The organism is Pseudomonas sp. C32 (assembly GCF_030417915.1).
Classification (GTDB): domain Bacteria; phylum Pseudomonadota; class Gammaproteobacteria; order Pseudomonadales; family Pseudomonadaceae; genus Aquipseudomonas.
Map to the genome: position 1 here is coordinate 1 of NZ_JAUHUK010000028.1, position 54,871 is coordinate 54,871.

The window sequence follows — 54,871 nt, forward strand, 5'->3', positions numbered from 1 at the left end:
CGATAACGCGGGTGTACCGAATTAACGCAGCGCTCTTGAGTCCATCGCCAGCAAGCCGGCTCCTACGGGTTTTTGGGATTGGGTGGTGAACCCAAAAAAAGGGACTGGAGCGGCACAGGCTCCAGCCCCCATTCATCAGGGATCAACCTGGGCCATCAGCTCGGGAATCGATTCCGGCCGTTTGGCATAGCGCTGCGCCAACACTGCACACACCATCAATTGAATCTGGTGAAACAGCATCAGCGGCAAAATCAACAAGCCAATCGTGCTGCCAGCGAACAACACCTGTGCCATCGGCACGCCGGTCGCCAGGCTTTTCTTCGAACCACAGAAGAGAATGGTGATGCGATCTTCCTGGTTGAAACCGAACGCTTTGCCGAGCACCGTCGACGCCAGCAACACCAGCGCCAGAACGATGCAGCAGACCACCACCAGCCCGACCAGGTCCAGCAACGGAATCTGGTGCCAGATGCCTTCGATCACCGCCTCGCTGAATGCGCCGTAGACCACCAGCAGGATCGAACCCTGATCGACGAATTTCAGCCAGCTCTTGTTACGCGCCACCCAGTTGCCGATCCAGCGCCGCGCGATCTGCCCGGCAATGAACGGCAGCAACAACTGCACGCTGATCTTGAGGATCGCATCAAGGGTCGAACTTCCGTTGCCCTGAACATCCAGCAACAACGTCACGAGTAACGGCGTAAGGAAAATCCCGAACAGGCTGGACGCCGCCGCGCTGCAAATCGCCGCCGGAATATTCCCCCGTGCCAGCGAGGTAAAGGCAATCGCCGATTGCACGGTGGCTGGTAGCGCACAGAGGTACAGCATGCCCATGTACAAATCGTCGCCGATCAGCGGCGACAGCAGCGGCTTGAGCGCCAGGCCCAAAATCGGGAACAACACAAAGGTCAGGCTGAACACCAGCAGGTGCAGGCGCCAATGCCCGGCACCGGCAATGATCGATTCACGGGACAATTTGGCGCCGTGCAGGAAAAACAGCAGGGCAATGGCGATGTTGGTCAGCCAGCCAAACCCGACCGCCACCTGACCGCTGGCAGGCAGCAGGCTGGCAAGAATCACCACGCCGATCAGGGTCAGGGTGAAGTTGTCGGGCAAAAAACGGGGGCGGGTCATGGGTTCGGTCATCCAGGGGTTGCCAGTGCGTGAAAGCGACTCTAACGTGCCTGATCATTACCGACTAACGCCGATGAGCCAGCTGATGCCGCCTAAAGGACATGACAAGAGTGTTCGACGCAGTATTCCCGGGCTGTCCAGCCTGCCGCGACCGCTCTACGGTCGCACCGAATCACTGCCCAATCGCGCCCTGACCCGCCGCCACAGTCATCCGTGGGTGCAGCTGTCCTACGCGATTCAGGGTGTGCTGGAAATACAGACCGGCGTCGGGCGTTTCGTCGCCCCACCGGAGCGTGCGGTATGGATTCCGGCGGGCATGCCGCACCGGGTATTCAGCTCGCCACGTACCGAGATGCGTAGCTTGTACATCGATTGCAGCGTGTCGGCGTGGGCGCCACCGGGGTGTCATGTGCTGGGCGTCAGCGACCTGCTGCGCGAGTTGATCCGCGCTTTCAGCCAGATTCCGGTGGAGTACGATCAGAGCGGGCCGCACGGCCGGTTGGCTCAGGTGATTCTTGACCAGTTGGCTGAAGCGCCGCAGATCGATTTGATGCTGCCCCTGCCCCAGGACAGTCGCTTGCGGCAAATCGCCCAAAGCCTGGAATCACACCCGGAGCAACAAACCACGCTCAGTCACTGGAGCGAGAAATTCGGCGTGACCGAGAAAACCCTCAGCCGCCTGTTCCAGCGCGACACCGGCCTGACGTTCCGCGCCTGGCGTCAGCGCTTGCGTTTACTCGGCGCGCTGACGCCGCTGGAGCAAGGTGAGCGAGTCACCGACGTGGCGCTCGCGTGCGGCTACGATTCGACGTCGGCGTTTATCGCCGCTTTTCGTCAGCAGTTTGGTGAAACGCCCGGAGAGTTCTTCCGTTGAACACGCCAATTCATGATCAGCCCTTCACCACCACCCACGTGAAACACATCGGCATCTGCGCCTCTTGCCGCTCATAGCGGTCATAGCGTTCTTCGCGGTTGGAGTGCGGGTATTCCTTGAAGTGATTGATCTGCAACCCGGCCGCAATGGCCGCGCTGAACAAGTCACCCAAGGTGTGGACGAACCAATAGGAAGTCGCAGCGGGTTGTTCGACCTTGCCTTCGTAGACGATGGGCTGGTGCTGCACGAAAGGCTCTTGGCGAAAGTATGAAGTGACCAGGCGAAAAGGATCGCTCGCCTCAGGGTCGAGCATTTCCAGGAACGGGTGGGTTTCATACACCACCAGCGCACCACCCGGTTTCAGGGTGCGCGCCATATGGTGGAAGAACTCGCCAATGTCCGGCATCCAGTTCAGAACGCCGATGGTGATCAGCGCCACGTCGAAGCGTGCATGCAGTTCAACGGGCAAATGGTGGACGTCGGCCTCGATGAATTGCGGCGCATGAGGTGAGCGCGTTGCCAGTTCCCGCGCCTGCTCGAGAAAAGCGCCGGACTGGTCGACGCCCACCACATGGCGTGCGCCCAACGCAAACAACGACAGGCTTTCGCGGCCGTTGTTGCAGCCCAGTTGCACCACGTCCTTGCCCTCGACACCGACCTGTATCAGCAGCTCCGTCAGGGTCTCATCCAGGCAGGAAAAATCCGTCTGCTCCACTGCGCACAACAAGGGCTGCCAGTCAGGGCTGTCTTTGTGATGGCGAGCGGAGTCATTCCAGGCCTCGCGATTGCTCGCGATGGCGTTTTCTTTTGTCGACATTTCCATTGTCCCTCTATAGGAGCGAGCCTCCCGGTTAGCGAGTTTCGCCGAGAACAAGCCGCTCGGCCAGTACCTTGGCTTGACTCGCCACATCCGTCACCGCAGTGCTTTCCCACCACATGCCGCGTAACGGCGGGCCCATGGCAAACAAACGGCTGGCAGCCTCACCATCGGCGTTCAACACCGCGCCGTCCACCTCGGCAGCAATCCCCAACGCCAACGGCCCCGGCTGAACCAGCCCGCGGGCCAGCAGTTGCCGGGGCAGCGGGCGTGCGACCCGGCGCCAATCGTATTCAATGCCGCTGGAGTTGATCAGCGCTGCACCCGTAACGACACAGGATTGCGCGTCACCGCGACGACGCAGGCGAATGCTCACCTCATGGCCGGTTGAAGGCTCGAGCCCCTTGAACGAAGCGGCATGAATACTCAATCGACCTTCTTTATATAAGCGCGCGACCAATTCGGCGCTCAGCGGTGGAGAGCGATGGTGATGACTTTCCCACCATGGCCGCACATGCCGTACAAACTGTCGCCGCTGCACGTCGCTCGCCTGATGCCACAGACGGCCGATATGCGCGCGCACCGTGTCCAGCGGCGCCTGCCAGTCGATGCCTTGGGCAATGGCGTCCCGGCAGTGCCGACGCAGTTCGCGCATTAGCTGACGCGGGCTTCGGATGCTGTAGTCCTCGGCGAGAAAATCCACCCACGCCGGAGGCTGGCGGCGCACGTGGGGCAGCAGGCCATGGCGGGAAAACACCTCGATCGGCCCACGATGACCGGCCTGCTCCAGTGAAACCACGGCATCGACCATGGTCAGGCCCGAACCGATGATCAACACCGTCGACCGCGGGTCGAGTTGTCGCATCGTAGCGACGTCCCACGGATCGAGTGCGGCGGCGTTGAGGCCACTGGATTCGGTTTGCGGCGTCCGCGCGGCGGGGAACATTCCCGTGGCCAGCACCGCAAAGGCGCCTTGCAAGCGTCGACCATCATTCAAGGTCAGGTGCACGGTCTCGGCATCGGTGCGCAAATCGACTGCTTCGGCCCGAACGTGTTCGACCGTCGAGCCGTTCAACGCACCCACCGCCCGTGCCTCTTGCAGACGCTGCTGCGCGTACAGACCGAAAATCCCCCGGGGCGGGAACAGCTCACTGATGGGCACCGGCTGCTGATCCGACTCCGGCCAGCCGCCCTCGGCAATGTATTGCGTCAACCATTGGGTGAGGTCATCGGCATTGTCCGGATCGACGCTCATCCGCGCCGCGTTGCCATTAAGCGTATGCCCCAGTTCCACGGCACTGTAAGCCTCGCCCCGCCCGAGCTCGGCGCGGGGTTCGATCACCAACACCCGGCGTTTTCCCGGCAGACGCAGCAACTGCACCGCCAGCATCGTGCCGCTGAGGCCACCGCCAACAATCAGGATGTCTGCGTCATTGTTCAAGCTCTGGCTCATCGTGCACTTCCTGTTCAGATCACCACATTTCGCACAAACCGCGCCGCCGCTGCCCCATCGTTGCGATAGCAGTGCGGCTGGTTGCTGGCAAACATGAAAAACTCACCTGCTGCAATATGATTGGCCACTTCGCCGAGCATGACAGTCAGGCAGCCTTCAAACACATAGATCTGCTCGCTCCAGCCGTCAGCGTCCGGTTCCGAAGGGTAAATTTCACCCGGTTGCAGGCACCATTCCCACTGTTCCACTTCCCGGCTGGCGGTGGCCTTGGACAGCAGCACCGCTTTACTGCCGGGGATGGTTCCGGTCCAGGCCAGTTCATTGATGCGGCTGTGGTCGCGGACTTCGGGTGCCTGGATCAAATCGCTGAACGCCACGTCGAGGGCTTCGGCCACGCGGTCGAGTGTGGTCAGGCTGACATTTTTTTCACCCGCCTCGATCGCCACCAGCATGCGACGGCTGACACCGGACTTTTCCGCCAATGCGGTTTGGCTCAAATCGGCCGCATGACGCAGGCGCCGGACATTCTGGCTGACGTGCTGGAGGACCGAAGCCCGCGGGGGAGAATCTTTGTGCACTATATTGCTCACTCGGTGGGGCTGGGCAGTATACTGCGCAACATTCGACGCATTGTGCGTCCCTCTCAAGTAGCGTGCAAGAACATGACGTCGGTGAATTCCCCCCAGGCTTCCTCCCGTTTCATCAGGCTGAGCAAGGCCGAATGCGTGCTGGTGCTGATCACTATGGTCTGGGGCGGCACTTTCCTTCTGGTGCAACATGCGATGACCGTCAGCGGTCCGATGTTTTTCGTCGGCCTGCGCTTTGCCGCCGCAGCGATCATCGTCGCCCTGTTTTCCTGGCTTCACCTGCGCCACCTGACACGGTTCGAACTCAAGGCAGGGTCATTCATTGGCGCGGCGATCATGCTCGGCTACGGTTTGCAGACCGTCGGATTGCAGAGTATTCCCAGCAGCCAGTCGGCGTTCATTACCGCCCTGTACGTGCCCTTCGTGCCGCTGCTGCAATGGCTGGTGCTGGGGCGACGTCCGGGGCTGATGCCCAGCATCGGCATCATGCTGGCCTTTACCGGTTTGATGCTGCTGTCCGGGCCATCCGGGGCTTCTTTCAACTTCAGCCCCGGTGAAATCGCCACGTTGATCAGCGCGGTGGCGATTGCCGCAGAGATCATTCTGATCAGCACCTATGCCGGACAGGTCGATGTGCGTCGAGTGACCGTAGTGCAACTGGCCGTCACTTCGGTGCTGTCGTTCCTGTTGGTAGTGCCGACCAACGAGGCGATTCCTGACTTCTCATGGCTGCTGTTATGCAGCGCACTGGGCCTCGGCGCGGCGAGTGCAGCTATCCAGGTAGCAATGAACTGGGCACAGAAGAGCGTTTCGCCGACCCGCGCAACGCTGATCTACGCCGGTGAGCCGGTGTGGGCCGGCATCGTCGGGCGCATTGCGGGCGAACGGCTGCCGTCAATCGCCTTGCTCGGGGCCGGGTTGATTGTCGCGGCGGTGATTGTCAGTGAGTTGAAGACCAAGGGTAAGGCCGCTGCAGACGTTGGCGAATCGCTGGAGCGCGAACGCAGTCATTAACAAAATCAAAAGATCGCAGCCTTCGGCAGCGCCTACAGAGGGTTCCATACATCTGTAGGCGCTGCCGAAGGCTGCGATCTTTTTTGGCGGACAGGAAACAATGTGAATCAGGGCTTTTCCGTCTACCGTGTAGGATTCTGCGACAGCTTGGCGTTTGGTGATCGGGGAGCTGGCACGTATGATGCTTCACAAACTTCCGCAGATTAGAAGCCTATGTCCCTGATAGTTCTACTGCTTCTGCCTTTCATCGGCAGCTGTTTGGCGGCCGTGCTGCCGCACAATGCGCGTAACGCCGAATCCCTGCTGGCAGGTCTGATCGCCTTGATCGGTACCGTCCAGGTCGCGTTCCTGTACCCGCAGATTGCCGACGGCGGCGTGATTCGCGAAGAATTCTTCTGGCTGCCCAGCCTGGGCTTGAACTTCGTCCTGCGCATGGACGGCTTCGCCTGGCTGTTTTCGATGCTGGTGCTGGGCATCGGCACACTGGTGTCGTTGTACGCCCGCTACTACATGTCGCCGGACGATCCGGTGCCGCGCTTCTTTGCGTTTTTCCTCGCCTTCATGGGCGCCATGCTCGGGCTGGTGATCTCCGGCAACCTGATCCAGATCGTGTTTTTCTGGGAGCTGACCAGCCTCTTCTCGTTCCTGTTGATCGGCTATTGGCACCATCGCGCTGATGCACGGCGCGGTGCCTACATGGCGCTGATGGTCACCGGTGCAGGCGGTTTGTGCTTGCTGGCGGGGGTCATGATCCTCGGCCATGTGGTCGGCAGCTATGACCTGGACAAGGTCCTGGCCGCCGGCGACTTGATTCGTGCCCATGCCCTCTACCCCATTCTGCTACCCCTGATCCTGATCGGCGCCTTGAGCAAAAGTGCGCAATTCCCCTTCCACTTCTGGCTGCCCCACGCGATGGCCGCGCCGACGCCCGTCTCGGCGTATCTGCACTCGGCGACCATGGTCAAGGCCGGGGTGTTTCTACTCGCGCGGCTATGGCCGTCGCTCTCGGGCAGTGAAGAATGGTTCTACATCGTCAGCGGCGCCGGTGCCTGTACGCTGTTGCTCGGCGCGTATTGCGCGATGTTCCAGAACGACCTCAAGGGTCTGCTCGCGTACTCGACCATCAGCCACCTAGGCCTGATTACCCTGCTGCTTGGCCTGAACAGCCCACTGGCCGCCGTCGCGGCGGTGTTCCACATCCTCAACCACGCCACCTTCAAAGCCTCGCTGTTCATGGCGGCCGGCATCATCGACCATGAAAGCGGTACACGTGACATTCGCAGGCTCAGTGGCCTGTACAAGCTGATGCCGTTTACCGCGACCCTGGCCATGGTCGCCAGCGCCTCGATGGCCGGGGTGCCCTTGCTCAACGGCTTCCTGTCGAAAGAAATGTTCTTCGCCGAAACCGTGTTCATCAACGCCACCCGCTGGGTCGAATTGAGCTTGCCGATTGTGGCGACCATCGCCGGCACCTTCAGCGTGGCCTACTCCCTGCGCTTCACCGTGGACGTTTTCTACGGCCCGACCGCGACCGACCTGCCACACACACCCCACGAACCACCGCGCTGGATGCGTGCACCGGTTGAGCTGCTGGTGTTGACGTGCCTGATCGTCGGGATTTTTCCGGCACAAGTGGTCGGTCCGTTGCTCGCTGCCGCCGCGCAACCGGTGGTCGGCGGCACGCTGCCGGAGTACAGCCTGGCCATCTGGCACGGCTTGAACGCTCCGATGATCATGAGTCTGATCGCGCTGGGCTGCGGCACCCTGCTTTATCTGCTGCTGAGCAATCAGCTCAAGCGCGGCCGCTTCAACGGTCCGCCACTGATTGGTCGCATGGACGGCAAGCGCCTGTTCGAACGCAGCCTTGTGGTGATGATGCGCCTGGCCCGTCGCCTGAAGCGGCACTTGGGCACCCATCGCCTGCAGGCCCAGTTGTTTTTGGTCGTGCTTGCGGCGGTGCTGGCCGGGCTCATCCCGATGCTGCACAGCAGCCTGGTTTGGGGCGACCGACCGAAAATCCCGGGTTCGATCGTCTTCGTCACGCTGTGGTTGCTGGCAATCGTCTGTGCGCTGGGCGCAGCGTACCAGGCCAAGTATCACCGGCTTGCGGCCCTGACCATGGTCAGCGTCTGCGGCCTGATGACCTGCGTCACCTTCGTGTGGTTCTCGGCGCCGGACCTGGCGCTGACGCAACTGGCGGTCGAAGTGGTGACCACCGTGTTGATCTTGCTGGGCTTGCGCTGGTTGCCGCGACGAATTGAAGAAGTTTCGCCGCTACCCGGCAGCCTGCGTCGCGCCCGTGTGCGGCGCATCCGCGACTTGCTTCTGTCGACGGCCGTCGGCGTGGGCATGGCACTGCTGTCCTATGCAATGCTGACGCGCCAGACGCCCAACGATATTTCTTCGTTCTACTTGAGTCGCGCCCTCCCCGAGGGTGGCGGCAGCAACGTGGTCAACGTGATGCTGGTGGATTTCCGTGGTTTCGACACCCTCGGCGAAATCACCGTACTGGTCGCCGTGGCCCTGACCGTGTTCGCCCTGCTGCGCCGCTTCCGCCCACCGAAAGAAAGCCTCCAGTTACCGGCCCAACAACGCTTGCTCGCCCCGGACGTGGTCACCGACCTGGTCAACCCGCGCCACGCCAGCGACACCGCGCTCGGCTTCATGATGGTGCCTGCGGTGCTGGTGCGCCTGCTGTTGCCGGTTGCACTGGTGGTGTCGTTCTACCTGTTCATGCGCGGACACAATCAGCCAGGTGGCGGTTTTGTCGCCGGGCTGGTGATGTCGGTCGCGTTCATCCTGCAATACATGGTCGCCGGTACGCAGTGGGTCGAAGCGCAAATGAGCCTGCGCCCGCTGCGCTGGATGGGCACGGGACTGTTGATTGCCACGGCCACAGGCCTGGGGGCGATGGTCGTCGGCTATCCGTTCCTGACCACTCATACCTGGCATTTCGATCTGCCGCTGCTGGGTGACATTCACCTCGCCAGCGCGCTGTTCTTCGACATCGGCGTGTACGGCGTGGTGGTCGGCTCGACCCTGTTGATCCTCACCGCCCTCGCCCACCAATCGGTCCGTGGACACAAAACCGCTGCCCAGCCTAAATCCGTTGCCGCCAAGGGAGCCGCCTGATGGAAGAAGTCATCGCAATCGCCATCGGCGTACTGGCCGCCTCCGGCGTCTGGCTGATCCTGCGGCCACGGACATTCCAGGTGGTCATGGGCCTGTGCCTGCTGTCGTATGGCGTCAATCTGTTCATCTTCAGCATGGGCAGCCTGTTCATCGGCAAAGAGCCGATCATCAAGGACGGCGTGCCCCAGGACCTGTTGCACTACACCGACCCGTTGCCGCAAGCGCTGGTGCTGACCGCCATCGTCATCAGCTTCGCCATGACCGCGCTGTTCCTGGTGGTGCTGCTGGCATCCCGTGGCCTGACCGGCACCGACCATGTGGATGGCCGGGAGCCTAAGGAATGATGGCGATGAACCACCTGATCGTCGCACCGATCCTGCTGCCCCTGCTGACGGCCGCGATCATGCTGATGCTCGGCGAAAAGCACCGACCGCTGAAGGCCAAAATCAACCTGCTCTCCAGCCTGATCGGGCTGGGCATTGCCGTGGCGCTGCTGCAGTGGACGCAAACCACAGACGTGCCGGGGTCCATTGGCGTTTACCTGCCGAGTAACTGGCAGGTGCCCTTTGGCCTGGTGTTGGTGGTTGATCGCCTGTCGGCATTGATGTTGGTGCTGACCGGCATCATTGGTGTCAGCGCGCTGCTGTTCGCCATGGCACGCTGGGACAGTGCCGGTTCGAGTTTCCACGCGCTGTTCCAGATCCAGCTGATGGGTTTGTACGGGGCCTTCCTCACAGCGGACCTGTTCAACCTGTTCGTGTTTTTTGAAGTCCTGCTGGCCGCGTCCTACGGCCTGATGCTGCACGGCTCGGGCCGGGCACGGGTGTCGTCGGGGTTGCATTACATCACGATCAACCTGTTGGCCTCGTCGCTGTTCCTGATTGGCGCGGCGCTGATCTACGGCGTCACCGGCACGCTGAACATGGCCGATCTGGCGCAGAAAATCCCGTTGGTGGCGCAAGCCGATCGCGGGCTTTTGCATGCCGGCGCGGGGATTCTGGCGGTGGCATTCCTGGCCAAGGCCGGGATGTGGCCGCTGAATTTCTGGCTGGTACCGGCCTACTCCTCAGCGAGCGCGCCAGTCGCGGCGATGTTCGCGATCATGACCAAGGTGGGCGTCTACACCTTGCTGCGTTTGTGGACGCTGTTGTTCTCCGCCCAGGCCGGCGCGTCGGCGTTTTATGGCGGCGACTGGTTGATTTACGGCGGCATGGCGACCATCGTCTGTGCGGCCATCGCGACACTCGCCACCCAACGCCTGGAGCGCATGGCCAGCTTGAGCATTCTGGTATCGGCGGGGATTCTGTTGTCGGCCATCGGTTTCGCCCAACCGAACCTCGTAGGATCGGCGCTGTTCTACCTGGTCAGCTCGACGCTGGCGTTGAGCGCCTTGTTCATGCTGGCCGAACTGATCGAGCGCTCGCGGTCGGCCAATGAACTGCTGCTGGAAGACGAAACGGAACTGCTGCCGCGTCCTCTGGAATCCCTGCATCCGCCCAAAGGCATCAACCTTGATGACGAGCAGAAAGCCGTGGTCGGCCAGGTGATTCCCTGGACCATGGCCTTTCTCGGTCTGAGCTTCATCGCCTGCGCCTTGCTGATCATCGGCATGCCACCGCTCTCGGGGTTTATCGGCAAACTCGGCCTGCTCAACGCCCTGCTTAATCCACAAGGCCTGGGCCATAGCGGGGTGATCTCGAACGCTGCCTGGGGGCTGCTGGTGCTGTTGATCCTGTCGGGGCTGGCCTCGCTCGTCACCTTCTCGCGCCTGGGCATCCAGCGCTTCTGGACGCCAGCAGAGCGACCATCGCCCGTGTTGCGACGCCTCGAGTGCATTCCCATCTTCGCCCTGTTGGGCTTGAGCATCCTGCTGACCTTCAAGGCCGAACCGCTGCTGCGCTACACCCAGGCAGCCGCCGACGCCTTGAACAACCCGCAGCAATACGTCACGGCGGTGCTCGAAACCCGTGTCGTGCCGAACCCGCAAGACAAGGCTGGCGCGCAGGAGGTGCAACCGTGAAGCGTCTGTTTCCTGCGCCGTGGTTATCGCTGGCATTGTGGTTGTTGTGGTTGCTGCTGAATCTGTCGATGACACCCGGCAATCTGCTGCTGGGTGGAGTGCTGGCTTTCTGCGCACCGCTGATGATGCGCAGATTGCGCCCCTTGCCGGTACGCATTCGCCGCCCCGGCGTCATCCTGCGTTTAATCCTGATCGTCGGTCGTGACGTACTGGTATCCAATTTCGCGGTGGCCTGGGGCGTGCTTAACGCGGGCCGCCGTCCGCCCCGCTCCCGCTTCATCAAAGTGCCGCTGGACCTGCGCGACGCCAACGGCCTCGCGGCATTGTCGATGATCACCACCGTGGTCCCGGGCACGGTCTGGTCTGAGCTGGCGCTGGACCGCAGCGTCCTGCTCTTGCACGTGTTCGATCTGGACGACGAGGCGCGGTTCATCCAGCACTTCAAGACGACCTACGAACGTCCGTTGATGGAGATCTTCGAATGAGCCCATTACTGTCGAACGCGATCCTGCTGAGCCTGTTCCTGCTTTCTCTGGCGATGATCCTGACCCTGGTCCGGTTGTTCAAGGGGCCTTCGGCCCAGGACCGGGTACTCGCACTGGATTATCTGTACATCGTCGCGATGCTGATGATGCTGGCGCTGGGCATTCGTTATGCCAGCGACACGTACTTCGAGGCGGCGCTGCTGATTGCGCTGTTCGGCTTCGTTGGCTCGTTTGCTCTGGCGAAATTCCTGCTGCGTGGCGAGGTCATCGAATGAACATGGAACTGTCGTTGTGGGTAGAAATCCCAGTGGCGATCCTGCTGGTCTTAAGCGGTCTCTTCGCGCTGATCGGCGCCATCGGCCTGGTGCGCATGAAGGACTACTTCCAGCGCATGCACCCACCGGCGCTGGCTTCGACATTGGGCGCCTGGTCCGTGGCATTGGCGTCGATCATTTATTTTTCGGCGCTCAAGTCCGGGCCGGTGTTGCACGCCTGGCTGATCCCGATCCTGTTGTCGGTCACCGTGCCGGTAACCACGTTGTTGCTGGCGCGGGCTGCGTTGTTCCGCAAACGCATGGCCGGGGATGACGTGCCGGCCGAAGTGAGCAGTCGGCGGACGGAAAACGGCGGCTAGTTGAGGATTTGTGTTGCCGCGATGCGGCCAGCCCGGCCACTAAACAGTCAGCACCAGGCCACCGCCAGCAACCCCGCGCCCAGCACCACACACAGCGGCGAGTAAACCCAGCTATCGAGCTGGGCAAACTTCGAGCCCTTGATCTCTTTGAAAAAACCCACCAGTTCCGAATCACCGATGGCCCTGGCGAACAGCATCACCGCAATCGCACTGATCAACCATTGCAGTGCCGGGTGCTGTACCTGCGGCAACCACCAGCCAACGCGCAAACACACGACAATCGCAATCAACAGCAGACACGCCGCGACACCCAGCGTGATCCAGCCTCGCGGCTTAAAGGCCGGCCGTAAGCGCATCCCGCCCTCCACCGGTACTTGCGGCACCGCAGCCACTGCCGCCCACTCGCCTCCCATCGCCCAATACACATGCATCAGGCTGATCGTGGCAAACATCGTCACCAGCCATTGTGCCAATACCAAGGTCATTTTCAGGCTTCCTTGAAAAGGGTCTGAACAAACATCCTAGTCGGCATTTGGTGAAGCGCACGACCGATTGGCGGTGACGTCGTTTGGGCTGACCATTGGTTGTGCGATGTCACCGCCCCCACATCCGGACGCTGAATCACTTCATCCCGGCCGCGACCTTGTCCGCCACATCCTTGGGCAGCCACGCTTGCCAGACCTCCGGATATTTGTTCATGAATGCTTCCGCAGCCTGACGCGGTGGTGTGTGTTTTTCACTCATCTCGGCCAGCGCCTTGTTCAACGGATCAATTGGAAAATCGACTTTGCTGAAGAACTCGGCAATCTGCGGATACTGCTTCTGGAATGGTGTGGACACGCCGATGGACAACTTCGAGGCCAGCGAACGGGTTGGCAGGGGATTGGGATTGTCGGCGTCGGTCAGGGTCTTCCAGGCTTCGGCGTCGAACGGTGGTTCTTCCAGCTGGATCAACTTGAAACGACCGAGCAACGGTGTGGGTGACCAATAGTAGAACAACACCGGTTTCCCACGGCGGATTGACGAAGTGATCTCAGCGTCCAGCGCCGCGCCGGAACCACTGCGGAAGTTCACGTAGCTGTCGTCCAGCTTGTAGGCCTTGAGCTTCTGCTTGTTGACCACTTCCGAAGTCCAGCCGATGGGGCTGTTGAGGAAGCGTCCTTTGTTAGGCGCCTCCGGGTCTTTGAACACGTCCTTGTAGCGCGGCAGGTCGCTGACACTGCGCAGGTCCGGCGCCATTGGCTTGATGCCCTTGGCCGGGTCACCCTTGATCACATACTCCGGCACCCACCAGCCTTCGGTAGCGCCCTTGACCGTGTCGCCAAGACTCACGACTTTACCTTCGGCCTCCGCCTTGACCCAGACCGGACTGCGACCGGCCCACTCTTCGCCGATGACCTGAATGTCATTGTTCGCCAGCGCGGTTTCCAGGGTAATGGTGGTGCCCGGCAAGGTGTCTGTGGGCAGGCCGTAGCCCTTCTCGACGATGATGCGCAAGACATCGGTAATCAGGCTGCCGCTTTCCCAGTTCAGGTCGGCGAAGTGAATCGGCGCCTGGGCGGCGAACACCTGGACGGGAGCCGCCAACAACCCGAAAGTGGCGGCGACCGCGGTCAGCAACCGTCGAAATCCGTTCATGCTTTTGCACCTCGTGCTGTTCACAGCAATAGCAGGATGGCCTGGCAGAAGACCGCGAAGCCTCTGAATATTCAGTCATCTGACTGTAGTAGAGGTTCCTGCTTTCGAGGGGCATGGATCAATTTTCGGAAGTTTCCTGCAACCGGGCCAGCTCTCTTCTGACCATGCTGGCGTATTCCGCCGGCTGCAACTGGTAAAGCTGTGACGCTACCCAATTCAGCCACGCGCCCTGCAGAACAGCCTTCTGTTCAAACAATTGCTGCGCCTGGGCTTGGGCACTGGTCGAGTTCTGCTCGTGGAAGTCGGCGCGGTTCAGGGTCATTACTCGCTGGCCTTGAACGTCACCAGCTCGCCCTTGCGCCATTTGGCTGCCTTGGCCGTCACCGCTTTCAGGGTTTTGGTCAGGCCTTCCTGCAATTGCTCGTGGGCGGCAAATATCGTCACCACGCTGTGCCCTTCCTTGAACAGAATGGCCTGTCCGTCGGCCGTCGTGACGAAGGCGTAATCGCCCAGGCCGTAGACCGTCAGTTTGATGTCGCGGAACTTGATGTCCAGCTTGCCGCCTTCACGGCTGGGCAATACGGACGCGCTGAAATGGTCGCCGACCTTGAGTTTGAGTCCAGGTTTGTCGTCCACCACCAGGGCTGATTCGGTGTCGAGTTCGGCAATGTAAATGCCTTCAGCGTTCTGTTCGGTGATGTAAACGAAACGTGACTGAAACAGCTTGACCAGCTTTGCGCGCAAATCACCCAACACGAACAAAGCATGCATATCGAGATTACTTACTGCCAAGGAAACATCCCCACATTTGAAAAGAATGCCGCACGCAGGAAAAGCGCACGGCCAAAAATAGCGGCAATGCCGAAGGTGAAACCAGATAACCCGGGTTGAAGTCCTGAATGAGCAGTGCACTCATTCATCACGAAGCGTCAGAAGAATACTGGAACGACACTCGAATCGTCCTGCGTAGCGTTCGTCACAGGTTGAAGGAAAACGCCCTTCCTACAGCCAGAAAATTATGGACTATCAACTTCAGGGAAAAAACCGATCAAGAAAAGCAATTTTCCTACATATCGCACGCGAAAAATTGCTTTAGATAAACATCATCCACCCACCAGTGAGGGGGATTCTAGAGCAGCGATGCTCTTCCAGACTACCCATAACGACGTACATACGTCGGTAAACCCATGAAAAGGACTTCATATGTGCACGCTGACACACTTCACCCACACCGTGGCACCCTCCACTGGCACCCCCTCGACGCTGCATTCCGTACTGTTTTCCCTCCATCAGCCAGCGTTTGAACAACCGATCCAGCCCCGCTTTCGGGTGGTTTTGGCGGGTAAAGCCTTCTTCCACATCAAGGAAATTTCCACGGGCTGCGTCAGAGGTTTCCGAGCGAGCCATAACGAAGCCTGCGCCCTCGCCCGCTTTCTTGAATCACGTTAATGCCCCATTCCCGTCAAAAGTGCCGACGCCTGTTTTCGTCTGGCCGACGACTTAACAACCGTCGACAGGCAACTACTGCCATACTGCCCGCCCAATGAAACGCGGCCCAACAGGCCGGGCCGCGTTGAAGACAACAATATATTTTCAAGGGAAGGCTGTTACGTGACGGAATTTGATATCGGCGAGTTTTTTATCCGGGGCGAAGCCAGAGAAATCGACGGCGAGTTCCAGGCGGTCATAGTCATGCGCGCCAAACCACCACTGAAAACCGTGACCTTTCATCAGGTCGAGAAAGATCGCTGGTTCAAGTCCTCGGACGTGGCCGCCATCGCCGCCCAGGAATCGGCCAAGCAATTGAAAGCGGCCGTAGATGCCGGAGCATTGAAAGCCTGAGGCCGCGTTTGCGGTCTATGCTCACTGCTGCGTTTGAACATCGCAATCGAACTCCTGAAGCGCGGTTTCCTCAGATGCAATGAAGCCGCCCTTCATATCCCGACGCGACTGATGACCTGCAAGGAGATGAAAATGGAATCACCGACCCACGAATTGAAAGGCTTGTTCGACCAGCTCGGCCTGGATTCCGGAGCGAAAGCTATCGACGATTTCATTGCCAGCCACCCCCCTCTGCCCGACGACAAAAAACTCATCGATGCCGAGTTCTGGACCCCGCAACAGTCTGCCTTCCTGAAAGAGCAACTGCGTGCAGACGCTGATTGGGCAGGGGTGGTTGATGAATTGAACCTGCGCATGCACCAGTCCCACAAATAGCGAACTCAATGCAGGCTGTCAGGTGCTTCAGTTTTCAATTGCGCCAGCCAGGCAGCCTTGCATTCCTCAGCTTCAGTGCGGCTGGAGAATGCTGTGCCGCAGCGTTCGCCGTTGAGCAACACGACCCAGCAAACACTGCGCCCCAATGCACGCAGCGTGGCGGGCACACCGCTGCCGATCATGACCGCGACATCAACTTTGCTTTGCATGCTGACCTCTCAACTTAATTAGCAGCCTAACTAGTAGGTATGTTAATTAGTTTCCAGGCGAGGAAACAGCGATCACGCTGCACAGCTTTGTTGCTTACCCCGTAACAATCCCCTACCGATTCTAAGGCCGTGGATTCTCCGGCTTGTAACCGCCTCGGAACACGCCGCAATCTGGCCGATGGTGTGGCTTTCTCGGTCCGGCAGTTGGCGGACAAACTGCAATCGCAGCTCGCGGCGGTGGCACAGATCGTCAGCAATGCCGAGGTGTTGATCACCAGCTCGGGGAATCAAAGACAGCAGAACGCAAAGATCGCAGCCTTCGCCAGCGTCTACCACAATCTGGTAGCGCTGCCGAAGGCTGCGATCTTTTCCAGGCAGTCAACTTTGCATTGACTGCCCGTAGAATCAAGCCTGACGCTGGTGCTTGTCGATCTGCTCGTGACGTTCTTGAGCTTCGATGCAGTACTTGGTGGTCGGGCTGATCAGCAAGCGTTTCAGGCCAATCGCCTCACCGCTGTCATCGCACCAGCCAAAACTGTCTTCCTTGATGCGTTCCAGCGCTTGTTCCAACTGAGGCAGCATGCGCTGATCACGATCGATCGCGTTCACCAGCCAGGTGCGCTCTTCTTCAACGGAAGCCGCGTCAGCCGGATCGGCCGGAGTATCCAGGCTCTCGATGGCGATGCGGTTCTGTTCGATGCGCTCATGGGTTTCGACTTTCATGTTCTGCAACAGCTCAGAGAAAAAAGCATGTTGCTCGGCATTCATGTAGTCATCCGCCGGCATGGCCAGCAACTTGTCCTTTGTCATTGATATCTCTATAAAAAAACGTGCATTAAGGCGAATAAGGGAGCGTTCCGGCAGACCGGGTCAGGCCAGCGCAAAGGCGCCGTTTGTTCAAAGCGCCACCCGGCACTCAATTTACGAGGGGCGGCAGTCTACGGCCGACTTGAGGCATCAGCAACCGAAAAGACAGTGAATTTGTCCGACAAAGACCTGAAATTGCTCTGCGGCAGGCTTTTTGGCGTTAATCGGAGTGCGTTTATAGCAAGAAATTCAACCGAGCGGCTGTATATAGAGGACAAACGGCTGGATTTGCACCTCCCGCATCCTCAGCTAAGGTTGTCCCTCCCGAAATGGCCATATAAAGGATAGGACCATGAAACTGATCGGCATGCTGGATTCACCCTACGTGCGGCGCGTCGCTATCTCTGCCAAACGTCTCGGTATTGCGCTGGAGCATGATTCGGTTTCGGTGTTCCGCCACTTTGAGCAATTCCAGCAGATCAACCCGGTAGTCAAAGCGCCGACGCTGGTGCTGGACGATGGCGAAGTGTTGATGGATTCCACGTTGATCATCGATTACCTGGAAACGTTGGCCGGTCCCGCCAACAGTTTGATGCCCGGCGAACCGACCCGCCGTCTGCGCTCGCTGCGCCTGATCGGCCTGGCCTTGGCTGCCAGCGAAAAATCCGTACAGCTTTATTACGAACGTAACCTGCGACCTGCGGACATTCAATATGAGCCGTGGGTGGAGCGGGTCGAAGGGCAATTGACAGCGGCCTATTCGGCACTGGAACGAGAGTTGGAAAAGCACCCGCTGAACACTGACGGTTCGATTGAACAGGACGGCATCACACTGGCGGTGGCCTGGAGCTTCACCAATCTGGTGGTGCCGGATCAGGTGGATGCGGCACAGTCCCCCCACATCGCAGCGTTCACGAAGTATGCCGAGGGGCTGGAAGTGTTTATTGATACACCGATTGAGTAGCGTCGGATCTACCGTCTTCGCGAGCAGACTCGCTCCCACAGGGGATTGCGGTGTCCTGTAGGAGCGAGCCTGCTCGCGAAAAATAGCCGCCTCACCCGAAGGTTGAAGCGCCAGCCAATCAATGCACAAACAACGCGATCAGAATGATGATCGGGATCGGTACACCGAGAAAGAACAGCAGTAATGAACGCATGATAATTCTCCTGGATTTAGCGAACAGGTAGGGGGGTCACGTAAGTGTCGGTTTCCAGATACACCACGGCATCCCGGCGACGGCCGCCGAAAATCGCGGCAAGGCTGGCGAAGAACGCGCCGGCCAGCAGGGCAACGAACATCCACAGCGTGCTCAAGGCTGCAACTTTGGCGGCCGTGTCTGCCGCCTGTTGCGCCGCAAGTTTGGCGTCGGCCAAGGCTTTCTGCGTGCGGGCATAGACTTCATCCACGCGACGTTCCGCATCCGCTTGGGTCAGGTTGGTCCGTTGCGCCACCAGTTGTCCGAGGTAGGTACGGTCCTCAACGGCCAGTTGCCCGCCATTGTCCAGCGAGCGCACGAAAATGCGGGTGACGGTGCCATGTACGGCATCATCGCTGACGGCAACAGGACGATCATCGCGAAACAGGCTGTCGATGAAGTAACCGTACTGATCGCTGTCGGTGTTGCCGGCCGCCGAACTCGTGGCTTGAGTCACGGCATTGGCAGCGCCTCCGGCCACCTGCGCCCCGGCCTGCACACCGCCGCTGACGATACTGCTCACCGAACCGGCCACCAGCGTCGCGGTCACCAGGGTTGCCACGCACCAGGCGAGAAAACCATGGGCCGTGTCGCGGAAATACACTTCATCGCCGTGCAGGTATGCCCACTTCACCCGTAGACGTCCGGCGATGTAACCGCCCAACCCGGATGCAATGATTTGGGTGAACGCCAGCCAGACAATCGTCGAAATGCCCAGGCTTTTGGCGCTCATGCCTTCATGCGCCCAAGGCGAAACTGCCGAAAACCCCAAACCGAAACCGAGCAGTATCAAAATCAGCGATAACGCTGCCGCCGACGCAGCCCCGGCAAATACCGCCCCCCAGGACACGCCCGAGAGCGTGCTCGACTCTTCCAGGGCAGGATAGAAACCATCAGAGGATCTATTCATTGTTGTATCGCTCCAGGCAGAAAATGGGTAGTACACCTCTCGAGTGATTGCAGTCACCGTGCCAGTCTCGGACTTTGAATAAATCGCTATATTTCAGTCATTTATAAAAAATGAACTTCGTGCGCTCATGCAATATGCAACGAGTCGCACAAGCAGCGGGTTTTCTGCATTGATCGCCCTCCTCGCGGCTCATGAACTTTTATTTAGAAAACCTGCGGGCATTTCTTGGCAAAATGCTGCACAACGTTGTGAACATTTAAATCAGGCCAGCCCATGACCCGCATCTTGACCATCGAAGACGACGCCGTGACCGCCCGGGAAATCGTCGCCGAACTGAGCAACCACGGCCTGGATGTCGACTGGGTCGACAATGGCCGCGAAGGCCTGGAGCGTGCGGTCAGCGGCAACTATGACCTGATCACCCTCGATCGCATGTTGCCCGAGCTCGATGGCCTGGCGATCGTCACTACGCTGCGGACCATGGGCGTGGAGACGCCGATCCTGATGATCAGCGCCCTTTCCGACGTCGATGAGCGCGTGCGCGGCTTGCGTGCCGGTGGCGACGATTACCTGACCAAACCCTTTGCCACCGATGAAATGGCCGCTCGGGTTGAAGTCCTGCTGCGTCGGCAAAACACCGTGACCGCCCAGGCCACCACTTTGCGTGTGGCCGACCTGGAACTGAACCTGATCAGCCACGAAGCCAGCCGCGACGGCCAACTGCTGACGCTGTTGCCCACCGAATACAAATTGCTGGAATTCCTGATGCGCAACTCCGGGCAGATCCTCTCGCGCATGATGATTTTCGAAGAGGTCTGGGGCTATCACTTCGACCCCGGCACCAACCTGATCGATGTCCACATCGGCCGTCTGCGCAAGAAGATCGACCCACCTGGCAATGTCCCACTGATTCGGACTGTGCGAGGCTCGGGTTATGTCATTGCCGAACCCGTCTAAAGGCTGGCGTTCATCCAGCAGCCGTTTGCTGGCGCTCTACAGCTCGCTGTTCGTGATCTGGAGCGGCATTCTCATGGGGGTCATGTACTACGAGGTGTCCGCTTACCTGGACAAACTGGCCAAGCACTCATTGATGCAACGCCAGCACCTGTTTTCGCATTTTTCCGGTGAACAACTGGAAGACGTCCTTTCCGTCAGCATGACCTTCGACATTCGCGGTATCGACGCCTATGGCCTGTTCGATGCCCGGCAACGCTACCTCCACGGCGCGCTGCGTCACATCCCGAAAGGCCTGCCGCTGGACGGCAAGATCCACATGCTCGGCGACTGCGCCGATTCCGACGACCCGACCCTGCCCGCCGCCAGCTGCGACGCCGTGGCGACCCAGACCCGGGATGGCCGTTGGCTGATATTGATGCGCGACAACGGCTCGCTGTTTGCCGTAACCCGGATCATCCTGCACGCGTTGCTTTGGGGCATGACCCTGACCATTGTGCCGGGCATCATCGGCTGGCATGTGCTGCGGCGGCGTCCGTTGCGGCGCATCCGCGGGATTCAGGCCAGCGCCGAAGCCATCGTCGCCGGCGATCTGACCCGACGCCTGCCGCTGTCGGATCGTCGCGATGAACTGGACATGCTCGCCGCCATCGTCAACGCCATGCTCGAACGCATCGAGCATCTGATGCATGAGGTCAAGGGCGTGTGCGACAACATCGCCCATGACTTGCGCACACCGCTGACCCGCCTGCGCGCTCAGCTCTATCGTATGCAGCAACAGGCGGGCGAAGGTTCATCGCAAGCGGCGCAACTGGACCTGGTGCTCGCCGAAGCCGATACGCTGATGGCGCGTTTTCGCGGATTGCTGCGGATTTCCGAACTGGAGGATCGCCAGCGTCGGTCCGGGTTCGTTGATCTGGAACCGGTGCCGTTACTGCAAGAGTTGCATGAGTTCTATCTGCCCCTGGCGGAAGACGACGATCTGGTTTTTCAACTGCACGTGCCGGCGTCTTTGCCATCGCTGCATGGCGACCGGGCATTGCTGTTCGAGGCGCTGGCGAATCTGTTGAGCAACTCGATCAAATTCACTCCGCCGGGTGGCACGGTGATTTTGCGTGGGGTCAATGAGGGTGGGCATACGCGAATCGAAGTCCTCGATTCCGGCCCGGGTATTCCCGAGGCGGAACGCGAAGCTGTGTTCCAGCGGTTTTATCGTGCCGAGGCCGGTAATCAGAAAAGCGGCTTCGGTCTTGGCCTGTCGATCGTCGCGGCGATTGCCAGCCTGCACGGGTTTACGCTGGAAGTGAGCCGCAGCGAACTTGGCGGCGCAAAGCTGGTGCTCGATTGTAAGCAGAGCTTGATGCCACCAGCCTGACTCACTCACTTCAACCTGACACACAACCTGTAGGAGCGAGCTTGCTCGCGATAGCGATTTAATAGAAAGACGATGTTGTCCGGCACACCGCTATCGCGAGCAAGCTCGCTCCTACAGGCGAGCAGGTGAGCAGGTGAGCAGGTGAGCAGGTGAGCAGCGTCAACGATAACGATCCGGCAGAACGCTGGTAGCGCTCGAAAACTGCACCGCACAGGGCGGTGCCACTGTCGGGGCATTTATCGTGCTCAGGTGTTCAGGCTCGGATTCGCGCAAGTACACCGGCATGTCGGTCACCGGAGGCATGGCCGGAATCTCGAAGTACATCTGCACCACCCAACCGCGGTGGTAACTGGCGTGGTTGACCACGTGCATCAGCATCGCACCGGCGCTCATGGTGCCGCTTTCACCCGAGACAAACGTGAACTCGACCGGCTTGTTCAGCGACGCATCGGTTTGCCGGGCGCTCCAGTCGCAATACCAGTGATCGATCGCTTTTTGCGCCAGGTGCAGTTCCATCAAGTCTGAGTGCAACAGGTCGTGTGAAGTCTTGAAACCATGGCCGCGACCTTCGAGGTGAGCCTGCCAGATGCAGTCCACCACATACACGTGATTGAGGGTGCCGATCATGTTGTTGAACACCGATACCCGCGCTTTGTTGACCTCACCTGGCGGTAATTGCGCGAGGCTGTCAAAGAGCCGCTGGTTTGCCCAGCGTTTGTAATCGGCCAGCAGGCAGGCAGTGCGTGCAGTTATCATCAGAATGCTCCGATGGCGGTGTGCGCACACTCCAGCATAGACCTGATAGCGAAAAGAAAGCGCCAACACTGATTATCGGTAGAAAACGCTTCCCGTCCCGCACCGACTTGATGGGGCCAGGGAACTCCTGACTGCTCCCGCGCATCCTAGAATATGTGGTACTTCCCTTATGCTTCATGCTGTCGGAGGACACCGTCATGCGCCGTCTATTTATCCTCTCTTCCCTGGTACTTTGTTTGCCGTTCGGTTCGGCTATGGCCGATGTGGACGCCGAAGACGTAGCCACCTCGGCCGGGGTTTCCGCATCGCTGTACTCGACGTTCAAGGATGACAAAATGGTCATTCCTGCACGGGATGACGCCTCCAGCTTCGTGGCCAGCGGCGGTGCAATTCGCGGCGTTTATCTGGAGCAGGTCTTGCAGCGGATCCGGCAAAACCATCCCGATCTCAGCAACGCAAGCGACGAAGACCTGGCCCGGGCCATCCTCGTTCAGGATGGCATTGCGGCCGATCACTGAAGGTCGTCCACGCCAGCGGTGGGGCTTGTGACAGCGCGATAGCGTTTGCAGCCCTGCCTTGCTTGCGCGCACCCTGCGATGAAAATATCCGCCAAATTGGCGTTTTTAGCGGTGGCCAGCACCCTCGCCTACCTCGCTCTGGCGATGTGGGCATTGGGCGGTTTTGCGGCGTTTTTCGCCCACGGCGCGCTGGTCGCTGTGGCGATTGCCACGCTGGTGATGGCGATTGCCTCGCTGTTCACCGAGGGCAACTTGAGCTCAGGGGAACGTGAAGACCGGGCCAACCGCTGGGTCATTCCGGCCTTTGGCGTGATCGGAATCGTCAGCGGCTTTTTGCCCGCCTACACCGACCGAATCGATGTCTGGACCTTCGGAGGCGAAGGCGTTCGCTGGCTGGGCGCCCTGCTGTACATCATCGGCGGTGCCTTGCGTTTGTGGCCGGTGTTCGTGCTGGGCAATCGGTTTAGCGGGCTGGTGGCGATTCAACCGGGGCACAGACTGGTGACGGACGGGATCTACCGAAACCTGCGCAACCCCAGCTATCTGGGGATGCTGATCCTTGGCGTGGGCTGGGCGCTGGCCTTCCGCTCGGGGGGTGGGTTGCTGTTGGTGGCGCTGACGGTGATCCCGCTGATTGCGCGGATCAATGCTGAAGAAGCCTTGTTGAAAGCGCAGTTCGGCAGCGAATACGAAGCCTACTGCGCCCGCAGTTGGCGGCTGGTGCCGGGACTTTACTGAAGCGGTACAATGCCCAATATAGGCTCGCGCCTACATTAGATCTGTTGCAGCTGGATGAAGCCCGGTTCGCTCAAACGAGCCAGAACCACGTCATAACGACTCAATGTCGCATGCTGCGTCTGAATCGGCTGATCGTGAGTCGCCGTGACAATCATCAAATCCGCCCCCGCCGCTTCACCCGCCAGAATCCCCACCGTTGCGTCTTCGAAAATCAGGCACTCGGCAGGCTCGACACCCAAGCGCCTGGCCGCGAGGCGGTAACCGCTCGGGTCAGGTTTGCCCGCTGTGACATCTTCGGCGGTAATCATCACATCGGGCTCGGGAATGCCTGCCGCCGCCATCCGCCGCAACGCCAACGCCCGGGGTGCGGAGGTGACAATGGCCCACTGATGGGCTGGCAGTAGCTTGAGAAAAGCCGCCGCTCCAGCCACTTCAAAAACCCCTTCGACGTCCTCGATTTCCGCCTCGGTGATCCACTTCGCCTCGGCTTCGGCATCCACGCCCGGCAGCCCGAGACGCGTGATCGTGTCGATGGCACGGGCACCGTGAATGGTCGGCAAAAAAGCTTCCACATCAACCCCATGGCGCACGGCCCAAGTTGTCCAGACCCGCTCCGCAGCGGCGATGGAGGTGAGGACGGTGCCGTCCATGTCGAACAGAAAGGCGCGGTAAGGCGTGTTGAAAACACGGTGATCAGACACAGGAAAGAACCTCGCGGGTGCCGGGCGAATGTGTCCGGCAATGTAGCATCTGCGAACGAGGTCAGTTGAGTCGCCTGGATTTGAACGCACCGTCGACACAATCGAGCAGAGAGCCGATTGCCCAGGGTTTCTTGATGAAAGCCACCTTATGCCGCACACCAGAGCTGGCCGGGGTTTCGTAGCCGGACATGATCATGATCGGCTTGTCGGGCCAGCGATCACCGAACTGGTTGGCCAGATCCGCGCCATTGAGCGTGCCCGGCATGGTGATGTCAGTCAGCAACAACCCCACCTCGGGTGCGCGCTGCTCAAGGAACACCGCTGCGGCATCCGCACTGATCTTCGGCTCAACCACAAACCCTTCGTCCTGAAGAATTTCACAGAGAAATTCCAGGATCAGCGGATCATCCTCAACCACCAGAATCAATCCGCGAGGAAGGTGTGCGCCTGTCTTCGGTTCTCGACTCATGACCATGCTGCTCCCTGAGTGCTTCAATATTTTCGCGGGCTCTGGTCCGCACTTAAAAGGTATGAGCAGCTGACAGGACGGAAATTCATTTTTGATACAGCAAATCGAAAAACATCAGTGGCAGGTGCCGGATAATCGAGAATTTCGCCGCCACAAAAAAATCTGTAGGAGCAAGCTTGCTCGCGATTGCGGTAGTTCAGCCGACATGGATAGCGGCTGGCACTACGCCTTCGCGAACAAGCTTGCTCCTACAGGTATCGGGTCGCGGCAGTTACTGCGACAATTCGCTTTTTTTCATCGCATCCTTGGACATGGCATCTTTTTTCATCTCGTCTTTCTTCATGCTGTCTTTGGACATGGCGTCCTTGGACATTGAATCGCTCTTTTTCATCGCGTCTTTGGACATCGCCTCCTTGGACATCGAATCTTTGCTCATGCTGTCGTTGCTCATGGTGTCAGCCGCGAAAACGGACGCGGCGCCAACAGCCAGGCACATGGACAGAACAACAGTGGTCAACTTTTTCATGATGAAACTCCTTGAAGCACAGGTTTGCGCAGGGTGAAATATTCAGGCGCCTCTCAGCTGCCACCGAACCAGTTGTAGCCCTGGTCTTCCCAGTAGCCGCCGGTGTAGGTGTTGCTGACGAAAATCGCCTGAATGTGTTTGGGGTTCTTGTAGCCAAGCTTGGTGGGCATGCGCAGCTTCATCGGGAAGCCGTACTCGCGCGGCAACACCGCGCCGTCCCAGGTCAGCGCCAACAGGGTTTGCGCGTGCAGCGCGGTGGCCATGTCGATGCTGGTGTAGTAGTCGTCGGCGCATTTGAAGCCGACGTATTTGGCATCGGTGTCAGCGCCAATGCGCTTGAGGAAATCGCTGAAGCGCACGCCGCCCCAACGCCCGATGGCGCTCCAGCCTTCGACGCAGATGTGCCGGGTGATCTGCTCGGTCTGGGCCATGGCGCGCAGTTCTTCGAGGCGCCAGCTGCGCTTGTCGGCGACCAGGCCAGTGACTTCCAGGCGATAGCTCTGCTCATCCACCGTCGGCGCTTCGTCGATGCCGTAGAAGGCATTGAACGGAAACGGCCGGGTGATCATCGACGCCGGATAAGTCGGCGCCATGGCGTTGGGGTTGAACAGCCAGCCCTGGACCCGATCGTTGAAGCGCGACATCGATGACAGCGCGGTCTCGACGCTGTCGTTGTCGGTGATGTTGCAACCGGACAACATCGCTACGCCGCCGAGGGTCAGGCCGCGCAGCAGAAACGAACGCCGCGAGCGGTCTTCGATCTGTGGCGCGAGGATCTTGCGAGCGTCGGTGAGGATCGATTGCTCGTCCAGCCCCGTGCCTTCGATGCGCTTTTTCATACGTGCTCCTTGCGACCGACGATCATGGCCAACAGCGTTTTCGGAACCAGCGCGACCATCACCAGATGCACCGCGACAAAGCCCACCAACAGCGCCATGGCGAAGAAGTGCACACGCCGTGCGCCTTCGTATCCCCACAGCAACTCACGCAACAGCGGGAACTGCACCGACTTCCACAGCACCAGCCCGGAGAGCACCAGCAGGAGGATGTCGAGCATCACGAACAGGTAGGCAAAGCGCTGCACCTGGTTGTAATGAGTGAGGTCGGCATGCCTCAGTTTTCCGCGTAATGCGGCCCCGAGGTCATGCAGCACGCCTTTGGGCGAGACCGGGAAGAAGCGGCGTTTCAGGCGTCCGCTGAACAGGTTGAAGGCCAGGTAGATCAGGCCGTTGATCGCCAGAAACCACATCGCCGCAAAATGCCATTGCAGCGCACCACCCAGCCAGCCGCCGAAGGTGATCGACTTGGGAAAACTGAAATCGTAGATCGGCGAGGCGTTGTAGATGCGCCAACCGCTGGCGACCATCACCAGCACCGCCAGGGCGTTGAGCCAATGGGTCAGCCGCAGCCAGCGAGGATGGCTGGCCTTGGGTGAAGCAGTTGTCTGCGACATGTCCGGCTCCCGGTTGTTGTTCGTTGGAGCCGAGTATGGAAGCCGGAAGATCGCCAAATCCTCACGTAAAGTTAAATTAAACGTGATAACTGGCATTGAATCTGTAGGAGCGAGCCTGCTCGCGATGGTGTGTCAGACAACGCATGGGTGCCTGATACACCATCGCGAGCAGGCTCGCTCCTACAGGGATTTGTGTACCCCGCAACAGACTCGGTTATGTTTAAATGCCGCCCCCACAAACGACCGACCCGACCCGATGAACCCTGAAGCCCTCGCCATCCTCAACGACCATCTGCTGACCGCCCTCGCGGCCGCCCCCGCCGAAACCCGCCGCCTGTTCCACGGGCGCGGGCGCTGCTGGCCGGGGCTGGAGCAAGTGACCGTGGACTGGCTGCAAGGCGTGGTGCTGGTGGCGCTGTTCAAGGAACCCGAAGCGGCGCAGCTCGAAGACCTGAAGCAGGTGCTGATGGCGATCACCCGGTCAGCGCAGTGGACGCAATCCGGCGCCCATACGCTGTTGCTGCAACATCGCTACCTGTTGCAAAGCACGACCGAATGGTTGCTCGGGGAAGAGATCGACGAACTGACGATCACCGAAGGTGGCCTGAAGTACCGCGTCGACCTGGGTCGCAAGCAAAACACCGGGCTGTTCCTCGACATGCGCTACGGTCGCGACTGGGTACGGGCCAACGCCGAAGGCAAACGGGTGTTGAATCTGTTCGCCTACACCTGCGGTTTCTCGGTGGCGGCCATCGAAGGCGGCGCGACGCATGTGGTCAACCTCGACATGTCGAGCCCGGCCCTGAGCCGTGGCCGCGACAACCACCGGCTGAATGGCCACGACCTGGGCAAGGTGACCTTTCTCGGCCACGACCTGTTCAAGTCCTGGGGCAAGGTCATCGGCAAAGGCCCGTATGACCTGGTGATCATCGACCCGCCGTCGTTCCAGAAAGGCAGCTTCCTGCTGACCAAGGACTATCAGCGCGTGTTGCGCCGCCTGCCGGAATTGCTCAGTGCACAGGGCACGGTATTGGCCTGCATGAACGATCCGGCCTTCGGTGCCGACTTCCTGATTGACGGCGTGACTCGCGAGGCGCCAAGCCTGCGGTTTCAACAGCGGCTGGAGAATCCGCCGGAGTTTCCGGACGCCGATGTCGAGTGTGGGCTGAAGGCGTTGGTGTTCAAACTCGGGGAAAGCTAAAAGATCGCAGCCTTCGGCGGCGCCTACGCAAATGTTGTAGGCGCTGCCGGGGCTGGAGTGGATTCGCGAAGCCGGGTTGCTCAACGACATCAACGGCTTTCACGTGAAGCCGAAACACGTGGCGCAGGCGATACGACTAGTGGTACTTGAGTGAAACACTCGGTCTTTCTAGGATGGAGTTACGCAGCCGCTTGTTTGCTCAACAAGCCGTTGCGTAAGTGGTGAGTGTTCTGAACCCCTACAAGCTCACCACTTGCTTCATGCGCATCTTGAGCCTCAACGGCTCTACTTCCTCCCCATCAAAGAGCTCTGAGGCTCTTTTTTAACCTTCTGAAAACCAACTCTTTTTAATGTGGGAGCGAGCCTGCTCGCGATGGCGTCGTGTCAGGTTCTGACATGTCGACTGAACGCCCTTCGCGAGCAGGCTCGCTCCTACAGTGGGTTGTGGTGTTTGGTGGAGCGCGGTCAGAGATCAACACCCAAACGCTCGCGCACAAACTCATGGGCCTTGCGCGTCAATTGGTCCAGGTGCCGGTCGCGCTGTTTTTCCGCATCGACCATCGCCCGCTTGCCGTGTTTTTGCAGCAGGTAGGTATGAATCTGCCGCACCTCCAGCGAACTGTAGATCGGTGCCACATCCAGCAACGGCATGAGCCCGTCGCTGCCGTGATCGCGGGTGTTCATCAGCACCTGGGTCGCGCGCACGCCCACCACCTGAAAACCCATCGACTCAAAGTACGGCACCTTCGTCACAGCGCAGGTCAGTTCGGCATGGGGGTAACGGCCGACCATCTCGCGCACCATCCGTCGCGCCACGCCCTGGCGCCGATGCTCCGCGTGAACGGCCATGTACGCCACGCCGCAAGCGTCCGGATCGTCCTTGACCGGCAGGTACAACAGAAAACCGATGACCGTGTCGGGCTCGTCCGGATCGGTGGCGACAATCAACTCCACGCTTATCCCTTTCGCCCCGTTCAACGCTTCCAGGTACAGATGAACCTCATAGCCGATCGCATACTGGTACACGTTGTACAGCAGGTTGCTTGGCGGGATCGCGACCATGCTGATGTCAGTCAGGTTATCGACCACCATCTGCAGAATCTGGCTGTTGATGTGCTCGGGGCACGGTGTCTTGAAGTGGCTGATCTGGGGCATTGCGGGGATTGACTCCGGGGCGGTGTAAAGCGTTCGTCGCGGCCTATCATACCGTGTGCCGGCCTCATCGCGAGCAAGCTCGCACCTACAGGGGATCTGTGGTGCACACAAATCAAGTGTAGGAGCGAGCTTGCTCGCGATGGCGTCAGTGATCGCACCGCAAAATCAGGAGACTTACCAGTCGTACGTCATCTCAACCGAAGCCACCCGCTCCTGCCCGTAGTAGCAACCAAACGAATAATTGCAGTCCGACACGTACTCGCGGTCGAAAATGTTCTGCACATTCAGGCGGGTTTGCAAGCCACGCAGGCTTGGGTCGAGTTTGCCCATGTCGTAACTGACGGTGGTGTCATAGACAACCCACGATGGCACGTCGAACGAGTTGGCGGCATCACCCGGTTTACGCCCGGTGTAGCGCGCACCGGCGCCGAACGTCAGGCCGTTGAGGTTGGCCTGGGTGAAGTGATAGTCCACCCACATCGAAGCAGAGACTGGCGACTGCGCTTCGTTACGGTTGTCCTCGTTACCCCAGGTGTCCTTGGTGTAGAACGAATCCATGTAGCTGGCGGCCGCCATTACGTCGATGTTGTCGAGGCTCGATTTGACCTCCAGTTCGACGCCACGAGAACGCATTTCGCCGCTCTGGGACATGTACTCCGGATAGTCGTCATCGCCGGTCAGCACATTCTTCTGCTTGATTTGATAAACCGACGCAGTGATCAGCGTCTTCTCGAACGGCTGGTATTTCACACCCACTTCGTATTGCTCACCCTCGGTCGGGTCGAAGGCGCTGCCACCCCGTTGAGGCGCCGCAGTACCGAGTGTCGGCAGGAAGGATTCGGAGTAGCTGACGTACGGCGCCAGGCCGAACTCGGTGACGTAGGTCAGGCCCACCCGGCCGGTGAATTTATTGTCGCGCTTGGCTTCGTGGGTGGACGCGAGCAAGTCCTTGTTGTCGATTTCCGCCCAATCCTGGCGACCGCCAATGGTCAGGATCCACTGGTCCAGTTTGATCTGGTCCTGCACATACACGCCGGTCTGGCGCAGGGTGTTGTCCCACTGTGTGGTGAGCGTCGGCGTCACGCTGCTGGTGTCGTAGTTGTTCTTGCCGTACAGGTCGACCGGCAACACGTTGTTGGCGTTGTAGCCGTCGTACTTGCGAGAGAAATGCCGATAGTCCACGCCCACCAGCGTGGTGTGTTCCAGCGCACCGGTGTTGAATTTATATTCCAGGTTGTTATCGATGGTGTAGGCGATGTTGTGCTGATGCCAATCGACCTTGGCGCGATTGGCCCGGGTGTAATCGGTCACGCCATCGGCATCGGTGACGAAGCTGCGCAGGTAGAAACCTTTATAGCGGTCGCGCACGTCGGTGTAGCGCGCACTGGAGCGGTATTTCAGGTCTTCGCTGAAATCGTGGGTGAAGTCATAGCCGAAGACATACTGGTCACGCTTGTAGTCGTTGAAATCGGTGTCGCCGGAGAAAAAGTGGCGGTTGATTTTCTCACCGTTGGGGCCACGGTCGAGCGAACCGATTCTTGGCAACGACTGATAGTCAGGCACGCCGTCATCGCGTTGAACCTGCGCCAACAGCGTCAGGGCTGTCGCCTCGTTGATCGCCCAGGTCAGGCTCGGGGCCAGCAGCATGCGCTGGCTGTTGTTGTGGTCGACCTGCTCGTTGCCCTTGTCGGCGACACCGATCAGGCGATAGGTGAATTCTTTTTGCTCGTCGAGCGGGCCGCTGGTATCGAACGCGCCGTTCACCCTGTTGTAGCTGCCCGCCCCGAGTTTGATCTGGCTGCGTTGTTCCGTGGTCGGACGCTTGGACACCATGTTGATCAGACCACCCGGCTGGTTCTGCCCATAAAGCACCGACGACGGGCCCTTGAGCACTTCGATGCGTTCCAGGGTGTACGGATCGATTTGCGGCGCACCGCCGAGGCTGCCGGCGTAAGGGATGTAGGCACCGTCCAGATACAACGGCGTCGGCGCGAAGCCACGGCTGGTGATTTCATCGGCAATCGAGTTGCGGTCGGTGAACCCGCCGGTGTTCAACCCCGGCGTATAGCGCAAGGCCTGAGTCAGGTTGCGTGCACCTTGGGTTTCGACTTGGGCGGCGGTGACCACGTTGATGGTCTGCGGGATTTCCAGGATCGGCGTGTCAGTCTTGGTGGCGGTGGCGCTGCGGGTCGCGACGTAGCCGTCCACCGGCCCGTAAGCCGATTCGCTAACGATGCCCGAAATGCTCGTAGCGCCTAGCTGCAACGCGGCACCACTGGCCTGTATCGGTAGCAGCGAATAGCTTCCGTTGTCGTGGCGAACCGCCTCCAGCTTGCTCCCGGCCAGCAACTGGCGCAGACCGGCGTCTGTCGTATAGCGGCCCTGCAAGCCTGCGGTTTTCTGGCCGTTGGCATGGGCCGGATCGAACGAAACGGTTACGCCAGCGGTGGATGCAAACTGGGTCAGCGCCGAACCCAGCGGGCCGGCAGGAATGTTGAATTGCGCCTCGTCCGAGGTTTGCGCCCAGGCAGGCTGTGCCACCAACGTCATCGCCAATGGAACGGCCAGTGCCATGCCCAACAATGCGGCGTGAACCGCACGGTTCAAGGGTTTGATGGATGGCTGGGTAGAAGCGATGCGGTGTTGGGGATTGCGAGGGGTCATGCAGTTTCCTTTCGCCCGTTGGCAGTCAAATGGCGGCGTCTATCGCGCCTCTATCTACCAAGTCGAACGAGAATCAAAATCAATAACCCCTGCTGCGGATTTTTTTGCCGGAATACTCAAACCGCTTCCACCGTGGTCCAGTAACGGCTGAAACGACGGATACGCACAGGCAGCGTGGACGTCAGGTTGTCCAGCACCGCATCGGTGTTGCCGAGATGGAACGCCCCGGAAATTCGCAGTGCACCCACGGCCGGATCACAGCCCAGGTGCCCGGGACGGTAGCGCTGCAACTCGGTGATGAAATCCGCCAGGCGCCAATCGTTGGCAACCAGCATGTCGCGGGTCCAGGCATCCGCCAGTGCATTTGCAGGCAGTAAAGGCTCGATGCGGTCTTCACGGAAACTCACTTGCTGACCGGCATCAACCCGCACGGCAGCATCAGGCAGATGGGCGCTGCGCACCTCCACGGCATGCTCCTGCACACTGACCAGCGTGCGCCCCGCTTCGCTGCGTACGATGAACCGGGTGCCCAAAGCGCGGATGCTGCCTTCGGCGGTGTGCACAATGAACGGCCGAGCCAATGTGTCCCGGGCCGTTTCAATCTGGATTTCACCTGCCAGCAAACGCACTTCTCGCAGATTGTCGCCGTAGCGCACGTCCACTGCCGTGGCGGTGTTGAGTTGCAGGTGCGTGCCGTCATCCAGGCGCACGCGTCGGCGTTCACCGGTACGGGTGCGCTGGTCCGCCATCAACGTCGACAGTGGCGTGGTGTTCCAGGCCAGCGTCCCCGCCCCGCTCGCCACCACCAGCAGCGACAACACTTTGAGCACATCGCGACGCTTGGCCCGGGCGCTGGCCAACGTTGGCCGGGCGACGCCGTGGGACACCTGGCCGAGTTTGTCCTGCAAGCGCCCGAGACGCTCCCAGGCCTGCACATGCCGCGGATCTCGCTCCAGCCAGCGTCGATGCGCCTCACGAACGGCTTCGTCTGGCACGTCGTCGCGCAAGTCGACATACCAGCGCGCGGCGGCTTCCAGCGTGGCGTAATCCAGGGATTGCGGTTGCGCCACGGTTCAGTCCTCAATCAGCAACAGACAGTGCGTCAGGGCGCGCACGGCATGTTTCTTCACGGTGGTCACCGAGACATTCATGCGACGGCCTATTTCGACGTAGCTCAGGCCATCGAGTTGCGCCAGCAGGAAAATCTCCCGAGTCCGTTCACCCAGGCCATCGAGCAAACGGTCGATTTCCATCAGCGTTTCGATGACCAGCTCACGGGTTTCCGGCGACACCGCCACAGGTTCGGGGGTGGCTGCCAGCGTTTCCAGCCAGGCCTGTTCCAGCGCACGACGGCGGAACATGTCGATCATCAGGCTGCGGGCAATCGTACTGAGGTAGGCCCGCGGTTCACGCAGTTCGAGGGTTTTGCGCTGGGTCAGTACGCGAATGAACGTGTCCTGGGCCAGGTCCGCCGCATGATCGACACAACCGAGGCGCTTGCGCAGCCAACCGCAGAGCCAACTGTGATGGTCCTCGTACAGCGTATGCACAGCGTGTTGCAGCGAGAGATCAGCGGAGGACATGAAAACGACCCGACACAAATGTTATTTGATAATGACTCTCATTTTCGTCGAAGCCGATGCGTTTTGGCAATAGTGGTTCTGTCAGCAACAATCCAATCCCTGTAGGAGTGTCGTTGACGGGCAGATGACCTCAGCGCTGCGGCGCCACCATGCGAAAGCGAATATTGATTTCGTTGGACACTAAATTGTCCGCCCACTCCCCTTCACCCATCTTGAAATCGTCGCGCTTGAGGGTCAGCTCACCGTCGAAGATGCCGATGGCGTTCTCTGATTTGAGCACCACCGGCACGTTCACCTGTCGTGTCTGCCCTCTGAGGGAGAGGTTACCGGTGAAGGTGTAACGGTGGTTGCCGAGGTCTTGAATGGCCGTCGATTCGAACGTGGCCTGGGGATAGGTGTCGGTGTTGAACCACGCCGGTTTCTGCAATTCGCTCTTGGCGTCGCTGCTGTCGATATCGATGCTGTTGAGGTCGATGGTCAGCGCGGCATGGGCGGCGGTGGGGTTTTCCGTGTCGAAATCGAGGCGCCCCTCGAACTTGCCGAACGTGCCATAAACCCTGGAACCCAACTGCTGATAGGTAAAGCTGATGGTGCTGGCGGTGGCGTTCACGGCGGCGTATTCGACGGCGTCGGCGCGCGGCAAAACGCCGAGTGTGAGAACACCGGCCAACGCGACGAAACACAGTATTCGAGGGGTCATCGGACTCTCCGGGCGGGGCTCCCGAGATGATTTCAGCGCTGCACACCGAGACTGGTATCAGAAGGACTAAAGCAAAGAACCGGTGTTTATTCCACTTCGAACACCGACCGGGCAATGCCCATCAGGGCATCCCACTGTCCTCGCGTTGCCACGCCCGCTGCAACAATTCGATCACCTCGGCATCCGACGTCTGGGAAAAGTCCATGTACCAATGACCAATCGAGGTGAACCATTCGGGCATCAACGGGCAGATCAGCTCATCCACTTCGCGGCTCAGCGCCTCTGCCGTCTCAATCGGCGCCACGGGCACGGCCACCACGATGCGCGCGGGTGACTGCACGCGCAGCGCATGGATCGCCGCCTTCATCGACGCGCCGGTCGCCAGGCCGTCGTCGATCAGAATCACCACTTGCTCCTTCAGCTTTACGGGCGCACGCGTGCCTCGATAAACCTGCTCACGGCGCAACAACTCGCGGGTTTCCCGTTCAACCACGGCATCGAACGTCGCTTGATCAATCGGATGATCGCGCAACGCTTCTTCATTGCGAATCTGAATGCCGCCACTGGCAATCGCGCCCATGGCGTACTCCGGTCGCGACGGCACGCCAAGCTTGCGCACCAGCATCAAGTCCAGGCGCACGCCCAGCGCCCTGGCCACTTCATAGGCCACCGGTACGCCACCACGGGGCAAGGCTAAAACGATGACATCGGGTCGGCGGGCGTAAGGGCGCAGCGCTTCAATCAAACGCCGCCCGGCTGCTGGCCGGTCCTGCAGGATGGAATGGGACAAGGGGCTCATGTGAAAACCTCCCCAGGCGATCGCGCCTGTCTTTTTCAGTCACATCGTCCTTTGTGGCAAGGGCCTTTGTGGCGAGGGAGCTTGCTCCCGTTGGGCTGCGTAGCAGCCCCAACCACCGAACTCTGTGAGTGCTACGCACTCAAGCGCGAGCAAGCTCGCTCGCCACAAATATCAGCTCATTGCATTATCCGCCCCTTTGCTCCCCCTACACCAACCGCTCAATCTTCTGATGCTGCCACACCAGTTTGTAATACAGCGTCTGCAACGCCAGCATCCCCAGATACGCCACCGGAAATGCCATCCACACCCCTTGCAACCCGAACTTCGCATCCAGCAGATACGCCGCCGGCAACTGCACACCCACCACGCACACAATGGAAATCGCCACCGGCACCATCACCGTGCCGCTGGCACGCATGATGCCGCCGATGATCGCCTGGAAGCCAAACACCAACAGGCTCCAGAGCATGATGTGCAACAGGTGCTCAGCCATGTTGAGCGTCGCCTCTTCGGTGAGGAACGACGCCAGCAACCAGCTCGACAACAAGTACCCGAGCACCACCAGACCACCGGTCAAACACACGTTGATCATCAACCCGGTCTTCAAAATCGGTCCGATGCGCTCGATGCGCCCCGCCCCAATCGCCTGCGCACCGAGGATCGACGCCGTGATCGCAATCGACAGCGCCGGGAACTGCACGTAATTGACGATCTGCGTCACCGCGCCATACGCCGCCGTCGCCTGGGACCCGTGCTGGTTCACCAGCGCCAGAATCACCAGCTCCGACAGCGACAGCACCACCATCTGCAACCCGGTGGGCAACCCGATGCGCAGCACCTTGCCGAGGATCACCATGTCCAGCTTCATTGCCGCGAAGAACTCACGGTCCGGCGCCAGCGGATGGCCCTTGCCAAGCAAGCGCCACGCCAGCAGCCCCATCGCCACCAGGTTACCCACCAGCCCGGCAATCGCCGCACTCTGGATCCCCATCGGTGGAAAACCCAACCACCCGCGAATCAACGCCGGCGTCAGCGCCAACCCAACAATCGTCGAAACCACCAGCGCCAACAACGGCGACAACGTATCGCTGACCCCGCGCAGCAACTGCGTGAACAACACAAACACCAACAGCGACGGCATGATCCACAACATCACATGGGCATACGCCACCGCATCGTCCAGCACATCCGCCGGCGTCCCCAACCCCACCAACGCCGACCGCGCAAACACACTCCCCACCACCGCCGCCACCAACCCGATCAACACCCCCAACAACAACGTCGCCCCGGCAATCGCCTTCACCAGATGCGTCTCCCGCGCGCCCCACGCCTGCCCGATCAACACCCCCGCGCCCGCGCCAAGGCCGATCACCAAGGCGATGAAGAAAAACACGATGGGAAACATCCCCGACACCGCCGCCAGCGCCTGGGTGCCAAGCATCTGGCCGATGTAGATGCTGTTGACCGTGCCGGACATGGATTGCAGAAAGTTCGACAGCACCATCGGGGCGAGGAAAAACAGGTAGGTTTTCCAGAGGGGGCGCTGGGGGTTCGGGGTTTGCATTGAGGAGGATCCATCTCGACGGCGGGAGCGATGATTAAGGATAGCGTGGGTGACTGAAACCACGGGGCGAAGACCATCTCAGGTCTGTGTTTATATTTCCAGTGACGTTATGTGAAAGGTCTGAGGTTTCATCAGCGCAGGTCTTACGTCAGCCTCGGAATTCCTCACCTTGCCCATGACCTTGATGAAGCTTATAGTCCGCCCCGTCGCCCAAATGGCGACCAGGTTTGGCGACCTGTTCGATCGGATGCAAAAGCACTGTGCTTTTTTGCAGATGCTGTTGCACCTTCGCAAAGCTGTCTTTATGGCAGCTGTGCGCGGGAGACCTTCGGGTCTGCCGGTTTTCCGATCCCGGTTCGCCAACCTGCGTACAGCTGTCACCCATTCGTTTGGCGACGAATGAGGGACAGTCAACCTTTGCACTGATCGGAGTTTCTTCTATGGAAAGATACATGCCCCTCACCGGAATCGACCTGGTTCCGGCCTCCCTGCTCATCGACACCCAAGCCCCACTCGACGTCCTGCAAGCCATGGCGGATTACCGTATTCGCACGGTCACACAGGTGCTGGAAAACATCGCCTATCGCTCCGAACTCGGTTGCGACACGGTGGTGCTTGAGGACTTCTGCAAACTGCTGGTCATTCCGTTGCGCGATGGCTGCGATTTGATGGATGTGATCGGGCGGCGGTTGCGGGCGCAGGCGGCGGAGTAAATGAAAGCGGGCGCCTTAACAGGCGCCCGTTTTGTTTGTGCTCACCCAGCCCACTGGTCACTGCAAATTTGATCTGTAGACTCAATACAACTACATTTAAATCTATAGATTCAAAAAGAGACCCATGACTATGCCAGTCGTCGCTCAAGCCCAACCCCAATCCTTCACCAAAAACCAATGCGTCACCGGCCTGCGTGCCGCGGTGAACATCCTGGAAAAGTGGAAAGCCACCGGCGATCAAGCCTGCCGCATCCTGCGCATTTCCCGCAGCACTTACACCCGCGCGCGGCAGCGGGAGGTGGAGTGGGCGGTGGCGCTGGATGCGGATCAGATGCAGCGCATCAGTTTCGTGCTGAATATTCATGGGACGTTGCGGCTGGTGTTCGATAACCCGGACAACGTTTACGGCTTTGCGTCGATGGCCAATGACAATGAGTTTTTCAATGGCCGTAGTCCGCTGGAAATCATGGCGCAGGGCGACATGGTTTCGTTGTATGAAACCTTCCGCCGCATCGACATGTTGCGGGGCGCGCAATGGTGAAGCTGGGCGAGTTGGCGACGTTTGCCGGGCAGGTGTTGCAGGCTTATCGGTTGGTCAATTCGAAGTTTCCGCCGATTGCCTTGTTCGATGACGTGGCGGATGCGGATGAATTTGAAGTGTTGTTCGAGATTCAGGCGCTGACCAATCCGCGGTTGAGGAATGAGGTGGGTCAGCTGGAGTTGATTCCGCGGCGCGAGATACCGTTCGGGATCACGGGTTGTTCCTATGCGACGGCGCCGTTTACCCATGTGAACCCGGAAGGTTCACGGTTCAGTGATGGCAGTTTTGGAGTGTTGTACCTGGCGGATTCGATGGAAGCGGCACTAGCCGAAGTGCGGCATCACCAGAGTCTGTACTGGTCGAAGGTGCCGAGTCTGAACTATGAGCGGTTTGTGTTCCGTGGGTTGTCTTGCGCGTTTGTCGATGCCGGGATGAAGGATGCTACCGCCCTTCCGATGACGGATCCGGTGTATGCGCCGGAGGATTACAGCGTTTCCCGACGCCTTGGGCGGGAGGTCAGGAAAACCGGTTGCCCCGGTTTGCGTTATCACTCGGTGCGCCTGCCGGGCAGTGATTGCTGGGCGTTGATGACGCCGCGACCGGTGACATCGATTGTGCAAACCGCGCATTACGAAATGGTGTGGAATGGGCAGATCACCAGTGTCAGCCAGATCAGCGAGGCTTGAATACGTTGTGATAACCCTGTGGCGAGGGAGCTTGCTCCCGCTGGGTCGCGCAGCGGCCCCAATTAGGGGACTGCTACGCAGTCCAGCGGGAGCAAGCTCCCTCGCCACAGTTTTTTGTACGTTTCGAGATTTTCTTAAGTGAACAGTATTGGCCTCATCAGCCGGGCTTTTTCGTGGTCGACTGGTCTATCCTGTGCGTCCCCGATTTCACGCCGGAGACAGCCGTGCCCGCCCTCACCGCCCGCGAGGTTTATCAGCAGTTGCGCGATGCCGCCCAGGGTATTCGCGCTTTCGAGCGTGTCGATCAATCACCCGAGCCTGGTCATGTGCGGGTCGATATCGACGGCTGGCGCCTGGTCCTTGATGTCGACGACAAACACCTGCGCCACTGCCTGCACGGGCAAAGCCCGGAGGGCCGCGAATGGGCACTCGACAACGGCCAGCGGTTCGGCACCGACCCGGTGAGCCTGCTCAGCACCTGGGAGTTGGCGCAGATCGAACGCTTGCTGGGCTGACGGCTCCGCGATCGACTCCCAAATCACTGTAGGAGCGAGCTTGCTCGCGATGAACTCAAGAGCACCGCGTACAAGCCTGAAGGGGTCATCCACCCGCGTTTTCGCAGCAAAAAACAATAAAAACAGGAGTTGAACATGTCTGAACTGAACCTCAATCCCAACGTCGCCGCCACGCTCGAGCAGTGGCACGCGATGATCAGCCGCAAGGACTTGAGCGCCCTGCCCGAGCTGCTGGACCCGCAAGCGGTGTTCCGCTCACCGATGGCGCACACGCCGTATCCGGGCGCGCCGGTGGTGTCGATGATCCTCAGCACGGTGATGAACGTGTTCGAAGACTTCACTTATCACCGAGAGCTGGCAACCGGGGATGGCTTGAGCGTGATTCTGGAATTCAGCGCCAAGGTGGGCGAGAAAGAACTGAAGGGCATCGACCTGATTCGTTTCAATGAACAGGGCAGGATTGTCGAGTTTGAAGTGATGGTGCGGCCGCTGAGCGGGTTGCAGGCGCTGGGTGAGGAAATGGGCCGGCGCCTCGGGGCTTACCTGAAAACCACAAAAGCCTGACTCGGCAACAATCCCTGTAGGAGCGAGCCTGCTCGCGATGAGGGCGTGTCAGTCAACTTATTCTTCACTGACACTCCGCCATCGCGAGCAGGCTCGCTCCTACAGGTTTTGTGTATAGCCTCAAAATTTCAGACCAGCGGCTGATGACTGGTCACACAGTGGATGCCGCCCCCGCCCGCCGAATATTGAGCTGCACCACTTCACGGTCCGGGTAGAGCTCGGACAGTAGATCGTAGGCCTTGGGCCGGGAAGGTTTGCAGGTAGGCCAGCAGGTCTTCGATTTTTTCCGGGTCGCTGAGGCCCCAGAAAATCATGCGAGTGCCAGGCACGACTTTCTTCGGCGCCTCGAGGTAGGCGATCAGGGTTTCGCGGTTCCAGACCAGGTTGGCGGATTTCATCGCATCGGAATACACGTAGTCCGTGGTGACGGCGGATTGGCGACCGATCACGCCATTGAGCTGCGGGCCGAAGAAGGCACGCGCCGATTCGCCGATCTGGTGGCAGCCGCTGCAGAGGCGCTTGTAGACTTTCTCCCCGGCCTGTACATCGCCCGCAGCGAGGGCGGGAGTGCTGAGCACAAGCGCTGAGGAGAGGATCAATGCGGCGATGTTCTTCATATTCCGGTTCCAGACTCGATTGCTGGCTATTGGAACATGACGGCTACGGATATCCAAAACGGTCAGGTGAACGCCAAACCTGTAGGAGCAAGCTTGCTCGCGATGAGGGCGTATCAGACAACGGATTATTCATTGACCCACTGCTATCGCGAGCAAGCTCGCTCCTAGAGGGGTTACCTTTTGGTTCGGGAGGTAATGAGTTCGATCGCTGCCTGAATCAATGGTGCGGACACGGGCCTGGGTTTCCCCGCGTCAGCCTCCCAGTTCCTTGATGCGCTCGTCGATCAGCCCCGAGGTTTGCTCATCAATCCATGCAGCACGCCGAACCGCAGCCCCGGCTCAGACGCAATCATGTGCGTGATCCCCAACACTTTGAACGCCGCCAGCATCACCACCAGCCCACCGGGCAATGTGCTCATGCGATGGGTGGGCAGGCCTGCCAACTTGAGGTGTTTGACGTGTTTGACTTCCAGCAGACGCAACGACAGGCGCAACAGGCCACCGTAGGTGATGCCGTTCTGGCCTTCGTCATTCAAGCCGTTGGCCTTGAGCACCTTGGCCAGCATCCGCGCGGTGCCTGACGAACCAATCGCCTGCTGCCAACCCATCGAGCGGTAATGACGGGCGACGGGTTCGAACTGCAACGTGGCGACGCGCTCCGCCTCCAGCAGCGCTTCGGCCATGATCCATCCACCGTGGAAATACCGCGAGCCAAAGGTTCCGCTGCCGATGGCGATGCTCTCGGTGCTCAGCACCCGGTCGCCACGGCCGATGATCATTTCCGTCGAGCCGCCGCCGATGTCCACCACCAGCCGTGTGCTTTGCGCATCCGGCAGCGTGTGGGCCACGCCGGCGTAAACCAGTTGTGCTTCTTCATGCCCGGAAATAACGTCAATGCGAAACCCCAGGTGACGCTCGGCACTGGCCAGGAACAGCGGCGCGTTATCCGCCTCGCGCACTGCGCTGGTCGCCACGGCCCGCACGCGAACCGCTTCGAAACCGCGCAGTTTCTTGCCGAATCGCGCCAGCGCCTGCCAACCGCGATCCAGCGCCAGTTCATCGAGCGCCCCACCCTGAAAACCCTCCGCCAGCCGCACCGGTTCGCGCAGGGTTCTGACTTCCTGAATGACCATCTGCTGGTTTCGCCGTACCGACTGGCCAATCATCATGCGAAACGCATTGGAGCCCAGGTCGATGGCGGCAAACAGGGGGGCGTTTTTCATAGGGGGTTCCTTGCAAATTCATCCGCCGGCAGGTTTGGGGTCACCGGACACTCAAGACGGTTTGCGAGGATCTTGCCACTGCTTCGATGACATCCAGATGACAGCACCAGGCATCACCTCAATTGTTTTTCCGTCATCGAATTGTCATGTACCGGGCGCCATACTCGGCCCATCAAATGCGTGCTTTATCTTCCGCTGCCACTTAAGGCAGCTTTTTTTTGCCCGCAATTTCTTCAAATCGCCCCCCTGTAGGAGCGAGCCTGCTCGCGATGGACTCAGATGCGCCGCGTCTAGCCAGATAGCACGCGTAATCGTTGGCGACCATCGCGAGCAAGTTCGCTCCTACAAGGGATCACCGGGCATACACCAATAATTGTCGATTGCACGTTCCGTTGATTACAGTGACGGCTGCCCAAACAACCTGATCAAGGAACGAAACAATGGTGACGTGCTACCTGAAATACGTGCTCGACCCCTACCAGCTCGACGCTTTCGAGCATTACGGCAAGTTATGGATCCCCCTGGTGGAGAAATTCGGCGGCCAGCACCACGGCTATTTCCTGCCATCCGAAGGCGCCAACAACATCGCTCTGGCACTGTTCACCTTCCCGAGCCTGGCGACGTATGAACATTACCGTCGGCAGTCCATGAACGATCCAGACTGCATCGCCGCCTTCCAATACGCCGAGGACAGGAAATTCATCCTCAGCTACGAGCGTTCGTTCATGCGGCCGGTGTTCGGTGAGCAGGATTGATGGCTCAGGTTTTCTTCAAGTCCAGGGCATAAGTGTAATAACCGGGGTCACGCACCCAACCCAGCGATTCATACAGGCGCTGGGCGGTGAGGTTGTCGGTGGCGGTTTCCAGGGTCATGCCCTTGGCGCCGGCCAGCTTCGCAAAGTCGCGGGCAGTGTTCATCAGCAGCGAGCCGACGCCTTTGCCCCGGGCGGCAGGTGTTGTGAACAGATCACCGAGCAGCCAGGTGCGATGGGCGTCGATGGAGGAAAAGGTCGGGAACAGCTGGACGAACCCGAGGTTTTCACCGTCCGTGTCCTGAGCAAGAAAAATCACCGATTCATCCCGGGCGATACGCTCGGCGACGAAGGCACGCGATTGCGCCAGGTTCGACGGCTGTTCGTAGAACATCCGGTAGGCGTCAAACAAAGGGGCGATTTGATCGATATGCGATGCGTCGGCACGCAGGGCCTGGATAGCCATGAGGATGCTCCATTGCGGTCTCAAGGGTTTAAAGACTAGCAATGGCAACGGAACAACGACGTAATATTTTTCGACGAAGATCACCCGTAGGAGCCGGCTTGCTGGCGAACCAGGCGACTCGGTGTGTCAGGCCGGCCGCCATCGCCGGCAAGCCAGCTCCTACAAGGGTTACACGCGCACGTTGCGCCCCGGCAGTGAGGTGCGCTGGCTGCTTTCCCAGCCCTCGACCAACCCAACCGGCACATCCGCGGACGGCAACATCTGTGCGCCACGCACCAGATCCGATGCCCGCTCGGCGAGCATGATGGTCGGCGCATTGAGGTTGCCATTCGGTTCGGTCGGGAACACCGACGAATCGATCACCCGCAGCCCGGCGATGCCGCGCACACGCAACTCGGAATCGACCACCGCCATGTCGTCTTCACCCATGCGGCACGAACCGCACGGATGGTAGGTGCTTTCCAGGTTGTTGCGCACGAAGGCATCGAGGTCTTCATCGCTGGTCACTTGCGCGCCCGGAGCGATTTCGCCGTCACGGAAACGGTCCATGGCTTTCTGGCCGATGATTTCCCGGGTCAGGCGAATGCAACGACGGAAGCCTTCACGGTCCTCTTCCCGCTCCAGGTAGTTGAAACGGATTTCCGGATGCTCGTACGGATCGGCCGAACGTACACGCACATAGCCACGGCTTTTCGGCTTGTTCGGGCCAGTCAACACCATGAAGCCATGGCCCTTGATCGGCTTGTTGCCGTCGTAGCGCATCGCTGCCGGCAGAAAGTGAAACTGGATGTCCGGCCAGCGCAGGCCCTTCTCGGAGCGGATGAAACCACCGGCCTCGAAGTGGTTGGTGGCGCCCAGGCCATCCTTGAACAGCAACCAGCGCAGACCGATCATCAGCTTGCTCAGCGGATCCATCTTGTTGTTGAGGGTCACCGGTTCCTTGCAGCCGAACTGGATGTACACCTCGGCATGATCCTGCAGGTTCTCCCCTACGCCCGGCAGGTCATGACGCACGCCGATCCCGGCCTTGCGCAGGACGGCCGCCGGGCCGATGCCCGAGCGTTGCAGCAGGTGCGGCGAACCGATGGGACCGGATGAAATCAACACTTCGCGGTTGCAATACACCTGATGCGTCTGGCCACCGTGGTCGTACATGACCCCCACCGCACGCTTGCCTTCGAGAAGGATCTGACGGGTCATCGCGTGGGTGATCACGGTCAGGTTCGGGCGTCCCATGGCCGGACGCAGATAGGCGTTGGCCGTGGAGCAGCGCACGCCGTTCTTCACGGTCATGTGCATCGCGCCGAAACCTTCCTGCATGTAGCCGTTACAGTCTTCGGTCTTGATGTAGCCCGCCTCCGCACCGGCTTCGACCCAGGCCCCGTACAGCGGGTTTTTCATGTGGTTGCCATTGGTGGTGTGCAGCGGCCCGGTCTGCCCGCGATAGCTGTCGCCACCCGATTCATAACTTTCTGCGCGCTTGAAGTACGGCAGGCAGTTGCGATAGCCCCAACCTTCGGCACCCAGGGATTCCCACTCGTCAAAGTCCAGTGCATGGCCACGGATGTACACCAGGCCGTTGATCGACGACGAACCGCCCAGCACCTTGCCTCGTGGGCAGTGGATGCGTCGGCCGTTGAGGTGGGTCTCCGGCTCGGTCTCATAACGCCAGTTGTACTTCTTGGTGTTCATCGGGATCGAGAATGCGCTCGGCATCTGGATCACTACGCTCTTGTCACTGCCGCCGAACTCCAGGACCAGCACCGAGGTGGCCGGGTCTTCGCTCAGGCGGTTGGCCAACACACAACCCGCCGAGCCTGCGCCAATGATGATGTAGTCGTATTTTTGCGTAGTCATTCTTTGCGTGGTCATCGTTATCTCCCGACCGTCGATTCAGTGAATACCGGCAGTGGCTGCTGTTTGTGGCTCAACGTGTCGCCGGTGGTGTATTGCGGGGAGTTTTTCTCAATCTGCTGGATCACCACTTCTTCGTGTTTGAGATCGATCGAGCGGCTCAGCCAGTAATACGCCACGCCCGAGACGATCAACCCGACCAGCCAGGCGATGTCGATGCTGCCCAGTGCCTTGGCGAGCGGGCCGACATACACTTCGCGCTGTTCAACGCCGTCGAAGATGTAGAAGAACGGGATCATCGAGATAAAACCGATGGCATAGGCAGCGATGCCGCGCAGGCCCCAGCTGCCGTAGAGGTTGCCGTGGGGCATGAAGAAGTGCGGGATGGCGTAGCGCCCCTTGCGCACGAAGAAGTAGTCGGTGAGGTTGACCGAGGTCCAGGGCACCAGGAAGTACAGCATCACCACCAGGTAGATCCCCAGCACCGACAGGCCTTTGCCGGAACTATGGATGCTCAGAGCCACGCCCAGTTGCAGCAGGATCACAAAGCCGATCGCCAGGATGCGTGCCTTGCGGGTGGGTTCGATGTGCTTGATCGAGTCGACGCAGGTCAGCGTGGTCAGCTTGGCGCTGTAGATGTTCATCGCGATCACCGGCAGGAACGCCAGGATGGTGACGATCACGACCGCCGTACCCACCAACGGCGACACGGTGTTGCCGACTTGCCCGAGGGCCACCAGCACGTCGGTTGAATGCAGGTGATCGGCGAGCCAGCCGCCGACGGAAATCATCCACGCGCCGGACAACGAAGCACCCAGGAACACCACGGCGATCAGCTTGCCGCTGGAAGTGTTCTTCGGCAGGTAGCGCGAGTAATCAGACACGTATGGGGCATAAGCGATGTTGTAACTGGCGGCCGCCGCAAACTGTGCGATGAACCCGGTCCAGTTGAAACCCAGCGGCTCCCGGGCCACTTCGCCTTCTGCGAGTGCCGGCAGCGCCGCATCCGGCACCCAGCCCATCACCACCGCCACCGTTACCAGGCCATACAGCGGCAATGACAGAAACAGCGCCCATTTGAAGCTGCGGTGCATCCAGTCGTGGCCGAGAATCGCCAGCACCGCCGCCGGGATGGTCACCGCCACCGCGATCACGGCGGGGTTGAACCCGAACAGCGTGTGCAGCCCTTGCATCATCAGCACCAGGTTGACGATGTTGAAGCCGGCGAACACGAACAGCGTCGCCAGCAGCACCAGGATCACTCCGCGATAACCGAACTGCGCACGGGACTGGATCATCTGCGGCAGGCCGAGGTGCGGACCCTGGGATCCGTGAAACGCCATGAACAGCGTGCCGAACATGATGCCCAGGGTGCCGGCGAGTGTGGTCCAAAGTGCGGTCAGGCCGACGCTTGGGCCGACGAAACCGATGGTCATGGTGAAGAAGGTGAAGTTGCCGAGGAACCAGAACGGGCCTTGGCTGGCCAGCTTGTCGGTGCGCTCGTTCTCGGGGATGAAATCAATCGAATGCCCCTCGACGACAGACTTTTCGTCGAGGGCAGACACGCTCGTGGCGGACTTGGCGTTAGTGTTCATGATGGACTCTTATTGTTGGAAGATCATGACGAGATAACCGCGTTCTTTCGGGTGAACGACTCCCCAGTGGCGAGGGAGCTTGCTCCCGTTGGACTGCGCAGCAGTCCCATTTTCAGGGCCGCTTCGTGCCCCAGCGGGAGCAAGCTCCCTCGCCACAAATTCAGTGTTGCCCATGCCTACCTGGCGTTGTTGCAGATGCCTTTTGATTGTGGGGGCGTGTCAGCTTGGCAAGGTGATCCACACCGCCTTGGTTTCGAGCAGGTAGTCGAGTTGCTCGGCGCCCAGGTCTTTGCCAAACCCGGACTGCTTGTAGCCACCGAACGGCATCGACGGATCAAGGGTGCCGTGGGCATTGACGTAGACCGAGCCTGCCTTCAAACGTGGGATCAGGCTGTGCACCTTGCCCAGGTCGTTGGAATACAGCGCCGCCGCCAGGCCGTAAGGCGAGTCGTTGGCCAGGGCCAGCGCGTCTTCCTCATCGTCGAACGGTGCGGTGACCAGCACCGGTCCAAAAATCTCTTCCTGGACGATGCGCATGTCATTGCGGCAGTTGGCAAAAATGGTCGGCTCGACGAAGAAGCCAGGGCCATCGACCGGTTGACCGCCGTAGACCAGTTCGGCGCCTTCGGCTTTGCCGGTCTCGATGTACTCGGTCACACGCTGCTTTTGCAGGGCAGAAACCAGCGGGCTGATGAAGCAGTCAGGATCCAGACCCGGAGCCATTTTCAGGGTGCGCGTGTAGGCGATCAGCTCGCGCAGGAATTCGTCGTAGACACTGCTATGAATATAGGCCCGTGTACCGGCGTCGCATACCTGCCCGGAGTTGAAAAACACGCCGTTGGCAACTGCCTGGGCAGCGGCCGGAATGTCGGCATCCGCGCAGACGATGACCGGTGATTTGCCACCGAGTTCGAGGGTCAGACGCTTCATGTCATCCAGCGCTGCGCGGCCAACCGTCTGGCCAACCGGGGTCGAGCCGGTGAAGGTCAGTTTGTCGATGCCGGGGTGGGTAGCCATGGCCGCACCGACCACGCTGCCGCGCCCGGTGACGATGTTGATCACGCCGTCAGGGATGCCCGCTTCCTGCACCAGTTCAGCAAAACGCAGGGCCGACAACGACGTCAGTTCGGCGGGTTTGACCACCACGGTGCAACCGGTCGCCAGCGCTGCGCCGAGCTTCCAGGCCATGGTTTGCAGCGGGAAATTCCACGGCACGATGGCGCCGACTACGCCGACCGCTTCCTTGCGGGTATAGGCCAGGTAATTGCCCGGCAGCGACGGCTCGACGGTGCGGCCGTGCAGCTTGGTAGCCCACCCGGCGAAATAACGCAGGGTATCGACGGTACCCTGGATGTCCACGTCCTTGGCGAAGGCCACCGATTTGCCCATGTCGATGGATTCGATTTCAGCGAGCTCTGCGGCGTTTTGTTCGATCAGGTCAGCCAGGCGTTGCATCATGCGCTCGCGTTCGGCCGGTTTGGCCTGACGCCAGGCGCCGCCGTCGAATTGGGCGCGAGCGGCTTGCACGGCGCGGTCCAGGTCGTCGGTGGTGCCCATGGGAATGCGGGTGATCAGGCCTTCGGTCGAGGGCTCGATCACATCGGACGTCTGGCCGTCGCTGGCTTCGACCCAGGCGCCGCCGATGAACATTTTCTGGACCTTGCTGAGGAAGGTCTGGGTGGCTTCGCTGACGCCGAATTTTTGCAGGTAACTCTTGACGATCGTGTCCATTTTTATTCTCTCTGCCCGGCAGTCAGAGCCTGCCGGGTCACTGGTTTCGATGATCAGGCTGATGCGGTTTCGCTCTCGGCGGCCGCGCGCACCTTGCCTCGCTCGTGGAAGATGAAACCGATGCTGTTGAGCAGCAGTTGCGCGGCGAGGATCGAGGTCATGCCGGTCGGGTCGTAGACCGGTGCCACTTCCACCAGGTCCATGCCGACGATGTTGCCTTTGCTGCGTTTCGCCAGGGCCTGGATGATTTCCAGCACTTCGTAGTAGAGGAAACCGCCGTGGCTCGGAGTGCCGGTGCCGGGGGCGATGGACGGGTCAAAACCGTCGATGTCGATGGTGATGTAGTAGTTGATGTTCTGCGGGATCAGCGCCAGCACACCTTCGACCCCGAGGCGGCGAACGTCACGTACCGAGAGGATTTTCGAGCCGGCTTCATGGGCCGCTTCGTAGTCGTCGCGGTTGGACGACGAGACGTTGCGGATGCCCATCTGGGTCATGCCGACAATGTGATTCATTTCCGAAGCGCGGCGCAGCGGGTTGCCGTGGCCGTAGCGAACACCGTGGCGTTCGTCGACGAAATCCAGGTGCGCATCGAAGTGGATGATGTGGATCGGGCCGCGGCCTTCGAAGGCCTTGATCACTGGCGCGTGCACCGAGTGGTCGCCGCCGAGTACCACCGGCATCACACCGGCATCGAGGATCTTGCGCACGGCGTATTCGGTATTCTTGTTGCTGGTGACCATGTCGGTGTGGACGATGTCGGCATCACCGACGTCGACCATGCGCACGTCTGAGGCGGTGAGGTACATCACGTCATCTTCGTGATCGTAGGCGCCGGCGTGGCCGAAGGAAAACAGCGTCGATGCTTCACGAATCCCGCGAGGTCCGAAGCGTGCGCCGGAGCGCCACTGGGTGCCCATGTCGTTGGGCACGCCAAGCACCGCGACGTCGGCATCCAGTGCATCCCAATCGGTGCACACCGGGGATTTGCCAAAGGTGCAATGACCCACGAATGGCAGGTTCAGGCGACCGGATTCATAACCGTTGTTCGACATTTCTAGCCTCTCCACTTCTTGTTATCGGCTTGACGGACTGCAAGGCGACCGTCGTTGGAAAGACTATGGGCGCAGGTTTTCGTGGAAAAAATGCTAAACATCAGATACTCATATCGGCATTACCGATGCATCCACAGGCGGGAGGTTCCAGGTGATTCAACTGCACGATGTCGATCTGAAGTTGCTCAGAGTGTTTGCGACGATTGTCCGTTGTGGAGGCTTTTCTGCCGCGCAGGCCGCGTTGAATGCAGGCCAGTCGACCATCAGCGAACAGATGACCCATCTGGAAACCCGCCTTGGGGTCAAGCTCTGCCAGCGCGGGCGCAGCGGCTTTCGCCTGACCGAACAAGGGGTGGCGATCCACGAAGCCACACAGCGCCTGCTGTCGGCGGTGGAAAACTTCTGCATGGACGCCGACGTGCTCAAGCAGCACATCAGCGGCAAGCTCAACCTGGGCATCATCGACACCACGATCACCGATCCGGATTCGCCGATTCCGCGCACCACTCAGCGCTTCGTTTCACGGGGCCATGACGTGCACCTGAACGTGTACGTCGGCACCCCGGCGGAACTGGAAGAACGGGTGCTCGACGGCCGCTTGCACCTGGCCATCGGGCACTTCCCGATCCATGTGCCCGGGTTGTTGCAGTCGCCGCTGTATCAGGAAGCGCTGGGGTTGTATTGCGGACGGCGACACCCGTTGTACGGCAACAAGGCGGAAGGCCAGGAGCTGCTCGAAGAAGTCGCTGCGGCGCGGATCGTCGTGCGCGGCTACATGCAGCAACACGACCTCGAACACCTGGGTGTGAGCAAGGCGGCCGCCACCGTGGACAACATCGAAGCCACCGCGATCCTGATCATTTCCGGCGCCTACCTGGGTTTTCTGCCAGAGCACTTCGCCGCCCAGTGGGTCAAGAACGGCGAGATGCACCAGTTGGCCCCGACGAGCCTGCTCCTGAAATCGCCGTTCGATGTGATCACCCGGCGCGGCACCGCACCGCCGCCGATCCTGCAAGCGTTCCTTGAGGACCTGGCCACCAGCACCCGTAAAACCGGCCAGCCGTGATGTGACACTCGCCAAATTCAAATTTTGCCGGGCATACTGATTTCAGTTCGCCAACCTTGCAGGCCCGTCATGCGCATCCACGTCACCTTCATCGACCGCGTCGGCATCACCCAGGAAGTGCTGGCCCTGCTGGGTGGGCGCAGCTTCAATCTGGACGCCGTGGAAATGGTGCCGCCGAACGTCTACATCGATGCACCGACGCTCGGTGCCGAGGTGCTGGAGGAATTGCGCGAGGCGCTTTTCGATGTGCGCGGCGTGCAAGCGGTGACGATGGTCGACATCCTTCCGGGGCAACGTCGGCGCCTGCAACTGGACGCGTTGCTGGCCGCCAGTTCCGACCCGGTGCTGGCGGTGGATGACCGCGGCCATGTGCTGCTGGCCAACCCGGCGCTGATCGCCCTGTGCGGTCGTGAACCGGCCGGTGAATCGCTGACCGCGCTGTTCGATGATCCGCAATTGCAGCGCACGTTGATCGACCAGCATTTCCGCCTGCCCATGCACGAAGTCAGCCTCGGCGGCCAGACCTTGCTGCTCGATGCGATGCCCGTCACCGACGCAGGCGCCCTGCTCACCTTGTATCAACCCAACCGCATCGGCGAACGCCTGTCGGCGTTGCACCATGACCATGCCGAAGGCTTCGATGCGCTGCTCGGTGAATCGCCGCCGATACGTGCGCTCAAGGCCCGTGCGCAAAGGGTGGCGGCCCTTGATGCGCCGCTGCTGATTCAGGGTGAAACCGGCACCGGCAAGGAACTGGTGGCCCGCGCCTGCCATGCCATCAGCCCACGGCACGATGCGCCGTTTCTGGCCCTGAACTGCGCGGCACTGCCGGAGAGCCTGGCCGAGAGCGAGCTGTTCGGCTACGCCCCCGGGGCCTTCACAGGCGCACAACGGGGCGGCAAGCTCGGCCTGCTTGAATTGGCCGATCAGGGCACGGTTTTTCTCGACGAGGTCGGCGAAATGTCGCCCTACCTGCAAGCCAAATTGCTGCGTTTCCTGAGCGATGGCTGCTTCAGGCGGGTCGGTGGCGACAAAGAGGTCCGGGTCAATGTGCGGGTGCTCAGCGCGACCCACCGCGACCTGGAAAAAATGGTCGCCGAAGGACGCTTTCGTGAAGACCTGTTCTACCGCCTCAACGTGCTGAACCTGCAAGTGCCGCCACTGCGCGAGCGCGGTCACGACATCCTGTTGATGGCCAATCATTTCATGCAACAGGCCTGCGCGCAGATCCAGCGACCGCCGTGTCGCCTGGCGCCGAGCACGTTCAGCGCCCTGCTCGGCAACCGCTGGCCGGGCAACGTGCGGCAACTGCAAAACGTGATCTTCCGTGCAGCGGCGATTTGCGAAAACCCGCTGGTCGACATCGACGACCTGGACATTGCCCGCACGGCCGTCGAACGGCAAAACGACGGGGAAGTCGGCAGCCTGGAGGAAGCGGTTGGCGGGTTTGAAAAGAACCTGCTGGAGCAGCTGTATCGCAGCTATCCGTCGAGCCGATTATTGGCTGCACGGTTGCAGACATCCCATAGCGCGATTGCGATTCGCTTGCGCAAGTACGGCATTCCAGCCAAGCCCTGAGTGATCTGCCGGATCACATTTCCCTGTAGGAGCGAGCCTGACAGTCAACATACATTTCAACTGACACGCCCTCATCGCGAGCAGGCTCACGCCTACAGGAGACTGTGTTGCTTCTGCACTTATCGTATGAAAATCGATACAGCGTAGCGAAATCAAGACAATCTCCTTCCCACCCGCCTTTACGGTGTCTGCGCTTACAGCCCTGCTTGCCTGTATTGATTTCAATACAAATGAAATGGCGCGCACTTCACGAAATAAGATCAAGTCATTGATTTAAAACTACTAATTAACCTTGGCACCGCCCTTGCTATCTCAACCTCAGCTCCGCTCGTTGCCCTGCCACGAGCCCTGAATGCGTCCAAAAATAATAAGGAACTGAGATGAGCCAATTGCGTTTCACAGTCGATCACGAATGGCTGCGGCTTGACGCCGATGGCCTGGTCACCGTCGGCATCACGGTGTTTGCCCAGCAAGCATTGGGGGATGTGGTGTTCGTTCAAGTGCCTGAACTGGGCACCTTCGATGCAGGCGCAGAAGTGTCGGTACTGGAATCGGTGAAAGCCGCCAGCAGCATTGGCATGCCGCTGGACGGTGAAGTGGTCGAGATCAACACGACGCTGGAGAGCACCCCGGAACGGGTCAACGAAGACCCGATGGGCGAAGGCTGGTTCTTTCGCTTCAAACCCGCAGATCCTGAAGCTTTGAGCGAACTGCTGGATCAGGACGCCTACGAGCAATTGACTGCAGAACACGCCGACGCCTGAAGCCCCCACGCATTTCCGAATCCGAAAAAGGACCACACCATGTTCAGCAAGCACGACCAGATCAAAGGCTACGACGACGAACTGCTAGCGGCGATGAACGCCGAGGATGCGCGGCAGGAACACCACATCGAACTGATCGCCTCGGAGAACTACACCAGCCAACGGGTGATGGAAGCGCAAGGCAGCGGCCTGACCAACAAGTACGCCGAAGGCTATCCGGGCAAGCGTTACTACGGCGGCTGCGAGCACGTCGATGTGGTCGAACAACTGGCTATCGACCGCGCCAAACAGCTGTTCGGCGCCGATTACGCCAACGTCCAGCCGCACTCCGGCAGCCAGGCGAACGCCGCGGTTTATCTCGCCCTGCTGCAAGCCGGCGACACCGTGCTCGGCATGAGCCTGGCCCACGGCGGTCACTTGACCCACGGTGCCAAGGTGAGTTTTTCCGGCAAGCTCTACAACGCGGTGCAATACGGCATCGATACCAATACAGGGCTGATCGATTACGACGAAGTCGAGCGCCTGGCCGTTGAGCACAAACCGAAAATGATCATCGCCGGGTTCTCGGCTTACTCGAAGACCCTGGACTTCCCGCGCTTCCGTCAGATTGCGGACAAAGTCGGCGCGTACTTTTTCGTCGACATGGCCCACGTTGCCGGGCTGGTGGCGACCGGTCTGTACCCCAATCCCCTGCCCTACGCCGACGTAGTTACCACCACCACCCACAAGACCCTGCGCGGCCCGCGTGGTGGTTTGATTCTGGCCAAGGCCAATCCTGAACTTGAGAAAAAGCTCAACGCTGCGGTATTCCCCGGTGGTCAGGGTGGCCCGCTGATGCACGTGATCGCGGCCAAGGCCGTGTGTTTCAAGGAAGCCCTGGAACCAGGCTTCAAGTCTTATCAAGCACAAGTGATCCGCAATGCCCAGGCCATGGCCGCCGTCTTTATCGAGCGTGGATACGACGTGGTGTCCGGCGGCACGGATAACCACTTGTTCCTGGTCAGCCTGATCCGCCAGGGCCTGACCGGCAAGGACGCCGACGCCGCCCTCGGTCGTGCTGGCATCACGGTGAACAAGAACGCCGTGCCCAACGATCCGCAATCGCCGTTCGTGACTTCGGGCTTGCGCATCGGCACGCCGGCGATCACCAGCCGTGGCTTCAAGGAAGCGCAGAGCATCGCGTTGGCGGGCTGGATCTGCGACATCCTCGATCACTTGGGCGATGCCGATATCGAAGCCAATGTTGCCCGGCAGGCCGCCGCCCTGTGTGCCGACTTCCCGGTCTACCGCGACTGACCACGCGGTGACCCGCTCTTGTAGGAGCCCGGCTTGCCGGCGATGGCGCCCTGAAGGATGTCATCACCGGCAAGCCGGGCTCCTGCAGGAAGCATCAGGGCAAATCACCCTCCCGTTCGCGTACAAGGAAATCACCATGAATGCCATTGTCGAATCGACCGGCAAGAGCCCGGCCAAAGTAGAAATCGGCACCAAACTGCGCGGCGCGGAAAAGGTCGCGCGGATCCCGGTGAAGATCATCCCCACCGAGGAATTGCCGCGCAAACCCGACTGGATTCGTGTACGCATCCCGGTGTCCCCGGAGGTCGACCGCATCAAGCAACTGCTGCGCAAACACAAGCTGCACAGCGTCTGCGAAGAAGCCTCATGCCCTAACCTCGGCGAGTGTTTTTCCGGTGGTACTGCGACGTTCATGATCATGGGCGACATCTGCACCCGCCGCTGCCCGTTCTGCGATGTCGGTCATGGCCGGCCCAAGCCGCTGGACATCAACGAACCGATGAACCTGGCCGTGGCCATCGCCGAGCTGCGCCTGAAGTACGTGGTAATCACCTCGGTAGACCGCGACGATCTGCGCGACGGTGGTGCCCAGCACTTCGTCGACTGCCTGCGAGAAATCCGCAAGCTGTCTCCCGGCATCCAATTGGAAACCCTGGTACCCGATTATCGCGGGCGCATGGACGTCGCGTTGGCGATCACCGCCTCTGAGCCACCGGATGTGTTCAACCACAACCTGGAAACCGTGCCACGTCTGTACAAGGCTGCACGGCCGGGTTCGGATTTCGAATGGTCGCTGGACCTGCTGCAAAAATTCAAACACGCAGTGCCCCATGTGCCGACCAAATCCGGTCTGATGCTCGGCCTTGGCGAAACCGACGACGAAGTCATCGAAGTCATGCAGCGCATGCGCGAGCACGACATCGACATGCTGACCCTCGGCCAATACCTGCAACCGTCGCGCAGCCACTTGCCGGTGCAGCGGTTCGTGCATCCGGACACGTTCGCCTGGTTCGCCGAGGAAGGCACACGGATAGGGTTCAGGAACGTGGCGTCCGGGCCGCTGGTGCGTTCGTCCTATCACGCCGATCAACAACTTCATGGAGGTAGCGACGGTTTCAAGCCATCATGAACAGACTGGTCATGCATGGAGCCGTTCCCGATGCCGCGTTCACCCTGTCTGTTGATGCTGTGCCTGAGCCTCGCCGCACCGTGCATGGCCGACGCGCCAAAGCCCGAGCACATGGTGTACTTGCGCGCCATTGATCCGGGCATCGAGCAAGACATCCGCTACGCCAGCGCCCACAACTTCACCGGGCATGCGCTCGAGGGTTATCGGGCGCCGGAGTGCCTGTTGTCGGTGGACGCCGCCAAGGCCCTCGCCCGGGTGCAAACCGCGCTGAAAGCCGAGGGTTATGGCTTGAAGGTGTTCGACTGCTATCGACCGACCCGTGCGGTGGCGGACATGGGGCGCTTCGCCACCGAGCCGGGTGATCCGCTCAAGCCCGAGTTTTACCCTCGGGTCGACAAGCAAGACTTCTGGCGCCTGGGTTACGTGGCTCGCGTATCCAATCA

62 protein-coding genes and 1 pseudogene (1 of these 63 cut by a window edge) are annotated in these 54,871 nt (G+C 60.1%); 30 read left to right on the forward strand and 33 right to left on the reverse strand.

Going from position 1 to position 54,871, the window contains the following annotated elements:
* Window positions 1-135: 135 nt before the first annotated feature.
* Complete coding sequence (locus tag QYH43_RS24495) at window positions 136-1,134, reverse strand: bile acid:sodium symporter family protein (RefSeq protein ID WP_301158272.1); 999 nt, start codon at window positions 1,132-1,134, stop codon at window positions 136-138.
* An 85-nt stretch (window positions 1,135-1,219) separates the two neighbouring features.
* Here QYH43_RS24495 and QYH43_RS24500 point away from each other — a divergent pair, with 85 nt between their 5' ends.
* Window positions 1,220-2,008, forward strand: coding sequence for a helix-turn-helix domain-containing protein (locus QYH43_RS24500; RefSeq protein ID WP_301158321.1), 789 nt, complete (start codon window positions 1,220-1,222; stop codon window positions 2,006-2,008).
* Between the two features lie 16 nt (window positions 2,009-2,024).
* Here QYH43_RS24500 and QYH43_RS24505 read toward each other — a convergent pair whose 3' ends face one another.
* Genes QYH43_RS24505 through QYH43_RS24515 form a run of 3 tightly spaced genes read right to left on the reverse strand, consistent with a single transcriptional unit; the run spans window position 2,025 to window position 4,856 of the window.
* Entirely contained in the window at window positions 2,025-2,831 is an 807-nt protein-coding gene (locus tag QYH43_RS24505) for a bifunctional 2-polyprenyl-6-hydroxyphenol methylase/3-demethylubiquinol 3-O-methyltransferase UbiG (protein ID WP_301158273.1), read from the reverse strand.
* A 28-nt stretch (window positions 2,832-2,859) separates the two neighbouring features.
* Complete coding sequence (locus QYH43_RS24510) at window positions 2,860-4,278, reverse strand: FAD/NAD(P)-binding protein (RefSeq protein WP_301158274.1); 1,419 nt, start codon at window positions 4,276-4,278, stop codon at window positions 2,860-2,862.
* Between the two features lie 14 nt (window positions 4,279-4,292).
* A complete protein-coding gene (locus tag QYH43_RS24515; RefSeq protein WP_301158275.1) occupies window positions 4,293-4,856 on the reverse strand; it encodes a helix-turn-helix domain-containing protein in 564 nt (187 codons plus the stop codon).
* On the opposite strand from QYH43_RS24515, the gene QYH43_RS24520 reads away from it, so the two are divergent.
* From QYH43_RS24520 to QYH43_RS24550, 7 genes are all read left to right on the forward strand, one after another.
* Complete coding sequence (locus tag QYH43_RS24520) at window positions 4,851-5,879, forward strand: DMT family transporter (RefSeq protein WP_301158276.1); 1,029 nt, start codon at window positions 4,851-4,853, stop codon at window positions 5,877-5,879. The two genes, QYH43_RS24515 and QYH43_RS24520, sit on opposite strands and share 6 nt — an antisense overlap.
* Before the next feature lie 213 nt (window positions 5,880-6,092).
* A complete protein-coding gene (locus QYH43_RS24525) occupies window positions 6,093-9,011 on the forward strand; it encodes a monovalent cation/H+ antiporter subunit A (protein ID WP_301158277.1) in 2,919 nt (972 codons plus the stop codon).
* Window positions 9,011-9,355 (forward strand): Na+/H+ antiporter subunit C, encoded by a 345-nt coding sequence (locus QYH43_RS24530; RefSeq protein WP_007986256.1) that lies wholly within the window; start codon window positions 9,011-9,013, stop codon window positions 9,353-9,355. The genes QYH43_RS24525 and QYH43_RS24530 overlap by 1 nt, the downstream gene beginning before the upstream one ends.
* Entirely contained in the window at window positions 9,352-11,031 is a 1,680-nt protein-coding gene (locus QYH43_RS24535; protein ID WP_301158278.1) for a monovalent cation/H+ antiporter subunit D, read from the forward strand. Before QYH43_RS24530 ends, QYH43_RS24535 begins: the two co-directional genes overlap by 4 nt.
* Entirely contained in the window at window positions 11,028-11,516 is a 489-nt protein-coding gene (locus QYH43_RS24540; RefSeq protein WP_301158279.1) for a Na+/H+ antiporter subunit E, read from the forward strand. The genes QYH43_RS24535 and QYH43_RS24540 overlap by 4 nt, the downstream gene beginning before the upstream one ends.
* Entirely contained in the window at window positions 11,513-11,791 is a 279-nt protein-coding gene (locus tag QYH43_RS24545) for a K+/H+ antiporter subunit F (RefSeq protein WP_095061255.1), read from the forward strand. The genes QYH43_RS24540 and QYH43_RS24545 overlap by 4 nt, the downstream gene beginning before the upstream one ends.
* Window positions 11,788-12,150: a Na+/H+ antiporter subunit G gene (locus tag QYH43_RS24550; protein WP_301158281.1), complete on the forward strand. Its 363-nt coding sequence runs from the start codon at window positions 11,788-11,790 to the stop codon at window positions 12,148-12,150. The genes QYH43_RS24545 and QYH43_RS24550 overlap by 4 nt, the downstream gene beginning before the upstream one ends.
* Before the next feature lie 47 nt (window positions 12,151-12,197).
* On the opposite strand, the gene QYH43_RS24555 is transcribed toward QYH43_RS24550, so the two are convergent.
* The 4 genes from QYH43_RS24555 to QYH43_RS24570 form a co-directional block, all read right to left on the reverse strand.
* Complete coding sequence (locus QYH43_RS24555; protein WP_301158282.1) at window positions 12,198-12,635, reverse strand: DUF3995 domain-containing protein; 438 nt, start codon at window positions 12,633-12,635, stop codon at window positions 12,198-12,200.
* 136 nt (window positions 12,636-12,771) lie between these two features.
* A complete protein-coding gene (locus QYH43_RS24560) occupies window positions 12,772-13,788 on the reverse strand; it encodes an ABC transporter substrate-binding protein (protein WP_301158283.1) in 1,017 nt (338 codons plus the stop codon).
* Between the two features lie 118 nt (window positions 13,789-13,906).
* Window positions 13,907-14,110, reverse strand: coding sequence for a hypothetical protein (locus tag QYH43_RS24565; RefSeq protein WP_095151582.1), 204 nt, complete (start codon window positions 14,108-14,110; stop codon window positions 13,907-13,909).
* Window positions 14,110-14,559 (reverse strand): hypothetical protein, encoded by a 450-nt coding sequence (locus QYH43_RS24570; protein WP_177408855.1) that lies wholly within the window; start codon window positions 14,557-14,559, stop codon window positions 14,110-14,112. Before QYH43_RS24570 ends, QYH43_RS24565 begins: the two co-directional genes overlap by 1 nt.
* Before the next feature lie 432 nt (window positions 14,560-14,991).
* Between QYH43_RS24570 and QYH43_RS24575 the strand changes: the two genes are divergently transcribed.
* The 3 genes from QYH43_RS24575 to QYH43_RS24585 all read left to right on the forward strand — a co-directional run bounded on the left by QYH43_RS24575 (window position 14,992) and on the right by QYH43_RS24585 (window position 16,005).
* Complete coding sequence (locus QYH43_RS24575) at window positions 14,992-15,237, forward strand: hypothetical protein (protein ID WP_095061265.1); 246 nt, start codon at window positions 14,992-14,994, stop codon at window positions 15,235-15,237.
* A gap of 162 nt (window positions 15,238-15,399) precedes the next feature.
* Window positions 15,400-15,630 (forward strand): hypothetical protein, encoded by a 231-nt coding sequence (locus QYH43_RS24580; RefSeq protein ID WP_301158285.1) that lies wholly within the window; start codon window positions 15,400-15,402, stop codon window positions 15,628-15,630.
* 132 nt (window positions 15,631-15,762) lie between these two features.
* Entirely contained in the window at window positions 15,763-16,005 is a 243-nt protein-coding gene (locus QYH43_RS24585) for a DUF2789 domain-containing protein (protein WP_301158286.1), read from the forward strand.
* 5 nt (window positions 16,006-16,010) lie between these two features.
* Here QYH43_RS24585 and QYH43_RS24590 read toward each other — a convergent pair whose 3' ends face one another.
* Window positions 16,011-16,214, reverse strand: coding sequence for a hypothetical protein (locus QYH43_RS24590; protein ID WP_301158288.1), 204 nt, complete (start codon window positions 16,212-16,214; stop codon window positions 16,011-16,013).
* Window positions 16,215-16,343: 129 nt separating this feature from the next.
* Between QYH43_RS24590 and QYH43_RS24595 the strand changes: the two genes are divergently transcribed.
* Window positions 16,344-16,607, forward strand: a complete 264-nt coding sequence (locus tag QYH43_RS24595) for a hypothetical protein (RefSeq protein WP_301158327.1) — start codon at window positions 16,344-16,346, stop codon at window positions 16,605-16,607.
* A 12-nt stretch (window positions 16,608-16,619) separates the two neighbouring features.
* Here the strand turns inward: QYH43_RS24595 and QYH43_RS24600 are convergent, their stop codons facing one another.
* Window positions 16,620-17,024, reverse strand: a complete 405-nt coding sequence (locus tag QYH43_RS24600) for a TraR/DksA family transcriptional regulator (RefSeq protein WP_007907888.1) — start codon at window positions 17,022-17,024, stop codon at window positions 16,620-16,622.
* A gap of 349 nt (window positions 17,025-17,373) precedes the next feature.
* Here QYH43_RS24600 and QYH43_RS24605 point away from each other — a divergent pair, with 349 nt between their 5' ends.
* The gene (locus QYH43_RS24605) at window positions 17,374-17,985 is read left to right on the forward strand and encodes a glutathione S-transferase N-terminal domain-containing protein (protein ID WP_301158290.1); all 612 of its coding nucleotides are present in this window, start codon (window positions 17,374-17,376) and stop codon (window positions 17,983-17,985) included.
* 209 nt (window positions 17,986-18,194) lie between these two features.
* Here QYH43_RS24605 and QYH43_RS24610 read toward each other — a convergent pair whose 3' ends face one another.
* Entirely contained in the window at window positions 18,195-19,127 is a 933-nt protein-coding gene (locus QYH43_RS24610) for a hypothetical protein (protein ID WP_301158291.1), read from the reverse strand.
* 273 nt (window positions 19,128-19,400) lie between these two features.
* Here QYH43_RS24610 and QYH43_RS24615 point away from each other — a divergent pair, with 273 nt between their 5' ends.
* Together QYH43_RS24615 and QYH43_RS24620 are read left to right on the forward strand one after the other, a co-directional pair.
* Window positions 19,401-20,084 (forward strand): response regulator transcription factor, encoded by a 684-nt coding sequence (locus tag QYH43_RS24615; protein WP_301158292.1) that lies wholly within the window; start codon window positions 19,401-19,403, stop codon window positions 20,082-20,084.
* Complete coding sequence (locus tag QYH43_RS24620; protein ID WP_301158293.1) at window positions 20,062-21,456, forward strand: HAMP domain-containing sensor histidine kinase; 1,395 nt, start codon at window positions 20,062-20,064, stop codon at window positions 21,454-21,456. Before QYH43_RS24615 ends, QYH43_RS24620 begins: the two co-directional genes overlap by 23 nt.
* Window positions 21,457-21,615: 159 nt before the next feature.
* Here the strand turns inward: QYH43_RS24620 and QYH43_RS24625 are convergent, their stop codons facing one another.
* Window positions 21,616-22,212: a DinB family protein gene (locus QYH43_RS24625; protein ID WP_301158294.1), complete on the reverse strand. Its 597-nt coding sequence runs from the start codon at window positions 22,210-22,212 to the stop codon at window positions 21,616-21,618.
* Window positions 22,213-22,409: 197 nt separating this feature from the next.
* Between QYH43_RS24625 and QYH43_RS24630 the strand changes: the two genes are divergently transcribed.
* Window positions 22,410-22,730, forward strand: coding sequence for a DUF2388 domain-containing protein (locus tag QYH43_RS24630; protein ID WP_095061301.1), 321 nt, complete (start codon window positions 22,410-22,412; stop codon window positions 22,728-22,730).
* Between the two features lie 78 nt (window positions 22,731-22,808).
* Window positions 22,809-23,468, forward strand: a complete 660-nt coding sequence (locus QYH43_RS24635) for an isoprenylcysteine carboxylmethyltransferase family protein (protein WP_301158296.1) — start codon at window positions 22,809-22,811, stop codon at window positions 23,466-23,468.
* A gap of 35 nt (window positions 23,469-23,503) precedes the next feature.
* On the opposite strand, the gene QYH43_RS24640 is transcribed toward QYH43_RS24635, so the two are convergent.
* The 5 genes from QYH43_RS24640 to QYH43_RS24660 form a co-directional block, all read right to left on the reverse strand.
* A complete protein-coding gene (locus tag QYH43_RS24640) occupies window positions 23,504-24,169 on the reverse strand; it encodes an HAD-IA family hydrolase (protein ID WP_301158297.1) in 666 nt (221 codons plus the stop codon).
* Between the two features lie 61 nt (window positions 24,170-24,230).
* A complete protein-coding gene (locus QYH43_RS24645) occupies window positions 24,231-24,638 on the reverse strand; it encodes a response regulator (RefSeq protein WP_301158298.1) in 408 nt (135 codons plus the stop codon).
* A 271-nt stretch (window positions 24,639-24,909) separates the two neighbouring features.
* On the reverse strand, window positions 24,910-25,164 hold the full coding sequence (locus tag QYH43_RS24650; protein WP_301158299.1) for a pentapeptide MXKDX repeat protein: 255 nt from the start codon (window positions 25,162-25,164) through the stop codon (window positions 24,910-24,912).
* A gap of 53 nt (window positions 25,165-25,217) precedes the next feature.
* A complete protein-coding gene (locus QYH43_RS24655; protein WP_301158300.1) occupies window positions 25,218-26,003 on the reverse strand; it encodes a molybdopterin-dependent oxidoreductase in 786 nt (261 codons plus the stop codon).
* Window positions 26,000-26,617 carry a cytochrome b/b6 domain-containing protein gene (locus QYH43_RS24660; protein ID WP_301158301.1) on the reverse strand — a complete coding sequence of 206 codons (618 nt, stop codon included), beginning with the start codon at window positions 26,615-26,617 and terminating at the stop codon, window positions 26,000-26,002. The genes QYH43_RS24655 and QYH43_RS24660 overlap by 4 nt, the downstream gene beginning before the upstream one ends.
* 256 nt (window positions 26,618-26,873) lie before the next feature.
* Here QYH43_RS24660 and QYH43_RS24665 point away from each other — a divergent pair, with 256 nt between their 5' ends.
* Window positions 26,874-27,818 (forward strand): class I SAM-dependent methyltransferase, encoded by a 945-nt coding sequence (locus QYH43_RS24665; protein WP_301158302.1) that lies wholly within the window; start codon window positions 26,874-26,876, stop codon window positions 27,816-27,818.
* A gap of 465 nt (window positions 27,819-28,283) precedes the next feature.
* Here the strand turns inward: QYH43_RS24665 and QYH43_RS24670 are convergent, their stop codons facing one another.
* From QYH43_RS24670 to QYH43_RS24705, 8 genes are all read right to left on the reverse strand, one after another.
* On the reverse strand, window positions 28,284-28,973 hold the full coding sequence (locus tag QYH43_RS24670) for a GNAT family N-acetyltransferase (RefSeq protein WP_301158303.1): 690 nt from the start codon (window positions 28,971-28,973) through the stop codon (window positions 28,284-28,286).
* 174 nt (window positions 28,974-29,147) lie between these two features.
* The gene (locus QYH43_RS24675; protein WP_301158322.1) at window positions 29,148-31,523 is read right to left on the reverse strand and encodes a TonB-dependent siderophore receptor; all 2,376 of its coding nucleotides are present in this window, start codon (window positions 31,521-31,523) and stop codon (window positions 29,148-29,150) included.
* Between the two features lie 230 nt (window positions 31,524-31,753).
* Window positions 31,754-32,707 carry a FecR domain-containing protein gene (locus tag QYH43_RS24680; protein ID WP_301158304.1) on the reverse strand — a complete coding sequence of 318 codons (954 nt, stop codon included), beginning with the start codon at window positions 32,705-32,707 and terminating at the stop codon, window positions 31,754-31,756.
* A 3-nt stretch (window positions 32,708-32,710) separates the two neighbouring features.
* Window positions 32,711-33,220 (reverse strand): sigma-70 family RNA polymerase sigma factor, encoded by a 510-nt coding sequence (locus tag QYH43_RS24685; RefSeq protein ID WP_095061296.1) that lies wholly within the window; start codon window positions 33,218-33,220, stop codon window positions 32,711-32,713.
* 130 nt (window positions 33,221-33,350) lie between these two features.
* Window positions 33,351-33,920, reverse strand: a complete 570-nt coding sequence (locus QYH43_RS24690; RefSeq protein WP_301158305.1) for a YceI family protein — start codon at window positions 33,918-33,920, stop codon at window positions 33,351-33,353.
* 121 nt (window positions 33,921-34,041) lie between these two features.
* Window positions 34,042-34,719, reverse strand: a complete 678-nt coding sequence (locus tag QYH43_RS24695) for a phosphoribosyltransferase (protein ID WP_301158306.1) — start codon at window positions 34,717-34,719, stop codon at window positions 34,042-34,044.
* Between the two features lie 205 nt (window positions 34,720-34,924).
* Window positions 34,925-36,283 carry an MATE family efflux transporter gene (locus tag QYH43_RS24700; RefSeq protein WP_095061475.1) on the reverse strand — a complete coding sequence of 453 codons (1,359 nt, stop codon included), beginning with the start codon at window positions 36,281-36,283 and terminating at the stop codon, window positions 34,925-34,927.
* 148 nt (window positions 36,284-36,431) lie between these two features.
* Window positions 36,432-36,737: a hypothetical protein gene (locus tag QYH43_RS24705; protein ID WP_177408859.1), complete on the reverse strand. Its 306-nt coding sequence runs from the start codon at window positions 36,735-36,737 to the stop codon at window positions 36,432-36,434.
* Between QYH43_RS24705 and QYH43_RS24710 the strand changes: the two genes are divergently transcribed.
* The 5 genes from QYH43_RS24710 to QYH43_RS24730 all read left to right on the forward strand — a co-directional run bounded on the left by QYH43_RS24710 (window position 36,724) and on the right by QYH43_RS24730 (window position 39,302).
* Complete coding sequence (locus QYH43_RS24710; protein WP_095061477.1) at window positions 36,724-36,996, forward strand: hypothetical protein; 273 nt, start codon at window positions 36,724-36,726, stop codon at window positions 36,994-36,996. The two genes, QYH43_RS24705 and QYH43_RS24710, sit on opposite strands and share 14 nt — an antisense overlap.
* Window positions 36,997-37,120: 124 nt before the next feature.
* A complete protein-coding gene (locus QYH43_RS24715; RefSeq protein ID WP_095061479.1) occupies window positions 37,121-37,537 on the forward strand; it encodes an antitoxin Xre-like helix-turn-helix domain-containing protein in 417 nt (138 codons plus the stop codon).
* Window positions 37,531-38,223 (forward strand): RES family NAD+ phosphorylase, encoded by a 693-nt coding sequence (locus QYH43_RS24720; RefSeq protein WP_301158307.1) that lies wholly within the window; start codon window positions 37,531-37,533, stop codon window positions 38,221-38,223. Before QYH43_RS24715 ends, QYH43_RS24720 begins: the two co-directional genes overlap by 7 nt.
* Before the next feature lie 224 nt (window positions 38,224-38,447).
* Window positions 38,448-38,738: a hypothetical protein gene (locus QYH43_RS24725; protein WP_301158308.1), complete on the forward strand. Its 291-nt coding sequence runs from the start codon at window positions 38,448-38,450 to the stop codon at window positions 38,736-38,738.
* Window positions 38,739-38,873: 135 nt separating this feature from the next.
* Window positions 38,874-39,302 (forward strand): nuclear transport factor 2 family protein, encoded by a 429-nt coding sequence (locus QYH43_RS24730; RefSeq protein WP_301158309.1) that lies wholly within the window; start codon window positions 38,874-38,876, stop codon window positions 39,300-39,302.
* Between the two features lie 128 nt (window positions 39,303-39,430).
* Here QYH43_RS24730 and QYH43_RS24735 read toward each other — a convergent pair.
* From QYH43_RS24735 to QYH43_RS24745, 3 genes and pseudogenes are all read right to left on the reverse strand, one after another.
* Window positions 39,431-39,543 (reverse strand): annotated as a pseudogene (locus QYH43_RS24735) (agmatine deiminase family protein); the annotation flags it as partial.
* A complete protein-coding gene (locus QYH43_RS24740) occupies window positions 39,503-39,919 on the reverse strand; it encodes a c-type cytochrome (protein WP_095061487.1) in 417 nt (138 codons plus the stop codon). The pseudogene QYH43_RS24735 and the gene QYH43_RS24740, both read right to left, overlap by 41 nt.
* A 284-nt stretch (window positions 39,920-40,203) precedes the next feature.
* Window positions 40,204-41,142, reverse strand: coding sequence for a Ppx/GppA family phosphatase (locus QYH43_RS24745; RefSeq protein ID WP_095151587.1), 939 nt, complete (start codon window positions 41,140-41,142; stop codon window positions 40,204-40,206).
* A 440-nt stretch (window positions 41,143-41,582) separates the two neighbouring features.
* On the opposite strand from QYH43_RS24745, the gene QYH43_RS24750 reads away from it, so the two are divergent.
* On the forward strand, window positions 41,583-41,897 hold the full coding sequence (locus tag QYH43_RS24750) for an NIPSNAP family protein (protein ID WP_095061493.1): 315 nt from the start codon (window positions 41,583-41,585) through the stop codon (window positions 41,895-41,897).
* 4 nt (window positions 41,898-41,901) lie between these two features.
* Here QYH43_RS24750 and QYH43_RS24755 read toward each other — a convergent pair whose 3' ends face one another.
* The 5 genes from QYH43_RS24755 to speB all read right to left on the reverse strand — a co-directional run bounded on the left by QYH43_RS24755 (window position 41,902) and on the right by speB (window position 48,595).
* Window positions 41,902-42,360 carry a GNAT family N-acetyltransferase gene (locus tag QYH43_RS24755; protein ID WP_301158310.1) on the reverse strand — a complete coding sequence of 153 codons (459 nt, stop codon included), beginning with the start codon at window positions 42,358-42,360 and terminating at the stop codon, window positions 41,902-41,904.
* Between the two features lie 168 nt (window positions 42,361-42,528).
* On the reverse strand, window positions 42,529-44,217 hold the full coding sequence (betA, locus tag QYH43_RS24760; RefSeq protein ID WP_301158324.1) for a choline dehydrogenase: 1,689 nt from the start codon (window positions 44,215-44,217) through the stop codon (window positions 42,529-42,531).
* 17 nt (window positions 44,218-44,234) lie between these two features.
* Window positions 44,235-45,809, reverse strand: coding sequence for a cytosine permease (locus QYH43_RS24765; RefSeq protein ID WP_301158311.1), 1,575 nt, complete (start codon window positions 45,807-45,809; stop codon window positions 44,235-44,237).
* A gap of 219 nt (window positions 45,810-46,028) precedes the next feature.
* A complete protein-coding gene (locus tag QYH43_RS24770; RefSeq protein WP_301158312.1) occupies window positions 46,029-47,540 on the reverse strand; it encodes an aldehyde dehydrogenase family protein in 1,512 nt (503 codons plus the stop codon).
* Window positions 47,541-47,593: 53 nt separating this feature from the next.
* Complete coding sequence (gene speB, locus QYH43_RS24775; RefSeq protein WP_095151590.1) at window positions 47,594-48,595, reverse strand: agmatinase; 1,002 nt, start codon at window positions 48,593-48,595, stop codon at window positions 47,594-47,596.
* 151 nt (window positions 48,596-48,746) lie between these two features.
* On the opposite strand from speB, the gene QYH43_RS24780 reads away from it, so the two are divergent.
* The 6 genes from QYH43_RS24780 to QYH43_RS24805 form a co-directional block, all read left to right on the forward strand.
* The gene (locus tag QYH43_RS24780) at window positions 48,747-49,661 is read left to right on the forward strand and encodes a LysR family transcriptional regulator (RefSeq protein WP_095061503.1); all 915 of its coding nucleotides are present in this window, start codon (window positions 48,747-48,749) and stop codon (window positions 49,659-49,661) included.
* Window positions 49,662-49,730: 69 nt separating this feature from the next.
* Window positions 49,731-51,239: a sigma-54-dependent transcriptional regulator gene (locus tag QYH43_RS24785; RefSeq protein ID WP_301158313.1), complete on the forward strand. Its 1,509-nt coding sequence runs from the start codon at window positions 49,731-49,733 to the stop codon at window positions 51,237-51,239.
* A 380-nt stretch (window positions 51,240-51,619) separates the two neighbouring features.
* Window positions 51,620-52,003, forward strand: a complete 384-nt coding sequence (gene gcvH / locus QYH43_RS24790) for a glycine cleavage system protein GcvH (protein WP_301158314.1) — start codon at window positions 51,620-51,622, stop codon at window positions 52,001-52,003.
* 39 nt (window positions 52,004-52,042) lie between these two features.
* Window positions 52,043-53,299, forward strand: coding sequence for a serine hydroxymethyltransferase (gene glyA, locus QYH43_RS24795; protein WP_301158315.1), 1,257 nt, complete (start codon window positions 52,043-52,045; stop codon window positions 53,297-53,299).
* A 136-nt stretch (window positions 53,300-53,435) separates the two neighbouring features.
* Window positions 53,436-54,428 (forward strand): lipoyl synthase, encoded by a 993-nt coding sequence (gene lipA / locus QYH43_RS24800; protein ID WP_301158316.1) that lies wholly within the window; start codon window positions 53,436-53,438, stop codon window positions 54,426-54,428.
* Window positions 54,429-54,458: 30 nt separating this feature from the next.
* Window positions 54,459-54,871: the 5' portion of a M15 family metallopeptidase gene (locus QYH43_RS24805; RefSeq protein ID WP_301158317.1), read on the forward strand. It continues 346 nt past the right edge of the window; 413 of the gene's 759 nt are visible here — the first part of the coding sequence; it begins with the start codon at window positions 54,459-54,461; the stop codon falls past the right edge of the window.

Coding starts and splice junctions, on each gene's coding strand:
- QYH43_RS24555 (WP_301158282.1), bottom strand. CDS start 12,635: ATGACCTTGGTATTGGCACAATGGCTGGTGACGATGTTTGCCACGATC.
- QYH43_RS24685 (WP_095061296.1), bottom strand. CDS start 33,220: ATGTCCTCCGCTGATCTCTCGCTGCAACACGCTGTGCATACGCTGTAC.
- QYH43_RS24570 (WP_177408855.1), bottom strand. CDS start 14,559: ATGCATGCTTTGTTCGTGTTGGGTGATTTGCGCGCAAAGCTGGTCAAG.
- QYH43_RS24730 (WP_301158309.1), top strand. CDS start 38,874: ATGTCTGAACTGAACCTCAATCCCAACGTCGCCGCCACGCTCGAGCAG.
- QYH43_RS24560 (WP_301158283.1), bottom strand. CDS start 13,788: ATGAACGGATTTCGACGGTTGCTGACCGCGGTCGCCGCCACTTTCGGG.
- QYH43_RS24500 (WP_301158321.1), top strand. CDS start 1,220: ATGCCGCCTAAAGGACATGACAAGAGTGTTCGACGCAGTATTCCCGGG.
- QYH43_RS24575 (WP_095061265.1), top strand. CDS start 14,992: ATGTGCACGCTGACACACTTCACCCACACCGTGGCACCCTCCACTGGC.
- speB (WP_095151590.1), bottom strand. CDS start 48,595: ATGTCGAACAACGGTTATGAATCCGGTCGCCTGAACCTGCCATTCGTG.
- QYH43_RS24525 (WP_301158277.1), top strand. CDS start 6,093: ATGTCCCTGATAGTTCTACTGCTTCTGCCTTTCATCGGCAGCTGTTTG.
- QYH43_RS24545 (WP_095061255.1), top strand. CDS start 11,513: ATGAGCCCATTACTGTCGAACGCGATCCTGCTGAGCCTGTTCCTGCTT.
- QYH43_RS24610 (WP_301158291.1), bottom strand. CDS start 19,127: ATGAATAGATCCTCTGATGGTTTCTATCCTGCCCTGGAAGAGTCGAGC.
- QYH43_RS24635 (WP_301158296.1), top strand. CDS start 22,809: ATGAAAATATCCGCCAAATTGGCGTTTTTAGCGGTGGCCAGCACCCTC.
- QYH43_RS24705 (WP_177408859.1), bottom strand. CDS start 36,737: ATGTATCTTTCCATAGAAGAAACTCCGATCAGTGCAAAGGTTGACTGT.
- QYH43_RS24650 (WP_301158299.1), bottom strand. CDS start 25,164: ATGAAAAAGTTGACCACTGTTGTTCTGTCCATGTGCCTGGCTGTTGGC.
- glyA (WP_301158315.1), top strand. CDS start 52,043: ATGTTCAGCAAGCACGACCAGATCAAAGGCTACGACGACGAACTGCTA.
- QYH43_RS24785 (WP_301158313.1), top strand. CDS start 49,731: ATGCGCATCCACGTCACCTTCATCGACCGCGTCGGCATCACCCAGGAA.
- QYH43_RS24690 (WP_301158305.1), bottom strand. CDS start 33,920: ATGACCCCTCGAATACTGTGTTTCGTCGCGTTGGCCGGTGTTCTCACA.
- QYH43_RS24695 (WP_301158306.1), bottom strand. CDS start 34,719: ATGAGCCCCTTGTCCCATTCCATCCTGCAGGACCGGCCAGCAGCCGGG.
- QYH43_RS24745 (WP_095151587.1), bottom strand. CDS start 41,142: ATGAAAAACGCCCCCCTGTTTGCCGCCATCGACCTGGGCTCCAATGCG.
- QYH43_RS24620 (WP_301158293.1), top strand. CDS start 20,062: ATGTCATTGCCGAACCCGTCTAAAGGCTGGCGTTCATCCAGCAGCCGT.
- QYH43_RS24770 (WP_301158312.1), bottom strand. CDS start 47,540: ATGGACACGATCGTCAAGAGTTACCTGCAAAAATTCGGCGTCAGCGAA.
- QYH43_RS24535 (WP_301158278.1), top strand. CDS start 9,352: ATGATGGCGATGAACCACCTGATCGTCGCACCGATCCTGCTGCCCCTG.
- QYH43_RS24505 (WP_301158273.1), bottom strand. CDS start 2,831: ATGGAAATGTCGACAAAAGAAAACGCCATCGCGAGCAATCGCGAGGCC.
- QYH43_RS24565 (WP_095151582.1), bottom strand. CDS start 14,110: ATGACCCTGAACCGCGCCGACTTCCACGAGCAGAACTCGACCAGTGCC.
- QYH43_RS24600 (WP_007907888.1), bottom strand. CDS start 17,024: ATGACAAAGGACAAGTTGCTGGCCATGCCGGCGGATGACTACATGAAT.
- QYH43_RS24740 (WP_095061487.1), bottom strand. CDS start 39,919: ATGAAGAACATCGCCGCATTGATCCTCTCCTCAGCGCTTGTGCTCAGC.
- QYH43_RS24765 (WP_301158311.1), bottom strand. CDS start 45,809: ATGAACACTAACGCCAAGTCCGCCACGAGCGTGTCTGCCCTCGACGAA.
- QYH43_RS24605 (WP_301158290.1), top strand. CDS start 17,374: ATGAAACTGATCGGCATGCTGGATTCACCCTACGTGCGGCGCGTCGCT.
- QYH43_RS24750 (WP_095061493.1), top strand. CDS start 41,583: ATGGTGACGTGCTACCTGAAATACGTGCTCGACCCCTACCAGCTCGAC.
- QYH43_RS24530 (WP_007986256.1), top strand. CDS start 9,011: ATGGAAGAAGTCATCGCAATCGCCATCGGCGTACTGGCCGCCTCCGGC.
- QYH43_RS24645 (WP_301158298.1), bottom strand. CDS start 24,638: ATGAGTCGAGAACCGAAGACAGGCGCACACCTTCCTCGCGGATTGATT.
- QYH43_RS24700 (WP_095061475.1), bottom strand. CDS start 36,283: ATGCAAACCCCGAACCCCCAGCGCCCCCTCTGGAAAACCTACCTGTTT.
- QYH43_RS24755 (WP_301158310.1), bottom strand. CDS start 42,360: ATGGCTATCCAGGCCCTGCGTGCCGACGCATCGCATATCGATCAAATC.
- QYH43_RS24615 (WP_301158292.1), top strand. CDS start 19,401: ATGACCCGCATCTTGACCATCGAAGACGACGCCGTGACCGCCCGGGAA.
- QYH43_RS24675 (WP_301158322.1), bottom strand. CDS start 31,523: ATGACGTTGGTGGCACAGCCTGCCTGGGCGCAAACCTCGGACGAGGCG.
- QYH43_RS24720 (WP_301158307.1), top strand. CDS start 37,531: ATGGTGAAGCTGGGCGAGTTGGCGACGTTTGCCGGGCAGGTGTTGCAG.
- QYH43_RS24590 (WP_301158288.1), bottom strand. CDS start 16,214: ATGCAAAGCAAAGTTGATGTCGCGGTCATGATCGGCAGCGGTGTGCCC.
- QYH43_RS24510 (WP_301158274.1), bottom strand. CDS start 4,278: ATGAGCCAGAGCTTGAACAATGACGCAGACATCCTGATTGTTGGCGGT.
- QYH43_RS24585 (WP_301158286.1), top strand. CDS start 15,763: ATGGAATCACCGACCCACGAATTGAAAGGCTTGTTCGACCAGCTCGGC.
- QYH43_RS24550 (WP_301158281.1), top strand. CDS start 11,788: ATGAACATGGAACTGTCGTTGTGGGTAGAAATCCCAGTGGCGATCCTG.
- lipA (WP_301158316.1), top strand. CDS start 53,436: ATGAATGCCATTGTCGAATCGACCGGCAAGAGCCCGGCCAAAGTAGAA.
- QYH43_RS24665 (WP_301158302.1), top strand. CDS start 26,874: ATGAACCCTGAAGCCCTCGCCATCCTCAACGACCATCTGCTGACCGCC.
- betA (WP_301158324.1), bottom strand. CDS start 44,217: ATGACTACGCAAAAATACGACTACATCATCATTGGCGCAGGCTCGGCG.
- QYH43_RS24625 (WP_301158294.1), bottom strand. CDS start 22,212: ATGATAACTGCACGCACTGCCTGCCTGCTGGCCGATTACAAACGCTGG.
- QYH43_RS24660 (WP_301158301.1), bottom strand. CDS start 26,617: ATGTCGCAGACAACTGCTTCACCCAAGGCCAGCCATCCTCGCTGGCTG.
- gcvH (WP_301158314.1), top strand. CDS start 51,620: ATGAGCCAATTGCGTTTCACAGTCGATCACGAATGGCTGCGGCTTGAC.
- QYH43_RS24715 (WP_095061479.1), top strand. CDS start 37,121: ATGACTATGCCAGTCGTCGCTCAAGCCCAACCCCAATCCTTCACCAAA.
- QYH43_RS24710 (WP_095061477.1), top strand. CDS start 36,724: ATGGAAAGATACATGCCCCTCACCGGAATCGACCTGGTTCCGGCCTCC.
- QYH43_RS24630 (WP_095061301.1), top strand. CDS start 22,410: ATGCGCCGTCTATTTATCCTCTCTTCCCTGGTACTTTGTTTGCCGTTC.
- QYH43_RS24670 (WP_301158303.1), bottom strand. CDS start 28,973: ATGCCCCAGATCAGCCACTTCAAGACACCGTGCCCCGAGCACATCAAC.
- QYH43_RS24495 (WP_301158272.1), bottom strand. CDS start 1,134: ATGACCCGCCCCCGTTTTTTGCCCGACAACTTCACCCTGACCCTGATC.
- QYH43_RS24655 (WP_301158300.1), bottom strand. CDS start 26,003: ATGAAAAAGCGCATCGAAGGCACGGGGCTGGACGAGCAATCGATCCTC.